The sequence below is a fragment of the Candidatus Kuenenia sp. genome (assembly GCF_027493735.1).
GTDB lineage: Bacteria > Planctomycetota > Brocadiia > Brocadiales > Brocadiaceae > Kuenenia > Kuenenia stuttgartiensis_A.
Map to the genome: position 1 here is coordinate 57,672 of NZ_JAOSKF010000018.1, position 57,671 is coordinate 115,342.

The 57,671-nt window shown below is 40.9% G+C and carries 56 protein-coding genes, 1 tRNA gene, 1 pseudogene and 1 riboswitch (1 of these 59 only partly in view); of the genes and pseudogenes, 14 read left to right on the forward strand and 44 right to left on the reverse strand.

Annotated elements, in window-relative coordinates; all coding sequences use genetic code 11:
• Positions 1-761 carry the 3' portion of a GTPase HflX gene (gene hflX / locus M5U24_RS08685; RefSeq protein ID WP_298202198.1) on the forward strand. 202 nt of this gene lie to the left of the window's left edge, so 761 of the gene's 963 nt are visible here — the last part of the coding sequence; its start codon lies beyond the left edge, outside the window; it ends in the stop codon at positions 759-761.
• Positions 758-1,093 carry a hypothetical protein gene (locus M5U24_RS08690; protein ID WP_298202200.1) on the forward strand — a complete coding sequence of 112 codons (336 nt, stop codon included), beginning with the start codon at positions 758-760 and terminating at the stop codon, positions 1,091-1,093. The genes hflX and M5U24_RS08690 overlap by 4 nt, the downstream gene beginning before the upstream one ends.
• A gap of 10 nt (positions 1,094-1,103) precedes the next feature.
• On the opposite strand, the gene lgt is transcribed toward M5U24_RS08690, so the two are convergent.
• The 24 genes from lgt to ilvD all read right to left on the reverse strand — a co-directional run bounded on the left by lgt (position 1,104) and on the right by ilvD (position 20,388).
• Positions 1,104-1,973: a prolipoprotein diacylglyceryl transferase gene (gene lgt / locus M5U24_RS08695; protein ID WP_099326094.1), complete on the reverse strand. Its 870-nt coding sequence runs from the start codon at positions 1,971-1,973 to the stop codon at positions 1,104-1,106.
• Positions 1,970-2,332, reverse strand: coding sequence for an aspartate 1-decarboxylase (gene panD / locus M5U24_RS08700; RefSeq protein WP_099326093.1), 363 nt, complete (start codon positions 2,330-2,332; stop codon positions 1,970-1,972). The genes lgt and panD overlap by 4 nt, the downstream gene beginning before the upstream one ends.
• Before the next feature lie 131 nt (positions 2,333-2,463).
• Entirely contained in the window at positions 2,464-2,826 is a 363-nt protein-coding gene (locus tag M5U24_RS08705) for a cytochrome c (RefSeq protein WP_099326092.1), read from the reverse strand.
• Between the two features lie 173 nt (positions 2,827-2,999).
• Positions 3,000-4,775, reverse strand: coding sequence for a multiheme c-type cytochrome (locus tag M5U24_RS08710; protein ID WP_230405693.1), 1,776 nt, complete (start codon positions 4,773-4,775; stop codon positions 3,000-3,002).
• A 48-nt stretch (positions 4,776-4,823) separates the two neighbouring features.
• The gene (locus M5U24_RS08715) at positions 4,824-5,060 is read right to left on the reverse strand and encodes a DUF2249 domain-containing protein (protein ID WP_169703460.1); all 237 of its coding nucleotides are present in this window, start codon (positions 5,058-5,060) and stop codon (positions 4,824-4,826) included.
• Positions 5,061-5,085: 25 nt separating this feature from the next.
• Positions 5,086-5,394: a hypothetical protein gene (locus M5U24_RS08720; RefSeq protein WP_099326091.1), complete on the reverse strand. Its 309-nt coding sequence runs from the start codon at positions 5,392-5,394 to the stop codon at positions 5,086-5,088.
• Between the two features lie 10 nt (positions 5,395-5,404).
• Positions 5,405-5,710: a cupin domain-containing protein gene (locus M5U24_RS08725; protein ID WP_099326090.1), complete on the reverse strand. Its 306-nt coding sequence runs from the start codon at positions 5,708-5,710 to the stop codon at positions 5,405-5,407.
• 93 nt (positions 5,711-5,803) lie between these two features.
• Positions 5,804-6,031, reverse strand: coding sequence for a DUF1858 domain-containing protein (locus M5U24_RS08730; RefSeq protein WP_099326089.1), 228 nt, complete (start codon positions 6,029-6,031; stop codon positions 5,804-5,806).
• Between the two features lie 3 nt (positions 6,032-6,034).
• Complete coding sequence (locus tag M5U24_RS08735; RefSeq protein WP_099326088.1) at positions 6,035-7,063, reverse strand: Gfo/Idh/MocA family oxidoreductase; 1,029 nt, start codon at positions 7,061-7,063, stop codon at positions 6,035-6,037.
• A gap of 209 nt (positions 7,064-7,272) precedes the next feature.
• Positions 7,273-8,091, reverse strand: coding sequence for an acyl-ACP--UDP-N-acetylglucosamine O-acyltransferase (lpxA, locus tag M5U24_RS08740; protein ID WP_099326087.1), 819 nt, complete (start codon positions 8,089-8,091; stop codon positions 7,273-7,275).
• A 255-nt stretch (positions 8,092-8,346) separates the two neighbouring features.
• A complete protein-coding gene (gene lpxC, locus M5U24_RS08745; RefSeq protein WP_099326086.1) occupies positions 8,347-9,216 on the reverse strand; it encodes a UDP-3-O-acyl-N-acetylglucosamine deacetylase in 870 nt (289 codons plus the stop codon).
• Positions 9,209-9,856 (reverse strand): OmpH family outer membrane protein, encoded by a 648-nt coding sequence (locus tag M5U24_RS08750; RefSeq protein WP_298202205.1) that lies wholly within the window; start codon positions 9,854-9,856, stop codon positions 9,209-9,211. The genes lpxC and M5U24_RS08750 overlap by 8 nt, the downstream gene beginning before the upstream one ends.
• Positions 9,857-9,858: 2 nt before the next feature.
• Positions 9,859-12,237, reverse strand: coding sequence for an outer membrane protein assembly factor BamA (gene bamA / locus M5U24_RS08755; protein ID WP_099326084.1), 2,379 nt, complete (start codon positions 12,235-12,237; stop codon positions 9,859-9,861).
• Positions 12,234-13,577 carry a replicative DNA helicase gene (gene dnaB / locus M5U24_RS08760; protein WP_099326083.1) on the reverse strand — a complete coding sequence of 448 codons (1,344 nt, stop codon included), beginning with the start codon at positions 13,575-13,577 and terminating at the stop codon, positions 12,234-12,236. Before dnaB ends, bamA begins: the two co-directional genes overlap by 4 nt.
• 19 nt (positions 13,578-13,596) lie before the next feature.
• Positions 13,597-14,055, reverse strand: a complete 459-nt coding sequence (gene rplI / locus M5U24_RS08765; RefSeq protein ID WP_099326082.1) for a 50S ribosomal protein L9 — start codon at positions 14,053-14,055, stop codon at positions 13,597-13,599.
• A 14-nt stretch (positions 14,056-14,069) separates the two neighbouring features.
• Entirely contained in the window at positions 14,070-14,291 is a 222-nt protein-coding gene (gene rpsR, locus M5U24_RS08770) for a 30S ribosomal protein S18 (protein ID WP_099326081.1), read from the reverse strand.
• A gap of 38 nt (positions 14,292-14,329) precedes the next feature.
• A complete protein-coding gene (locus tag M5U24_RS08775; RefSeq protein WP_099326080.1) occupies positions 14,330-14,770 on the reverse strand; it encodes a single-stranded DNA-binding protein in 441 nt (146 codons plus the stop codon).
• A gap of 104 nt (positions 14,771-14,874) precedes the next feature.
• The gene (rpsF, locus tag M5U24_RS08780) at positions 14,875-15,288 is read right to left on the reverse strand and encodes a 30S ribosomal protein S6 (RefSeq protein ID WP_099326079.1); all 414 of its coding nucleotides are present in this window, start codon (positions 15,286-15,288) and stop codon (positions 14,875-14,877) included.
• Between the two features lie 51 nt (positions 15,289-15,339).
• Positions 15,340-15,894, reverse strand: coding sequence for an aminoacyl-tRNA hydrolase (gene pth, locus M5U24_RS08785; protein WP_099326078.1), 555 nt, complete (start codon positions 15,892-15,894; stop codon positions 15,340-15,342).
• Between the two features lie 14 nt (positions 15,895-15,908).
• Positions 15,909-16,547 carry a 50S ribosomal protein L25 gene (locus M5U24_RS08790; RefSeq protein WP_099326077.1) on the reverse strand — a complete coding sequence of 213 codons (639 nt, stop codon included), beginning with the start codon at positions 16,545-16,547 and terminating at the stop codon, positions 15,909-15,911.
• A 27-nt stretch (positions 16,548-16,574) separates the two neighbouring features.
• Positions 16,575-17,543 carry a ribose-phosphate pyrophosphokinase gene (locus tag M5U24_RS08795; protein ID WP_099326076.1) on the reverse strand — a complete coding sequence of 323 codons (969 nt, stop codon included), beginning with the start codon at positions 17,541-17,543 and terminating at the stop codon, positions 16,575-16,577.
• 9 nt (positions 17,544-17,552) lie between these two features.
• Positions 17,553-18,524, reverse strand: coding sequence for a sugar phosphate nucleotidyltransferase (locus M5U24_RS08800; RefSeq protein WP_099326075.1), 972 nt, complete (start codon positions 18,522-18,524; stop codon positions 17,553-17,555).
• A gap of 63 nt (positions 18,525-18,587) precedes the next feature.
• Positions 18,588-18,661: transfer RNA gene (locus M5U24_RS08805), tRNA-Gln, on the reverse strand.
• Between the two features lie 62 nt (positions 18,662-18,723).
• Entirely contained in the window at positions 18,724-20,388 is a 1,665-nt protein-coding gene (ilvD, locus tag M5U24_RS08810) for a dihydroxy-acid dehydratase (protein ID WP_230408005.1), read from the reverse strand.
• A gap of 493 nt (positions 20,389-20,881) precedes the next feature.
• On the opposite strand from ilvD, the gene M5U24_RS08815 reads away from it, so the two are divergent.
• The 4 genes from M5U24_RS08815 to leuB all read left to right on the forward strand — a co-directional run bounded on the left by M5U24_RS08815 (position 20,882) and on the right by leuB (position 25,022).
• Positions 20,882-21,511, forward strand: coding sequence for a VTT domain-containing protein (locus tag M5U24_RS08815; protein WP_099326074.1), 630 nt, complete (start codon positions 20,882-20,884; stop codon positions 21,509-21,511).
• Positions 21,512-21,521: 10 nt separating this feature from the next.
• The gene (gene amrB, locus M5U24_RS08820; RefSeq protein ID WP_298202211.1) at positions 21,522-23,045 is read left to right on the forward strand and encodes an AmmeMemoRadiSam system protein B; all 1,524 of its coding nucleotides are present in this window, start codon (positions 21,522-21,524) and stop codon (positions 23,043-23,045) included.
• A 152-nt stretch (positions 23,046-23,197) separates the two neighbouring features.
• Positions 23,198-23,749, forward strand: a complete 552-nt coding sequence (gene amrA, locus M5U24_RS08825) for an AmmeMemoRadiSam system protein A (protein ID WP_157820644.1) — start codon at positions 23,198-23,200, stop codon at positions 23,747-23,749.
• Between the two features lie 130 nt (positions 23,750-23,879).
• Complete coding sequence (leuB, locus tag M5U24_RS08830) at positions 23,880-25,022, forward strand: 3-isopropylmalate dehydrogenase (protein WP_099326071.1); 1,143 nt, start codon at positions 23,880-23,882, stop codon at positions 25,020-25,022.
• A gap of 330 nt (positions 25,023-25,352) precedes the next feature.
• Here leuB and M5U24_RS08835 read toward each other — a convergent pair whose 3' ends face one another.
• Entirely contained in the window at positions 25,353-25,478 is a 126-nt protein-coding gene (locus M5U24_RS08835; protein WP_261341068.1) for a hypothetical protein, read from the reverse strand.
• Between the two features lie 96 nt (positions 25,479-25,574).
• On the opposite strand from M5U24_RS08835, the gene M5U24_RS08840 reads away from it, so the two are divergent.
• Positions 25,575-26,513, forward strand: a complete 939-nt coding sequence (locus tag M5U24_RS08840) for a formylglycine-generating enzyme family protein (protein WP_099326069.1) — start codon at positions 25,575-25,577, stop codon at positions 26,511-26,513.
• A 182-nt stretch (positions 26,514-26,695) separates the two neighbouring features.
• Here M5U24_RS08840 and M5U24_RS08845 read toward each other — a convergent pair whose 3' ends face one another.
• The 6 genes from M5U24_RS08845 to M5U24_RS08870 form a co-directional block, all read right to left on the reverse strand.
• A complete protein-coding gene (locus M5U24_RS08845) occupies positions 26,696-27,718 on the reverse strand; it encodes a dipeptide epimerase (protein ID WP_230408004.1) in 1,023 nt (340 codons plus the stop codon).
• On the reverse strand, positions 27,715-28,761 hold the full coding sequence (locus tag M5U24_RS08850) for a DUF1611 domain-containing protein (protein ID WP_099326068.1): 1,047 nt from the start codon (positions 28,759-28,761) through the stop codon (positions 27,715-27,717). The genes M5U24_RS08845 and M5U24_RS08850 overlap by 4 nt, the downstream gene beginning before the upstream one ends.
• 8 nt (positions 28,762-28,769) lie before the next feature.
• Positions 28,770-29,210 carry a hypothetical protein gene (locus M5U24_RS08855; protein ID WP_099326067.1) on the reverse strand — a complete coding sequence of 147 codons (441 nt, stop codon included), beginning with the start codon at positions 29,208-29,210 and terminating at the stop codon, positions 28,770-28,772.
• Between the two features lie 337 nt (positions 29,211-29,547).
• On the reverse strand, positions 29,548-30,693 hold the full coding sequence (locus tag M5U24_RS08860; RefSeq protein WP_099326066.1) for an MltA domain-containing protein: 1,146 nt from the start codon (positions 30,691-30,693) through the stop codon (positions 29,548-29,550).
• A gap of 414 nt (positions 30,694-31,107) precedes the next feature.
• Positions 31,108-32,022, reverse strand: a complete 915-nt coding sequence (locus M5U24_RS08865) for a formate/nitrite transporter family protein (protein WP_099326065.1) — start codon at positions 32,020-32,022, stop codon at positions 31,108-31,110.
• A 550-nt stretch (positions 32,023-32,572) separates the two neighbouring features.
• Positions 32,573-33,664: a formate/nitrite transporter family protein gene (locus tag M5U24_RS08870; RefSeq protein ID WP_298202214.1), complete on the reverse strand. Its 1,092-nt coding sequence runs from the start codon at positions 33,662-33,664 to the stop codon at positions 32,573-32,575.
• A 305-nt stretch (positions 33,665-33,969) separates the two neighbouring features.
• Here M5U24_RS08870 and M5U24_RS08875 point away from each other — a divergent pair, with 305 nt between their 5' ends.
• Positions 33,970-35,199 (forward strand): (Fe-S)-binding protein, encoded by a 1,230-nt coding sequence (locus M5U24_RS08875; protein WP_099326064.1) that lies wholly within the window; start codon positions 33,970-33,972, stop codon positions 35,197-35,199.
• A gap of 366 nt (positions 35,200-35,565) precedes the next feature.
• Here M5U24_RS08875 and M5U24_RS08880 read toward each other — a convergent pair whose 3' ends face one another.
• The 7 genes from M5U24_RS08880 to M5U24_RS08910 form a co-directional block, all read right to left on the reverse strand.
• Positions 35,566-35,898 (reverse strand): hypothetical protein, encoded by a 333-nt coding sequence (locus M5U24_RS08880; protein WP_099326063.1) that lies wholly within the window; start codon positions 35,896-35,898, stop codon positions 35,566-35,568.
• The gene (locus tag M5U24_RS08885) at positions 35,895-36,242 is read right to left on the reverse strand and encodes a GxxExxY protein (RefSeq protein ID WP_099326062.1); all 348 of its coding nucleotides are present in this window, start codon (positions 36,240-36,242) and stop codon (positions 35,895-35,897) included. The genes M5U24_RS08880 and M5U24_RS08885 overlap by 4 nt, the downstream gene beginning before the upstream one ends.
• 64 nt (positions 36,243-36,306) lie before the next feature.
• Complete coding sequence (locus tag M5U24_RS08890) at positions 36,307-37,863, reverse strand: hypothetical protein (RefSeq protein WP_099323647.1); 1,557 nt, start codon at positions 37,861-37,863, stop codon at positions 36,307-36,309.
• A 137-nt stretch (positions 37,864-38,000) separates the two neighbouring features.
• Positions 38,001-38,684 carry a peptidoglycan recognition family protein gene (locus M5U24_RS08895; protein ID WP_164995405.1) on the reverse strand — a complete coding sequence of 228 codons (684 nt, stop codon included), beginning with the start codon at positions 38,682-38,684 and terminating at the stop codon, positions 38,001-38,003.
• Positions 38,685-38,764: 80 nt separating this feature from the next.
• A riboswitch (cyclic di-GMP riboswitch) is annotated at positions 38,765-38,921 on the reverse strand.
• 237 nt (positions 38,922-39,158) lie between these two features.
• Complete coding sequence (locus tag M5U24_RS08900; protein WP_172953489.1) at positions 39,159-41,477, reverse strand: 4Fe-4S binding protein; 2,319 nt, start codon at positions 41,475-41,477, stop codon at positions 39,159-39,161.
• Between the two features lie 153 nt (positions 41,478-41,630).
• Positions 41,631-42,623, reverse strand: coding sequence for a DUF362 domain-containing protein (locus M5U24_RS08905; RefSeq protein ID WP_099326059.1), 993 nt, complete (start codon positions 42,621-42,623; stop codon positions 41,631-41,633).
• Positions 42,624-42,689: 66 nt separating this feature from the next.
• The gene (locus M5U24_RS08910) at positions 42,690-43,856 is read right to left on the reverse strand and encodes a PQQ-binding-like beta-propeller repeat protein (RefSeq protein WP_099326058.1); all 1,167 of its coding nucleotides are present in this window, start codon (positions 43,854-43,856) and stop codon (positions 42,690-42,692) included.
• 869 nt (positions 43,857-44,725) lie between these two features.
• On the opposite strand from M5U24_RS08910, the gene M5U24_RS08915 reads away from it, so the two are divergent.
• Together M5U24_RS08915 and M5U24_RS08920 are read left to right on the forward strand one after the other, a co-directional pair.
• Positions 44,726-47,035, forward strand: coding sequence for a PAS domain-containing sensor histidine kinase (locus tag M5U24_RS08915; RefSeq protein WP_099326057.1), 2,310 nt, complete (start codon positions 44,726-44,728; stop codon positions 47,033-47,035).
• Positions 47,036-47,373: 338 nt separating this feature from the next.
• The gene (locus M5U24_RS08920) at positions 47,374-48,741 is read left to right on the forward strand and encodes a sigma-54 dependent transcriptional regulator (RefSeq protein ID WP_099326056.1); all 1,368 of its coding nucleotides are present in this window, start codon (positions 47,374-47,376) and stop codon (positions 48,739-48,741) included.
• A gap of 14 nt (positions 48,742-48,755) precedes the next feature.
• Here the strand turns inward: M5U24_RS08920 and M5U24_RS18495 are convergent.
• The 4 genes and pseudogenes from M5U24_RS18495 to M5U24_RS08935 all read right to left on the reverse strand — a co-directional run bounded on the left by M5U24_RS18495 (position 48,756) and on the right by M5U24_RS08935 (position 50,980).
• A pseudogene (locus M5U24_RS18495) lies at positions 48,756-48,980 on the reverse strand (hypothetical protein).
• Positions 48,981-49,100: 120 nt separating this feature from the next.
• Positions 49,101-49,742 carry a cation transporter gene (locus M5U24_RS08925; RefSeq protein ID WP_099326055.1) on the reverse strand — a complete coding sequence of 214 codons (642 nt, stop codon included), beginning with the start codon at positions 49,740-49,742 and terminating at the stop codon, positions 49,101-49,103.
• A gap of 111 nt (positions 49,743-49,853) precedes the next feature.
• The gene (locus tag M5U24_RS08930; RefSeq protein WP_099326054.1) at positions 49,854-50,405 is read right to left on the reverse strand and encodes a polymer-forming cytoskeletal protein; all 552 of its coding nucleotides are present in this window, start codon (positions 50,403-50,405) and stop codon (positions 49,854-49,856) included.
• A 113-nt stretch (positions 50,406-50,518) separates the two neighbouring features.
• A complete protein-coding gene (locus M5U24_RS08935) occupies positions 50,519-50,980 on the reverse strand; it encodes a polymer-forming cytoskeletal protein (protein ID WP_099326053.1) in 462 nt (153 codons plus the stop codon).
• 515 nt (positions 50,981-51,495) lie between these two features.
• Between M5U24_RS08935 and M5U24_RS08940 the strand changes: the two genes are divergently transcribed.
• The 4 genes from M5U24_RS08940 (at position 51,496) to M5U24_RS08955 (ending at position 55,720) form a co-directional block, all read left to right on the forward strand.
• The gene (locus tag M5U24_RS08940; protein ID WP_157820642.1) at positions 51,496-51,930 is read left to right on the forward strand and encodes a hypothetical protein; all 435 of its coding nucleotides are present in this window, start codon (positions 51,496-51,498) and stop codon (positions 51,928-51,930) included.
• 209 nt (positions 51,931-52,139) lie between these two features.
• Positions 52,140-52,988, forward strand: coding sequence for a hypothetical protein (locus tag M5U24_RS08945; protein ID WP_099326050.1), 849 nt, complete (start codon positions 52,140-52,142; stop codon positions 52,986-52,988).
• Positions 52,989-53,102: 114 nt separating this feature from the next.
• A complete protein-coding gene (locus tag M5U24_RS08950) occupies positions 53,103-54,161 on the forward strand; it encodes a transporter (protein ID WP_157820641.1) in 1,059 nt (352 codons plus the stop codon).
• 155 nt (positions 54,162-54,316) lie between these two features.
• Positions 54,317-55,720, forward strand: coding sequence for a cobyrinate a,c-diamide synthase (locus M5U24_RS08955; protein ID WP_099326048.1), 1,404 nt, complete (start codon positions 54,317-54,319; stop codon positions 55,718-55,720).
• On the opposite strand, the gene M5U24_RS08960 is transcribed toward M5U24_RS08955, so the two are convergent.
• Both M5U24_RS08960 and M5U24_RS08965 read right to left on the reverse strand, forming a co-directional pair.
• On the reverse strand, positions 55,706-56,746 hold the full coding sequence (locus M5U24_RS08960; RefSeq protein WP_099326047.1) for a chemotaxis response regulator protein-glutamate methylesterase: 1,041 nt from the start codon (positions 56,744-56,746) through the stop codon (positions 55,706-55,708). The two genes, M5U24_RS08955 and M5U24_RS08960, sit on opposite strands and share 15 nt — an antisense overlap.
• A 44-nt stretch (positions 56,747-56,790) precedes the next feature.
• Positions 56,791-57,624 carry a CheR family methyltransferase gene (locus M5U24_RS08965; protein ID WP_099326046.1) on the reverse strand — a complete coding sequence of 278 codons (834 nt, stop codon included), beginning with the start codon at positions 57,622-57,624 and terminating at the stop codon, positions 56,791-56,793.
• Positions 57,625-57,671 lie beyond the last annotated feature (47 nt).

Consider the following 57,671-nt stretch of genomic DNA (forward strand, 5'->3'; position numbering starts at 1 on the left):
GAAAGGCGCAAGAGCTGCAAAAAATAGCGGTTGAAATGGACGCAGATGTACTCATTTGTGACGATAACCTTACCCCCGCACAGGTAAAAAATTTGGAAAAAATCATTGAAAAAAAGGTAATTGATCGTAGTGAGTTGATTTTAGACATATTCGCCACAAGGGCAAAGACCCACCAGGCAAAACTTCAGGTAGAATTAGCTCAGTTGGAATACACAAAACCAAGACTTAAACGGATGTGGACACATCTTTCACGAATTGAAGGAGGAATAGGCACAAGGGGGCCAGGAGAAAAACAACTTGAAGTAGATAATCGTATTGTTTCAAGAAAAATACATGATCTTAAAAAACGATTGGGTGAAATAGAAAAACGGCAACAGAGAGTAGTTGCTTCAAGAAAAGAATTTTCTACCGTATCCATCGTCGGTTACACTAATGCCGGAAAATCTACCCTAATGAACGCCCTAACCGATGTTGATGCCATGGTAGAAGATAAACTCTTTGCAACATTAGATACAAAAACAGGTATATGCAAACTTGAAAATTCCAAAAATATTCTTATCAGTGATACTGTTGGGTTTATACAAAAATTGCCGCACTATCTTGTTTCTTCATTCAAGGCAACGCTCGAAGAAACCCGAAACGCGGATATTTTATTGCATGTCGCGGATATCAGCTCCCCGCATATTCATAAACAAATAGAATCCGTAAATATAGTATTAAAAGAACTTGGATGTGAAAAAAACCAACAATTATTGTATTGAATAAAATCGATGCACTGAAAGATGAATCTGTTATCCCTTTACTGAAAAATCGCTATAAGAATTGTATTGTCATTTCTGCAAAAACATGCCAGGGGATACCGGCGCTGAAACAAAAGATTGCCGAAATACTGGAAAAGAGACTTCTCAATATAGAAATCTCATGTAGTCAGGAAAATGGCAAATTAATAGCCACCCTTCATGAAAATGCCCACATTCTAAACCGCACATCAGACGACCGCCGATTAACATTCCATCTTCAGATAGAAGATAAGTTCCTTAGTAAATTACTGAAGTTGCATGATGATATTCAAATAAAGGAATTAGTCCCTTAGCAAAATATCTTTACAAGGAAGAAATATGCGAAATGTTTTTACTTGTTTTTATTCTGAACAAAACAAAAATAGTAGTTGAAACGGCAAATAGTATAATGCTTATTATCTGCGCAATGGTAAAGCAGTTAAAATATAATTGATTATCTCCCCGAAGTGCTTCCATACAAAATCTTATAATGGGATACACCATGCCAAAAAGGAGCACAATCTCTCCATTTCTTTTTCGAAATCTGAAAAAACTGTTGAGAATAAAAAATAATGCTATATTTGAAAAAAAAGCATACAATTGTACGGGATGAACCGGTAATGAATGCAGAGCGGAAAGGAGAACCAACCCATGTTGATAGTGATAAATAAATACCGGGCTGCCATCAACCATGCCTTGACTATCAACTGTCCTGGGAAAATAAACTGCCCACGGCAGATTAAGTGAAATCTTGCCAAAACAGCATCCATTCAAAAAACATCCAATACGTCCAAAGGCTAATCCCAGTGCAGTAGATGGCGCAATAATGTCTATCACCTTTAATACGGGCAACTTTCGTTTTCTAACAAAAACGAATAGCATAATAATTGCGGCAAACAATCCACCATAATACACCAGACCACCTTCATAAATTTTGAATATATTTAATAAATTATTTTTATAATCTTCATAAAATTGTATTACAAAAAACAACCTTGCCCCTGCTATTCCGGCAAAAATCAGATATATCCCCAAATCTGTGATGGCATTAGGGTCGATACCTTCTTTCTTCGCCCTCCAGCGCGCAACGGCTATGGAAACAAGAAATGCCACCATTAACATGAACCCATAGGAGTATATAGGTACGCTTTGGGAGAAAAAAGGGATAGGGATTTCGAATAAAATCCGTCTCATGTTGGCAGGTTTTTGATGAGTTTATTTTTTGCGTCAACCAAAATAATCTTTGGTTTCCATCCTATAGCGTCTTTGTTATTGATAAGGCAATATGCAATAATAATAACACGATCTCCAGGTTGCGCCCATCTTGCAGCTGCCCCGTTTAAGCAAATTATCCCGGAGTCTTGTTCTCCTTCAATGACATATGTTTCTACTCTTGTTCCATTATTTATATTCAAAACCTGCACCCGCTCATAATGCAGAATATCTACCGCAGTGAGAAGAGACTTATCGATGGTAATGCTTCCGTTATATTCCAGATTGGTTTCAGTTACCGTAGCGCCATGTATTTTGGATTTACACATCTCTCGCAGCATAATTTGCCTCAAAAAATGAAAAAGCCGTCATCGACAGCAAAATAAAGAAATGAAATACTCTCAAATAAGCAAGAATGATATCATAAAATCGGTGAAAAATCACTATTGTTTCAACTAAAATTCATGCAGTATTATCTTTGCCCGACGGGCGGATAGAAACTCCGAACACATATTTTTACCAAGTCCACAATCTCTTCATCTTTTAGCTTGCCTTTAAAGCCTGGCATTTTTCTTAATCCATTTCCTACATGAATAATCAATCTCGAATCCGAAGCATTATCCTGCCATTTCACATTGTTAAAATCAGGAATATTAAAGAATAATCTGCCAACAAGACTCCCTTTTCCATTCATCTTATGACATTTTTGGCATTCTCTTTCGAATACTTCCCAAATAGCTTCTCTTTCCAGTAAAATTGTCTGTTTTTTATAGCATCCCAAAAAACAGGAGGAAAAAAAAGCGATGAATAAAAAACAATATTGATAATTTTTCATTTATTACTCCTGTAATTATTATCGTATACATGCATAACCAAAAATCTGCTTAAAGTGGAGTCCCGATTCTATCTCTGTATTGTCAAAACAACAATAAAAAAACAGAAGGCATAACCTTTTATTAAGCATTATACCTTCTGTTTATTACAATACTTTATCAAAAGTCTAAAATACTATTCAACCAAACAATCAGCGCCCTCGTGTTTACATGCTGCCTTGTCCACGTCTCCCGGCTTTCTCTTCCAACCCAGGAGCAAGTCGGTATATTCACCGTGCTTCCAGAAATCGTATGCCTTATGCTTTATCCCCACTCTTTCTTCCAACGCCCTTATTCTTCTAAGTTTGCTTGCTTCCGCCTTTACCTGAATCAACCAGCGGTCCTGCAGAAAAGCGCCTTTACCATAAGTAGCGCCATACATTGCTCCGTGTGCCATTGCCTTGTAAACGGCATTGGTAATATACACCAGCATCTCAAATGCCGTCCGCTCTATATCGGATACATTATACATCCTGCCTTCACCACCAATGAGACTAAAGGTATAATGTCCTGCGTAGTCAGGCGCCAAATCTTTCGGCATCGGATCCAGCATCCCGTCATTATAAAGGTCAACCACTATTTTCATGGCTTCACGCCATTTTGTAAAACTGACTTTTATCGCTTCATCCATCGCCTCAAGTTGATCAGCCGCAAATCTTGGAGAATGGCACCCTTTGCATGTGTTTATCCAACTCTGTCTGGCCTCCTTATATTTTGGGGCGCCCCTGTCGACCAATGATGTGCCCATGTGACTATTAACTGTGGAGAATTTCTGTGCATTATGTTCGCCATCTCTCATATGACAATATGCACAAGTGGGCGTTTTGTAATTTTCAGGTTTCATGGGTTTTGTCCAGTCCCACGTATGCTGCTCCGACTCATAAATCATCCCATGATAGGATTCCCTGTACATTTCGTATTCATAATGGTCCAAACCTGTGTGGCAAATACCACAATTGTTTGGTTTTCTTGCTTCAGCTAAGGAAAAATCATGCCTGGTATGACATCCGTCACACCTGTTCTCCGCTATCCCATGACATGTAGCACAGGCAGTAACCTCGGCTGCAGGCTTTGCAATCTGCCACGGGGCTTCGATTGTACTCACATGAAAGGCATAGGTGTGCGAAGCCATTGCCCCACCACGATGCCCTTCTTTTTGCTCCGGATGACACTCCCCGCAGTGTTGCCATGAAGGCATGTATAATTGCTGGTGATTGTTGCCATGGCATTTATCACAGCCAACCACCTGTTCTACCGCAGCATGTTTACTCTTCTTCCATTGAGCTACAATACCGGGGGTCTGGATCGTATGGCACATAAGACATTCGCCGTGCGTGAATTCACCTCCAATTGCCTGGTTTGGTGTATAATAATGATCAGGATCGTACCATCTCATAAGAGGTAAAAAACTAAATAATTTCCCAAATTTGCCTTCGCCAGGCAATAATTCCTTTGGCGGCGTATATGTCGCTGTTAAACCTAAATGATACACATCTCCGGAGTTGTCTGGCCCGATTTTCTCTCCGGTAAGTTCGGAAATAATTTGTTGTATGGTTCTGGCATCTTTAGGATGAGTGTCAGCCATATCTTCTTTGACGACAGGGGCATGTTTTTCTTCCTGTTTTTCAGAAGCAGGTGGTTCTGCTTTTTCTTCTGGTTTTTCCTGCTTTACAATTTCTTTTTTCTCTTCTTTTGGAGTCACAGTCTTTTGTTCGGTTTTTGTATCTTTTATCTCTGCGGTAGCATCCCTTTTTTCTGATTTTTCAGATTTGGAAGAAATTTTTTCTTTCTTTTCTTTTTTTTCCTTTACGTTAATTTCCGCATCTGCGTGTACAGACCTGAAACCAAACCATGCGCCAACAAAAAGGACGAACAGGCACACCACCACTGCGACTTTTGAAAATTTATACATACTCTATGCCTCCTTTGTACATTAATTAATTTTCCTTGCTGAAAACCATTATTTTTTTACTATCTCAACCTTCCAGATATCCGGTCCTTGCTCGATATATTTCCATTCCATTTGACCGGGACGCTCCGCTTCTAATTGGTACTTTAAAGGTTTTGGGTCATGATCATTTATCAATACCATCATCTCTCCCGCTCTTAATCCATCAAACGTATTAAAAATTTTTGGATGTCGCTCTCTTGGTATAATATTTCTCACGTCCAGTATAATTCGGTCTTCAATATTCATCTATTCTCCTTCTCAAAAATATTTCTTACGGTTGCGGTATAACATACTGCAATATAGTCATTTGTTTACTTGCTTTTATTTCAAACTGTTCAACGCCTTCAAAAATTACTAACGAATCCGCCTTAAGGGTACTGGTATCAGACCCCTGCGTTAAAGAACCATTGCCCGAAACAACTAAGAGAATTACCTGCGAATTCGTTATTTTCGAAATAACTTCCTGGCCTTCTTCCATGCACAACAATTCCAGCAGGAGGTTGTTACTCTTAAATAATGTGTCCGATAAATAACTCTGCTGTGAAAATTTTACTTTTTCTTCTAAAACTATTTTACCCATGTTAATACCTCTACCCTCCTGCGCTTACTGCTAAAACGACCATTCTTTCAAGACACTTCATCCCCCGAGAAGAACCCTCAGGCGCAACAATAACCATTCCTTTTTCCATTGTGATTTTCTCATCATCCAAGGTAAAAATCCCTTTGCCCTCCTTCACATAAAATATACCTGCAGAATTCCCGCCGTGTGGAGGAATTACTTGCCCCGGCTCCATGCAAATGAGAGGCATTTTAACTTTCGGGGAGGCATACAGAATATTGGGAATAAAATGATCTTTGTGGAATGTTATTTTTTCTTGCAGGTCAATATGTTTCAATGTTTATCTATCGTCCTCTTAAATCTTTTTAAAAATTAAATTATATACTTATCAACTATTTTTCCGTTTATAGACGCACAGGCTATTTAACTATTATGTCTTATTTATTTCCTTATATGCGGCTTCATTTAGCTCCTGCACAAATTTATCAACATCCGTATTATGCATCATACATGCCAAATTTATATCCTCCGTACCAAAAGAGGGGCAATCAAAACAACCCTTTCCAAAATACTTTGCAAAAACTTCTTTAGTCGCAGGGTATTTCTTTGTCACTTCCCCTGTACTCATTTTTTTTGTAATAAGAACTTCTTTCTCCATAATTTAATCCTCCATACATTGTGCGCGTGAGTGCGCAAGATTTCTTTCTATCTCCTGCAAAATATCATTTGCAACCTCTATTGCCTTTAAACCTTCTTCTCCGGAAACTTCCGGTTCCTTGTTTTCCAAAACACACGTAACAAAAGACTCTAGTTCTTTTTTTAGTGGTTCGTAATCATCCATTTTAATATGTTCTACCTTTAGCAAATCTCCAAACACATGGCTTTTTAGGTCTGCAATGGTCGAAACATCCATCTCTGAAATATTAAGCGCACTGAGGGTTAGTTTGGGGGATTTTTTATATATTAACCCTTCTTTCTTCTGATAATCAATGGAAATATATGAGTCTTCGGAAAATAATCTCACTTTCCGCATAGGCTGAATAGACACCCTGCTGGCAGTGATGTTTGCCACGCAGCCATTCTGAAATTGAATGCGTGCATTTGCAATATCCTCTTTGTCGGCAATAACATTTACGCCAACAGCATCAATTTTTTTTACCTTTGAGCCTGTCATATTCAGTATTATATCTATGTCATGTATCATTAAATCTAGGACAACGCCTATATCGGCAGATCGAAACGTGAAGGGACTTAAACGGTGGCACTCTATAAATCTTGGATTGGAAGAGATTTTTTTTATTGCAACAATAACCGGATTAAACCTCTCAATATACCCCGCCTGAAGCACAAGTCCTTTCTTCTTGCTTAGACTTATTAATTCTTTCGCTTCAGATACAGTTCCTGTCATTGGTTTTTCAACGAGGACGTGAACACCATGAGTAAGGAAGTCTTTTGCAATTGCGTAATGCGATTTTGTGGGAACAGCAATACTTACGGCAGAAACCTTATCTATTACATCCTGATAATTTACATACCATTGTGTATTATAGCGCCGGGCTATTTCTTCTGCTTGTTTGTTCAGTGCATCAACCACTCCAACCAATTCGACGCCTGGTAATTCGGCAAATACCCTGGCATGCTCTTTCCCTAAATGGCCGACACCTATTACCGCAACCTTTAACTTATGCATACTTACCTTCTAATATTGCCAAAAACAAACCACCCTTCTTCTCCTTAACGTGGTTGAGAATACACCAGACTACGAAACAATTGCGGACGGCGACTTTTGGTTTTGTGGTAACAATTTATTTTTTTGAAAAAGTAGAGGGTAAGGGAGGCCTTTGCGCGGGGTGCACGGAATATAAAAAGACATTGCTTTTATTGGAGTTTTTCAAAAAACTAAATTACTACTTGGGGTGAAACTCTCAGTATTTCTCTATAACGCCCATGCTTACCTTTTTCAATATTTCTCAGAAATGTAATCAGATATTCAACTTCAGGTGAAATGTATTCTTGTTTCTCTAATTGCCCCAAAATTTTATTTCTATTCAACTCATCAGAACGAAATAATACACGGAATGAATCTTTAATCTTATCAATTTGCTCTCCGGAAAACCCCTCTCTTTCCAGCCCGATTACATTAACCTGCCTTATTCTTGCCGGGTGCCCTTCAATTATTACGTATGGAGGCACATCCTGAACGATTCTTGTGTGTCCGCCTACATAAGCATAACGACCTATCGTCACAAATGGTTGTATACCTACTAAACCCATAAGTTTAACCCCTTTTTCCAATACAACATGTCCTCCCAATAACACACCATTCGCCAGAAGGACGTTATTTTCTATTATGCAATCATGGGCAACATGCGAACAAGCCATAAAAAAACAATTGTTGCCTATTACCGTTTTCCCACCACCGCCAGCGGTACCTCTGTTAATGGTGACCCCTTCTCTCACAATGTTATTATCTCCCATAAGCAGCAAAGATTGTTCGCCGCAATACTTAAGATCTTGTGGTTCAGCGCCCAATACCGCATTTGGATGAATAACACTATTTTTCCCTATAGTAGTATGTCCAATTACCGTTGCATTATTCTTTATTACGGTCCTATCACCGATGGTAACATGTTCACCGACAACAGAAAAAGGACCAATTTCGACATCGCTGCCTAATTTAGCACCGGGGTGAACAAGTGCCCATCGATGAATTTTCATTGCGTCTCCCCGTTTCTTTGTTTTCTTGAAATGATCAGGCCATTTTATTCATACCTGAATCTTGCCTCATTGCTTACCACTGAATAGTGTACCTTGTAAACGCTACCTCGAACAGTTGCTGCCATCGTTTTATACAAAAGGTGAATTTAATCCATTTGTTTAAAAACCTGAAACAGCGTATTCTCTCTAAACCTTCATTTATTAACGATTATAAAGGAAGATACCAAAAGTATTATGTAAGATTCAGACAATAATTCATGCCTTACATGCGATATTTGCTATTTTTCTTGCCAATTCTGCGTTCAGGAAATGTCCGGATCTTTTTGCCACGATGTGTCCCTTAACAACAACATTGGCCAAATAAAGATCTCCGATAAGATCCAAAATTTTATGCCTAACATGTTCATTCGGGAACCGTAATTCTGCAGGACTCATAGAAAGAGGTTTTGTTATCTTTCCATCTTTCTGTATTACGTAGCTATTATCGTCCGTGACGCCTTTTCCCAGCCCAAGCTTTTTGAATTCTTCTACGTAGGTACTCAGACCAAACGTTCTGGCGGAAGCAACTTCTCTGGAAAAATTTTCTTCATTAAATTCAATTTCATATTCATATGTTTGCGGATCTATAAAAAAACCATCAAAGTCCAGGGTATAGGAAAGCAACAATCCCTCATTAATAGGCGACGCTATAATACTTGCATTTCCATTGCTCACCATAATAGGCTCTCGAATTATGAATATATGTTTTTCCCCTGCTAATGCAACAATGGTGGCCTCCTTCAGGATATCCATAAAATATTTGGCGCTTCCATCGCCTGCAGGCATTTCCCGTCCATGGATTTCAATTTCTATATTGTCAATGCCTAATCCGGCAAGAGCGGCCATTACATGCTCTATCCCTTCAACTTCGGCATCATCCTTCTTCAAAAAAATGCGTTTTGCAGTGTTTGATAAGAAGTGAACATTCGCGGGTATTATTGGACGAGATGGCAGGTCGACACGCACAAAATGTATTCCGGAATTCACCGAGGCTGGTTTAAACTTTATTCGGACACTTTCCCCCCGAAACATGCCCCAACCAGAACACTCTGCAGGTTGCCCAATTGTTTTTTGCAAGTTATCCAAAAACTATTTCCCTTTGTCTGCTTTGGAATATTTTTTTGTTTAACAGATCTATTACATGATTTGTAATATCTACGCCATCAGAGTGATATAAAACAGTTTTTATCCCTACTTTAAATTGCATTTCAGAAATACCCCCACTTTGTAATTCAGCATCTTCCTTTTTAATAATTAAATCGTAACGATTTTGTTTTCCTATTGCCTCTATCTCCCTTAAAACTTCCGAATACAACCGTTCAAACGATTCTTTATACGTTCTCATCAGACTCTTTTCAGCAACTTTCGCATAAGATTCCAATTCTATATTTTTCCTTTCAAATTCTTCTTCATACTTTTTTCTATCCTTGCTGCCAAGATCCAATAGTTGTATTTTGTCCTTCAGGCCCACCAGTTCCTTTTTTTTATCATTGATTTTGGTTTGATATGATTTTTCTTCTTCTCTTAAATCAGCATCATATTGTTTTCGTTTTTCATATTTTTCAAACACAATGTTTAAATCTACCACTCCGATTTTTAAACCACTTGCAGGGGTATTAACATTTTGAGCCTGTACCTGATTCGTCAAAACCATACATAAACTCGCCATAATTACAACACAAACACAAATACACTTTATACCATTCAAATAATTTTTATATTTCATACTTAAAAGCTGCCGCCCCCTCCAAAATTAAATGAAAATCCCTGGGTTTCATCCCCTTCTTCTTTCATTATTGGAACACCATAATCAATTGAAACAGTTGATTGGCCGAGGAAAGGAATATTCAACCTTAAACCAAGCCCTCCCGACATCCTGAAACGATCAAAATTGAAATCCGCCAAAGATTCATCTGCTTTTCCTGCATCAACAAATACTGCCATACGAACAATATCTTTATACAAAGGCACCAAATATTCAGTATTAAGCAACATTAAAAGTTCCCCACCTACCTGTTCATCTGTTTTCTCATCAATGGGTGCGACGCCTCTGTATTTAAAACCCCGAATAGACCCATAACCTCCTGCATAAAATCTTTCAAATATCGGAACGTTTTCTCCCGATGTGGACTCGACCACCCCAATGGTTCCCCCATAAGCGACAACATGTTTTCCCCACTTAGGTACCTCAAAAACTGTAGTATATTTTTTTGCCTTTACATCGTATTTTACAATATCCACATCTAAGCCTGCAACCTCGAACGATGTATTAATTGCATATCCTTTTGTTGGCATGAATATATTATCTGTTTTATTCGCCTGTGCAGAAAAGGTAACTCCCGTTTTCCAATTACCCCCCTCGACATCTAACACATCCTGCGGTGTGTCATTCTTATCTTTCCTTCTTTCAATACCGATCAATTCAAATGACGGGCTCACTTTCACATAAACATCCCTCACCAGTTCTCTCCCCACAGAGATCTGCGCTCCGGCGCTTTTTTGCTGATAAAGGTTATACCACCTGCTATAGCTGGATAAGCTTGCTCCTGCACTATAAGGGGAATCAAATATCGCGGGATCCGTCAAAGAAATAAGGATTTCAGTTCTCTGAAAGCCGGGACTGAAACGCAACGTTAATATTTGTCCTGCGCCGCGAAATGCATTCCCGCTCAGAAAATCATTCCAGCCCTTTGGAAAATCAAGAACATCAAAATTTCTATCTGTATATGAAATATCGCCAAAAGCGCCGACATTTGCCCCATACCCTCCGCCAAACCTTAGCATGCCGGTCCTTCCTTCTCTTACTTCAACTATTAAATTTTTCTTGTTTGGCACAGAGCCTTGTTCAAAACTAATTCCCGCAGGCATTCCAGAATCCATATCAAAATACCCCGTGTTTGCCAATCGTCTCTGGCTATCACGTATTTTTTCGACATTTAACCGTTCACCCGGATTAAAGGTTAGCTGCCTGCGAATAACATTGTCCCTTGTCTTATCGTTTCCGATAATCTTTACTTTGTCTATATAGTACCTGTCACGCTCCTCAATATCAAAAAACACCTTTACTTTAGTTTCATCAGCAGCAAATATGTGTTTTTCATTAACACTAGTTGCAAGATATCCCTGCGCACCATAAGCAAGCCGGATTTGATATGTATCCTTTTCCACCGCGTCTAAAGAGAAAGGGGCGCCTTCCTTCAATTTTAATGCAGCTTTCAATTCATCTGCGGTAAATATTGTTGTACCACTTATTTCTAATGTATCTACATAATATCTTTCCCCTTCTTTTACGTGTATGGTAATGTACATCTCACTGTCATCGTTTTCATATGTTATCTCCCATCCAACATCAACATCCAGCCATCCATTATTCATGTAAAACTCTTTGATTTTAACCATATCAGATGCAAATACATCTTGTTCAAATCTTCCGGGAAACATTATTTTCGGGAATCTCTTCTTGCGGGTTTCCATTTGCTTAAGGAGTTTTCTGGGTTTATAACTGGTATTACCCTTAAAATCAATATCGGCAATACGTATACGGGGACCTTCTTCTATATTAAAGATAACCGTTGTTTCTCCATTTACCACCTTGGACTCCGCATGTACCTGCATTCTGGAAAAACATTTTTTCTTATATAAATCCCGTATTTTATCTTCATCCAACTTCAGCAGATGATGCTTTAATACGTCTCCCTCTCTTATCCCAATTTCTTTTGCCAATTTTTTGGATTTAATCTTTTTATTACCCGAAAACAGGATCTTGTCAATTACTGCACGTTCAGAGACAAGGAAAATCAGGTTTAACCCATCGGCTGTCTCTTCTATTTCAACCTCTATGTTTTCAAAGAACCCCAGTGACCAAATAGCATCCACATCCTGACTTACTAGGTTAGGGTCATACACGTCACCTTCCTTCGACCGAATGATGCTTCTTATTGCAGCATCACTAATCCTTTTGTTTCCTCTGACTTCAATTTTTTTTAGAATATGCGTGTTTTTATCCAGATTTTCATCGCAAGAAACCTTAACATTTACAAAACACAAGACCAAAACAAGTGCCACAATTGTCTTAGCGGTAGTTAATAAAACCTTGTCCGGTTTCATTCGATTCCTGAAGACGAGAAATTTTCAAAACGCATACAATGTGAGAGAAAAGTCAATTTTATCGTTCCTGTAGGCCCATTCCGCTGTTTTGCTATAATCAGTTCTGCGGTACCATCCTTTTTTTCGGGATTAAAATAATCTTCTCTGTGTAACAAAGCAATAACATCCGCATCCTGTTCAATCGATCCTGATTCACGAAGATCTGACATCCTTGGTCTGTGCCCCTCCCTAGACTCCACAGACCTGTTCAACTGGGATACCGCAATTACCGGTATTGCCAGTTCTCTGGCAAGAGATTTTAAACCCCTGGAAATTATAGAAATCTCCTGCTGGCGATTTTCTCCACGAGGCGATTCCATCAATTGCAAATAATCTACCGCAATTAGTTGAATATCGTATTGAGCTTTTAATCTCCTTGCCTTTGCACGCACTTCCAATACTGTCAGCCCCGGTGTATCTTCAATAAAAATAGGCGCTTCGGAAAGAGACCCTAACCCATTTGAAAGTGCACTCCATAATCTATCATCATCTTCCAGAAATCCTTTTCTTAGTTTATGCGCATCGATCTTTGAGTGAGAACAAAGCATATTTTGCGCCAACTGCTGGGCAGACATTTCCATAGAAAATATTGCCGCCGGTTTTTTTTCTACCACCCCAATATGTTCGATAATATTCATAACAAAACTTGTTTTCCCCATGCTGGGCCTTGCGGCAACAATAACAAGTTCGGAAGGCTGCAATCCGCAGGTAAGGTCATCGAAATCGTAAAATCCGGTAGATAACCCCGTTAACCTGCTTTCCCTGTCATGCAGATTCTCAATACGGCTAAAGGTTTCTTTCAGTATTTCATTTAATTTAATGGACGATGCGTTAAATTTTTTCTGCGTAATCTCAAAGATCGCCCTCTCAGAGGAATCAAGTAAAAAGCCGGTATCAACGGCACCTTCAAATGCCTGTTTTTGAATATTTGCGGCAACTTCAATGAGATTTCTTTTTATGGCATTTTCCCGTACTATATTCGCATAATATTCTACATTCCCAATAGTTGGAACCGCTTCCTCAAGTTCCACCAAATACTCTGCTCCGCCAACATTCTCAAGTAAGGAACGCTTCTTTAATTCTTCCCGCAACAAAACCAAATCAATGGCCTGCCCCTTATCATACAAATCTATTATGGCCTGGTATATGCTCTGGTGCGCCGTTTTATAAAAACTTTGCTTATTCAATATTGGCACAACTACATTTATAACCTCATTGTCAAGCAACATGGCGCCAATAACACTCATTTCGGCGTCCAGACTTTGAGGCAGCGTACGTTCAAGCACCGATTCTACTGCCATATATTTGTCCCTTTAAAAATCAGACAACATCCTCTTCTTCATTCACCACTTGCACTTTACATGTTGTCTTCATTTCAGCGCTTAATACAACCGCAACATCATATTCGCCGCATTCCTTTACAGGATTTTCCAGTTTAATCATATCCACATCAATTGGTATCCCCTGTTTCTTCAGCACATCGGCTATATGAACAGACGTAACGGAACCAAACAACCTTCCTTCTTCATTCACCTTTGCAGGAATCCTGCAAACGGCGTTGGAAATAGTCTCCAAAATTTCCCGCAATCTTTCGCATTCTTCTTTCAGTTGTATTTCAATTTTCTTTTTTGCCTTCTCCAGTTGCTTCAAATTCCCTTCGGTAACGTAAGTGGCCATTCCCCTGGGCAACAGATAATTCCTCGCATACCCTTTTTTTACTTTAACAACATCACCGATCCTGCCAAGCGTGTCAATATTTTTTGTCAATAATAATTCCATGGAAAAATAACCTCCTAAGTTACGTATGGAAGCAAAGCCATAAACCTTGCTCTTTTAATGGACATTTTAACAGAACGTTGATGCCGGGCACAATTCCCCGACCGTTTTCTTGAAAAAAGTTTCCCCCGGGTAGTTGCAAGTTTCTGTAAATTTTGGATGTCCTTATAATCAACCTCCTCGACCCCCATTCTGCAAAATCTGCATTTGCTTGTTTTATTAAATATTTTTCTTGTCATAGTATTTAACCTTCTTATAAAAAATGTCTACGTTTACATCAAAACGGTATCTCTTCACCATTGATGTCCGAAACCATATTTTCAGACGTCGTATCTGAATTTGCGCTATCCAGTGATTGCCCCAAATCGTCTTTTGGCCGTTTGCCTGCACCGCCGCCAATGAACTGAAAATTATCCGCAACTACACGCAATGTACTACGCTTTTGTCCTTCTTTTGTTTCCCACTGATTAAATTGCAAGCGGCCTTCGATAAAGATAGGGCTTCCCTTGCTGAAGTATTCGCCAATAACTTCAGCTCTCCTGCCAAACATACTGACATCTACAAAACAAACTTCGTCCTTTTGTTCCCCGGTTTTGGACGTCCATTTGCTACTCACAGCTATCGCAAAACTTGCCACTGCCAACCCTCCTGCGGTATATCTCAGTTCAGGATCTCTCGTAAGGTTTCCCATAAGAAATACTTTATTAAGGCTTGCCATTCCTTACTCCTTTTATCTCTAACTAAAATTTTTCTTATTTAAACGACCGTCAGTATCTTATAGTACGAGATGATTTCTTTTCTATAATAAGACTAGATTTAAAGTTAAACGTCTCCAACAGCTAAAACAGGTTCACATTTTTCTGCTGATAATACTTCCTCCGTTTTAGGCTCTTTTTCAGCTTCTTTATCTGAAAAACCTTCCTCAATGCCGGCAGCAGATAATTCTTCAATTACAGTATCTCTTAGTATTAAAGACCGAATAAGAAACTCGGATAACTGAAAATCCCTTTTCATCTGCGTAATGGATGTGTTTTCAGCATTAAAATGTATCAATAAGTATGTGCCGCGTTTGTGACTTTTAATCTTATAAGCTAATTTTTTCTCTCCCCATTTTTCAGTCTTTAAAATTTCCGCACCATTCTTTGCCAAAATATCGTGAATACTTTTTACTACGCCGTCCCAGTCGGAATTGGCGGGGACATTGTCAATCAGAAACAAACCCTCATACAATCTCAAATTCTCTTCCTCCTAACATTATTCATAAAAACCTTACATAAAACAAAAAAATTAGTTATTTTCATTCATACAACTTTCTATCCCCTTGTAAACCCATGTTTTCAAGGCTTTGCATGCTTCCTGAAGGGATTTCGCTATTTCAACATCTTCTTCTGCAGAAAACATTGAAAGGACAAAACGGCTCGTATCATTAAATTTGGGACGTCCTATTCCTATTCTCAAACGGGGGAAATCGGCAGTCCCTAAAGATGACGCAACTGATTCCAAACCACGATGCCCACCGCAGCCACCGGAGCGCCGAATACGTAATTTGCCGAATGGGAGATCTAAATCATCACATACGACCATAACATCCCTAGGTTGACATTTGTACATATTTACCGCTTCCTGAACTGCAATGCCGCTTAAATTCATAAATGTTTGTGGCTTTAGCAATATAATTTCTTCATGTTCCACTTCTTTTTTACAAAACAGAGATTGAAATTTATGCTGAAACCCTCCCATTCCCAGTTGTTGGGAAAATTCATCAATTACCATAAAACCCAGGTTATGCCTCGTCCTTAAATACTTCTCGCCGGGATTTCCCAGTCCAACTATCATCTTCATCAACAAATTCCATACTACGATTTTTCTGAAGCACCAGCTTCTTCTTTCGGCTTTTTAGTGATTACTTCAGGTCCGGCAATCAATTCTTCTTCTGATGCCGCTTTTTCCTCCGCAGCATGGTGCACAGAAACAACAACCGATTCTGCATCGGATAAATATTTAATACCTGCTATAGAAGGTAATTCTTTGACATGTATAGACTTACCCATTTCAAGTTCAGATACATTTACCTTAATATCCTCAGGAACAGCCGCAGGGAAACATTCTATCTCTATATTTTTCATAGTCTGGGTTAACACACCGCCCGCTTTCACTCCAACAGCACTCCCTGACAGTATTATTGGCACTTTTAAAGTTACCCTTTCATCCATAGAGACACGCGCAAAATCTACGTGCAATACCTTGTCTGAAAGATTATCGTATTGGACATCTTTTATAAGAACAGACTCCTTTGTCCTGTCGTAAGCCAGACTGATCATACGAGCACCGGCATTTAAAACACGCCCGAATTCACCGCCATCAACACTCAAAAGCACATTATCTTCTTTGTGGCCGTAAACCACTGCAGGTATATGTCCGGTCGCCCTCAGTTTTCTCACCGCCTTGGTTCTTTTTAATGTTCTTTTTTCCGCCTTCAATTCTAAAACTTCCATCGTTTTACAACTCCTAAAAATAACCTATTAAACAAATAAAGAGCTTACCGATTCATGATGATGTATTCTCATGATCGCATCTCCTAACAGACCTGAAATAGAAAGCACTTTAAACTTATCGCCAGTCGCTCTTGCTTTTTCAGAAAGCGGTATCGAATCAGTTATCACTATTTCTTTTATCGGGGCAGCTGACAATTTTTCTATCGCTGAACCGCAAAAAACCGGATGAGTCGCTCCGACATATATTTCTCTGGCGCCTTTTTCTTTCAGGACATACGCCGCTTGTGCAATAGACCCACCCGTTGCAATTAAATCGTCGATCATAATCACATTTTTATTTGCTACCTCTCCGATTATAAATCCTACCTCTGTCTCTTCAGGCCCTACCCGCCTCTTGTCAACGATTGCCATCTTCACACCCAAGCCCTTTGAATAATTCCTGGCGAGTTTTATACCTCCGACATCGGGAGTAACCACCACCAAATCTTCTGTCTTTAATTGTTCAAAGTATTTCATCATTACAGGAAATGCCAGCAGATGGTCTACAGGAATGTCAAAAAATCCCTGAATCTGAGCGGCATGTAAATCAAGGGTTAGAACCCTGTCAGCCCCTGCCGTAGTTATGAGATTTGCTACCAATTTTGCCGTTATTGGTACACGCCCTTCGTCTTTTCTATCCTTTCGCGCATAACCATAATACGGCAGCACCGCAGTAATACGCGCGGCAGATGCCCGCTTTAGACAGTCTATGAATATAAGAAGTTCCGTTAAGCTTTCATTGACAGGTGCGCATGTTGGTTGAACCAAAAATACGTCAGCACCCCGAACATCCTCATTGACCTTCAGGTCAATTTCGCCATCGGGAAAACGGCCAACGTAGGCATTCCCCAGATTGATCGAAAGGTGTTCGCAAATTTTTCTTGCCAAATCAGGATTTGCATTTCCGGAAAAAATTTTCAAATGATCTAACTCTTCTATCCTTCTCTTTTTGTCCATTTCTCTACCTTAAAAAACTTGTTTTCCATTCTTCCCACTGCTTTTTACAACTGTACCATCGCTCACTTTCGTGCCAGATTCCAAATATGCAAATGGTCCTATACGACAATACCGGCCAATAACTACATTTTTGTTTATATAAGAAAAGGGATAAATTTTCGTTCCCGCCCCAATTTCCACATTATTTTCAACAAATGTGCTTCCTGTGTCTACTATAGTTACCCCGCTCTCCATAAAACCCTGCAGAATCTCATCATGCCTTATTTTGTTAACGATTGCCAATTCTTGCTGGGTATTTATCCCTAATACCTCAACAGCGTCATCCGCCTCAATTCCCTCTATTTTTTTCCCCTTATTGTGTAATATTGAAATGATGTCGGTTAGATAAAACTCCCCTTTTTTATTGTGTGGCTGAACCTCGCTCAATCCTTCAAGAAGGGCTTTCGTTTTAAATGCATATATTCCCGCGTTGATTTCATTAATTGCTAATACATCACCGTCGGCTTCACTTTCTTCTATAATTTTCGCTATACTACCATTTTTATCCCTATATATCCGCCCATACCCTTTTGGTTTTTCCAGGCGTGCGGTTAATAATACAACATCAGCCGCCGTTTCATTATTTATGCTTATCAGCCTTTTCAGTGTCCGGGGTTTAATAAGAGGCGCGTCGCCATTTAAAATTAAAACGATGTCCGCCGAACTATTAATTCTCTCTTTTACCGCAATAACGGCATGTGCTGTTCCTAATTGTTCCCGTTGTTCTACTATTTCAACAGGTAATCCCTCTAAACTTTCTCCTACTTCTTCTTTTTTGTCACCAACTACTATGATTATCCGGGGAATTTCAGCCTTTTGCACAGAGCAAATAACACATTCAAGAAGGGTGCTGCCGCATACTTCATGCAAAACCTTTGGCAATTGTGAACGCATTCGCGTACCCTTGCCAGCAGCCAAAATAACTGCCGTAATCTTTTTCATCTTTGTATTGCAATACACAAAATCATAAAACTACTGCAACTTACTCATTCCCTAAAAATAGAATGGCTACCCGGGGAGGACTCGAACCTCCAATGAGAGAACCAAAATCTCTAGTGTTACCATTACACCACCGGGTAGCATTCTGCTCTACTATTTTTTATACAATGATACTATGGATTGCACATCGCGTTATTCTGTACTATTCCGCCGTTAACACAGCGCCTTTATCCGCCGATGTAACACATTTTGCATACCGGGACAACACCCCATGTGTTATTTTTGGTTTTGGCGGTTTCCATGCTTCCTTTCTACGAGTAAGAATTTCCTTCGAAACATTCAAATTTAATGTGCGACCTGGAATATCTATCGTTATTTCATCACCATCCTCCACCAAGGCAATGGGACCCCCAACCATTGCTTCAGGCGATACATGCCCAACGCAGGGACCTTGCGTTCCCCCGGAAAAACGCCCATCCGTAATTAAAGCAACGGACTCTCCTAACCCAAGTCCCACAAGCGCCGCCGTAGGAGACAACATCTCTCTCATCCCAGGCCCCCCGCGCGGACCCTCATATCGTATCACGACCACCATGCCTTTGCTAATCATGGAATCCATAATTGCATTCATTGCAGCCTCTTCACTATTGAAAACCTTTGCCTTCCCAGTAAACTGCATCATGTTTTCGGATACAGCGCTCTGCTTTATCACGGCACCATCGGGAGATAAATTACCATATAAAACAGCTATCCCACCTTCTTTATGATATGCGGCATCCTTTGACCTTATCACCTCGTCATCGTTAATTATGGCGGATTTCGCTATCTCTTTTGTATTAAACCCGCTTACGGTAATACAATCGTACAGGTCATCCTGTAATCGATTCATTACGGCGGGAATGCCGCCCGCATAATATAAATCTTCAAGCAAATATTCGCCACCAGGCTGCAAGCTTGTTATATGAGGTGTTCTTGCACTAATTTCGTCAAACAACTTCAAATTTACTTCCACGCCAGCCTCGTTTGCAATCGCAGGAATATGCAAACAGGAATTTGTTGACCCGCCAAGCGCCATATCTACCATGATCGCATTTTCAAATGCTTTACGCGTCATAATCTTTCTCGAAGTAATATCTTTTCTTACAAGATCTACAACCCGTTGGCCACTTTTATAGGCAATACGTTCCTTCTCCGCCGAAATTGCAAGAGAAGCGGCGCATCTTGGCAGAGACATACCTAACGCCTCCGATACACATGCCATCGTGTTGGCCGTATATAACCCCTGACACGATCCAGCTCCGGGACAAGCATCCATCTCTAAACACGACAATTCTTTATCGTCAATTTCGCCTTTACGTCTTCTCCCTACCGCTTCAAAGGTATCTTTCACCAGGGATAACTTTTGCTTTCCATAACGTCCGGAAATCATAGGGCCAGCAGTAACAACAATCCCGGGGATATCCAATCTTGCGCAGGCCATCAACATTCCCGGCGTTATTTTGTCGCAATTTGTAAGCATCACCAACCCATCCAGACAGTGAGCACTTACCACACACTCTATCATGTCTGCAATCAGATCCCTTGACACAAGAGAATAATGCATTCCGCTATGCCCCATTGCAATGCCGTCACAGATACCCGGTATACCAAAAACAAAGCTTACCCCTCCTCCCGCATGGATGCCTTTTTCAATGGCCCTCTCCAGCGGACGCATATGGACATGTCCGGGAATAAGGTCGGTAAAACTGCTCGCTATTCCAATGAACGGTTTATCTAAATCCTCTTTGCTTAAACCAGTTGCGTATAAAAGTGCCCGTGCAGGAACACGCTCAAGACCTTTCGTAATTTTATCGCTTCTCAATTCCATGCCATTCCAATCTATGTAAACCTTTATCTGCCTATAATATTGTGAATTTTCATTATAGCGAAAAGCTTACTATTGTCAAATCAAAACTACCTTATGCTTTGGCAGTATAATTAGCTACAAACCAAAAATAATATGGAGATTCCCCCTCTTTTAGATCAACTATTTTAATAATAATTACCCTAATATATTTCCACAACTGGATTTTCGCTTGACTTCCCTATAACACCACGTTTAAACTTTTGAGCGGCAATGATGCTTATTCCGTATATATTTTAACATTAAGAGTTTAGCGCCGTATAGGTACTGTAAGGGTTCACAAATAGAGATTTCTAAATTAGATTTACTTTTGTTGACATAAATAGGTATAGCATTTCTGAAATCACATTTTGTGAACTTCTTGAGTATAACTGGAGAGAAAGTCTCACACAACTAGCCGGATAAACATTCATTTCATTACTAAATTATTAATACCTGGAAATTCGAGGAGCATTTTATGAACCATACTGAGCAATTGCAAATATCACAGATAAAAAGGGCGGGGTTGCATAGAAGGCTGTATGATTGGACGCTACATTGGGCACATACTCCCTATGGTTCCATTGCCTTATTTATACTGGCGTTTTGTGAATCTTCTTTCTTTCCCATTCCCCCGGATGTACTCTTAATGGCGCTTGCATTCTCAATCGCAAGAAAATCCTTTAAATATGCCGCCATTTGTTCCGTGGGGTCCATATTGGGCGGTGGTTTTGGATATTTTATAGGCTTCGGGTTGTTTGATTTTGTTGGAATACCAATCCTCACCACCCTTGGGCTTATAGAAAAATTTGATTATGTAAAAGAACAATACAACACCAATGCCTTTTCCGCCGTTGCCATTGCGGGGTTTACCCCAATCCCATACAAAGTCTTTACCATTGCGGCCGGGGCTTGCAAAATTAATTTGTGGACATTTTTAATTGCGTCAGCAATCAGCCGGTCGGGAAGATTCTTCATAGTTGCCGCTCTCATTTGTATTTTTGGGCCAAAGATAAAACATTTTATAGAAAAATACTTTAATATTATCTCCATTGCCTTTGTCGTATTGATAGTAGCCGGTTTTTTTGTCATCAAATTACTTAAATAAGGAAAGTACCATGAAACACACAATGGTTATATTCACATTTTTCATATTTACCTTAATATCTTCCTTTTCCTTACTGCTTGCGGAAACGGAACCACCTCAGACGTGGGAGTCACAAGTTGCAGGGAGGTTTTATCCTGGCAATGAAGCGGCATTAAAAGGCCAAATAAATGAATTTCTAAATGAGGTTTCCAGTCAAAAATCAAATGGAAGACCCCTTGCGATCATATCCCCCCATGCTGGATATGTTTATTCCGGACAAGTTGCAGCCTATGGTTATAGCGCTATAAAGGGACATGGATTTAAGAGGGTGATTGTGCTTTCCCCTTCCCACAGTGGGAGGAGATACCGGGGCGCCTCAATATTAAAAGCAACCAGCTATAAAACGCCTCTAGGGAAAATTTCTATTGACCAGGAAGCATGTGATTATTTGCTTAACACCTCTTTCACCGCAGAATCAAAAAATAAACGCAACAGCAGCCCCCTGAAGCTATTCGGAGATTATGACGGCGCATACAAGGGAGAACATTCTTTAGAAATGCAACTACCCTTCCTGCAAATGACCTTGGGGGATTTTAATCTGGTACCCATCATGATTGGCATATTGATCGATAATGATTTTGACAAAGTTGCAGAAGCCATTCGGCCATTGCTGGACGACAAAACACTGCTCGTCGTCAGTTCTGATTTTACCCATTACGGCGATGCGTACCGATATGTACCATTCAGAGAAAATGTGGAAGAAAACATAAAGATTCTTGACTATGGCGCTTTTGAAAAGATTCTTAATAAAGATTTTGACGGACTCAGGGAATATAGAAAACAAACGGGAATAAATGCCTGTGGAATATTGCCTATTTCAATTCTTTTAAAACTACTGCCAGATAGTGCAAAAGGACAAATTCTTCATTACGATACGTCAGGGCATCAGACAAATAATTTCGTCTATTCCGTTAGCTATGCATCCATTCTTTTCACAAAAGAGGCGGAAATCAAATCAGGCGAATATCACCCGCAAGAAAAACCACAAACGGAAGGGCAATCCATTTGTCTTTCAGAAAAAGAAAAGAAAACACTCTTATCGCTTGCCAGAAACACTTTGGAAACGTATGCAAATACAGGTGCTTCTCCTGAAATTGATTTGCAGCTTTTCACACAAACGCCAAGGCTTTTCGAAAAATATGGCGTGTTTGTAACATTAAAAGAACAGGGGCAATTGCGCGGGTGCATTGGGTATATCCTTCCCAAAACCTCCCTTTGCCAGGCGGTAGTTGAAAATACCATCAACTCCTCTGCAAAAGACAATAGATTTCTGCCGGTAACCCATGAAGAAATGAATGACATTGATATAGAAATTTCCGTTTTGAGTCAGCCAAGAAAAATAAGCGGACCTGAAGGGTTTACCGTTGGACAGGAAGGCATAGTAATTCGTAAAGGATATGCAAACGCAGTATTTCTTCCACACATTGCCGCTGAACAGGGGTGGGACAAAACGGAAACCCTTCAACATCTCTGCAAAAAGCCGGATTACCCATAAATGCATGGAGAGACAACGATATGGAGTTCTTTGTTTTCACGGCAGACATATTTCACGAGGCAATAGGAATTTAAAATAGTTTGCCTGCAGTTTTTGCCCAAAACGTATTGAAGCTTCTTATTAAACAGATTTTTCTCTATCGGAGTATATTATTGGAAGAAACTGCAAAAAAAATACTCTTGGAAATTGCCAGAAAGAGCGTCGCGTCCGCGGTAAAAAAAGAACCTGCCCCGGACTTTTCCTATGATCATCCTGATATTCAGGCAAAACAGGGTGTTTTTGTCACTATAAAAAACCGGGGAAAGCTTCGTGGCTGCATTGGCCGGTTTGTATCTGATATTCCACTCTACAAGCTTGTTTCTGAGGTGGCAATTTCCTCAGCGACTGAAGATTCACGTTTTTTCGACAATCCGGTTACCTCGTCTGAACTTGACCAAATTAACATTGAACTCTCCATCCTATCTCCGCTAAAACGTATCACAGACCCCTTTGATTTTGAATTAGGAAAACATGGCATGTACGTCAAAAAAGGCTTTCAATCAGGATGTTTTCTTCCCCAGGTGGCAACTGAAACCGGATGGAGCAAAGAAGAATTCCTTTCCCACTGTTGCTCCGGCAAAGCGGGTTTGCCCAAAGAAGCCTGGAAACACAGAGACATCGAAATGTATACCTTTACCGTTGAAATAATCAAAGACGACCGATAATCATATTCACTGTTTTTTTTGAACAATACCACTGTTTACGATTTATCTAAAAAATCTTATTTAATCAAATAAGATAAAACTCTATTTTTAATTATTAATTGCTGATGACATGAAAGATGGAGATTTATAAATGAAAAAACGCATTGCGGTGCTTGCAGGAGACGGAATAGGCCCTGAAATAATGAAAGAGGGTTTGAAAGTATTGGATGCAATAGCAAAACAATTCAACCATATCTTTGATTACAAAGAAGCGCTGGTAGGCGGTTGTGCTTACGATAAATACGGACACCCCCTGCCCGATGAAACCAAAGAAGTTTGCAACAATTCAGATGCTATCTATTTTGGCGCAGTTGGAGGCCCCAAATGGGAAAATTTACCTCCGGAACTTACCCCGGAACGCGGGGCGCTGCTTCCCTTAAGGGGCACATATAATCTATTTGCAAACTTGCGTCCCGCAATAATTTTCGGTCCGTTGGCTGATGCGGCATCATTAAAATCAGAACGTCTCGAAGGAGGTCTTGACATACTGATTGTTAGGGAACTTACGGGAGGAATATATTTTGGGAGAAACAAGGTAAAAACCCTCACCCTCCACGAAGGTGCCCTGCAGGGGAATTACGCGGTAGATTACATGATTTATTCCGTACCGGAAATCGAAAGGATTGCGGCTGTCGCCTGTGACGCCGCCATGAAACGCAACAAAAAACTCACCTCCGTTGATAAAGCAAACGTCCTTGAAAGTTCAAAATTATGGCGAAAGGTAGTCACTGACTACGTTCAGTCCCACTTTCCCCAGATACAACTTAATCACATGTATGTGGACAATGCTGCCATGCAACTGGCAACGAATCCAAAACAATTCGACGTGATAGTTACCGAGAATATGTTTGGGGACATATTGTCAGATCTCGCTTCCGCCATTACCGGTTCCATTGGCATGCTTCCAAGCGCAAGTCTTGCGAAAACAGGCTTCGGGCTTTTCGAACCCATTCATGGCTCCGCCCCTGACATTGCCGGACTGAATAAGGCCAATCCGTTAGCGCAAATACTCTCGGGGGCAATGCTGTTAAAATATGCATTCGGCCTTAACAGGGAATCAAAGGCTATTGAAGAGGCAATAATGAAGGCGCTGGAAAATGGTTATCGGACAGCAGATCTCGCAAATAAAACTACGCAAGAGGGAAAAATCCTTTTAACCTCCCAGATGGGAGACAAGGTCGTAGAATATTTAATGGTGAAGTCCGAAACAAATTCTAATGAAAAAATGATTTGAAATGCTAAACAAGTACATCTTTCGTATTTGAAAATTAATGTTCAATATTCAACGCTCAATGCCCTTTTGATGTAGAGACCTTCCATAGGCTTATGTGGGGTGTGTTCATAAAAGTTGAAGTTTTTTCAAAATACTAAACTGTTATAACCATGGAAGAAGACGAAGCAATCAAGCACCAAAATAGACGCAGAAAACCGGATTTTTGGATTAGGTCTCTTCGGTGGTTTGTTGTGACGAGTTGGATACTTATGATTACTGCATTACTGATTTTTGGGGCAGCAATACCAGAAGTAGAATCGTTCTTTGATAGGAAATTTAGTATGCAGTTAATCAGCACATGGAACCGGAAATTGTCATCGTATCTTTTTCATAATAATGATCGTTTGGCTTTGTGTAAGCATTACAGGGCTGGTTATAAACTCCAGGAGATGCCAGCGTAAGGATGATGAATTCCATATATCCCTTGTTTTTCTCGGTATAATATCGGTTTTTGGAATTATCGTTTATCTTTTCCTTTTTTAGGGGGAAACAATCTCCGGAAAGAAGGTTTTATTGGCTGAATTTTTTGTTGCAGAAAGGGGTGATTGCGAAAGTATGATAAAGGTTTACGAAACTGGAAATGTTTTATTCGAAGATATGATCCTGATTCCTGAAGGTACGTTTTTGATGGGGAGTACAAAGGAAGACATAGAGAAATTATTGGAACAGGATAAAAGTATCGAAACGTATCGGTTAAATAATGAAATTCCGCAGAGAGAGATTTTTTTGAGTGCTTATTATATTGATAAATACCCTGTCACCAATGCACAATTTTCTCAATTTATTGAGGCGAACGGGTATAAAAAAAAGTTGTATTGGTCAGAAGCGGGATGGCAGTATGTTCTTGATTTCAATCCGTCGGGTAGTAATGACATAGACGCCATATTACAAGGTGATAAAGATTGTCCGGCAGTAAATATTTCGTGGTATGAGGCGGAAGCATTTGCCAATTGGGCTGGGAAAAGGCTGCCTACTGAAGCGGAGTGGGAAAAAGCGGCCCGGGGCGCTGACGGAAGAATATATCCGTGGGGAAATGATTTTGACAAAACACGTCTGAATTGCGCCGAAGCAAAAATTGAAAAATCAACCCCGGTGACGCAATATCCACAAGGACAAAGCGTTTACGGATGTTTTGATATGGCTGGAAACGTTTGGGAATGGATTAAGGATTGGTATGATAGTCAATACTACCATAATGCCCCGGATAAAAACCCTCAAGGGCCTGATGTCCCTGAAGAAAAGCCTTATTCCGGAAGACCGGAAGAGGTAGGCGTTTCTATTTATGAATTGAAACCCTCCCTCAGTAAAACACTCGCCACCTGCAAGGTCATTCGCGGCGGTTCCTGGAATGGGTCTGGTATTGTGCATATTCGTTGCGCAAACAGGGATTATGATGAGCCTTCATTTAAAAGCGATATCATAGGGTTTCGTTGTGCTAAATCAATTGAATAATCCCATTCAATGCTCAATGTAAAAGAAAAAAGGCACGGGGATATTTTGGATTTGTTTTGAATTTTATACTTTGTTATTCGGATTTGTTTCGGATTTCGTGTTTTTTATATATTGCTTGTTTGGTTCTGGCTATGCCAGTTTAGGTGTTTAGCGCCTAAACACAAGACTTTCTTTAAAAATAGTTATCCAGCCTTCAATCGAACACCCAGACCATCCCTTTCCGGCAAAGATAACCGTCCTTTCTCAAAATGTACTCCTTCATACGGATCATTTGAAACAAGCAGGTTTCCATCGAGATCAACATAGTCTGCCAACGACATTAAATGGGCTGCCGCAGTAATAGACACAGAACTCTCTATATTGCAGCCTATCATAACTTTGAGCCTATGAGCCCTTGCGGTATGAATCATACGCAGCGCTTCCCGAATGCCACCGCATTTCATCAGCTTTATATTAATTCCGTCCACCATACCCGCCAATCGCGGTATGTCTTTTGAATCTACCACTTCTTCGTCGGCAAAAATGGGAATTTTTACTTTATTTTTAATATATGCCAATGCCTCAAAATCGCCAACAGGAAAAGGCTGTTCCACCAATTCAACGCCAAGCTCTTCCATACGATGCAACCTTTTGATTGCCCCTTCTTTGTTCCATCCGGTATTAGCGTCCACACGAAAAATCGCCCGGGTTATTTTTCGCAGCTCTTCAAGGATTTCTATATCATTATCACAGCCAACTTTTATTTTCAAGACGGGAAGGTCCTTCACCTCTTCAATCTTTTCACACATCTTTTCCATCGTGTCCATGCCTATTGTAAAGGATGTAGCCATTGTGTGATGAGGGTTTAACCCTAATAATGCGGAGAGAGGTATTTTAAGTATTTTACATACAAGATCATGGAGGGCTATGTCAATTGCAGCGCGTGCCGCTGCATTCGCTGTAAAATGTTTTTTTAACTGATTGGTAATATCTTCAATATGAAAAATGTCGCTGTTTTTCAATAAGCCGGCGAATTGGCGAAACGCTTCCACAACACTTGTTGAATTCTCTTTAAAAAAAAGAGACGGAGCCGCTTCCCCAATGCCCGAGACACCGCTTTCTTCTGTTAAAGAAACTATGACGTTGCTCTGGGTGTCTTTTGCTCCCCTTGAAATCCTGAATGTATGTTTTAGTTCCAGGTCTAACGGCTGAAAAGAAATGTTCATGGTAATAGGGGCTGAATGACCTCTAAAAATTTGTCAACGCCAAATCTAATGGGGTCGGTAGCCGGCAGTTTTATTTCCCGTTCTGTTTTTTCTATTTCCCGCAATGCTTCTTCATCAGACATGCCATAGCAATTAAGCGATATACCGAGTACCTTGCAGGATTGAAACGGTTGCACCAGTTTTTCGTTAAGTTCAATGATATGCTGAATAGGCAAAATAGGAAAGTTTTCAAAATGACGCAGTGTTTTGCGGGTTGGTTGATGACACATAATAATACCCTGCGGAAGCGCACCATGCAGCAAACCTACATTTACACCGGAATATGCAGGATGTATTACCGCGCCTTGTCCTTCAATGCACAAGAGATTGTATTGAGCGCGGTCAAGAATGAGTTTTTCTGTTGCGCCGGAGATAAAATCAGACAGGACATGGTCTATGGCGATTCCGCTACCTTCAATAAGAATACCTGTTTGTCCGGTTGCGACAAAACAGGCGTCAATACCTCGTTTTTTTGCGGCATTTGCAATCTCTATAGAGGTAACCATCTTGCCAACATTGCAATCCGTACCGACAGTAAGCACACGAAATGTCTTTACCTCTTTTGCCTTTCCTGTGCCAATGGATAATTTTTCAGGTGGTTTTCGAACGTCATAAATGTTCAACTGATTCTTTTGTGCAAGTTTGCCAAACTCAAGGTCATCACTGATATAGGTATGAAGCCCGCTGATAACATTGAGTTTATTCTGCAGGGCATCTCTGATGTGTATCTGCCATTCAATGGGCAATACTCCACCCAAAGGAGCAATTCCAATAAGGAGTGAATCAGGTTTGAGGTGCAATGTTTCCTTAACCGTACTAAAAATCGGGATGTCTTTTCCTATCCCAATGATTGCCTCAAGATCTTTTCCGGCATTATAGAGATCTATTATGGCAACGACTTCGTCTTTGCAATAACGAACAATGCTGACGGCAGTCTTTGCACTATGGATATCAAGTTTTCCCTCTGTTAGAATAACAAGACGGCGTTTCGATGTTGAAATCATTGGGAAGGTTATTTTTTACTCTTCTTTTCCTTAATTTTTCTTTGGAGTCTTTGTTTGGAAAATCCCTTATACTTACGAATACATTCGGCATATTCCCGTGCATTTAACAACTCATCAAAAATATTAACATCTTCTATCCTAAACTTTATCAACCAGCCACGGACGTAAGGATCATTGCTCAATATTTCCAAATCTTCGTATAAACGCTCGTTAACAGCAACTACTTCAGCATTTATAGGGAGTATAATATCTATCAGATTATCCAGGGATTCTATTTCCCCAAAAGATATCCCGGAGAGAATTTCATCTCCTGATCGCGGAAGGTCTAAAAACAAAAGCTTGCCCAAATCTTTAATAAAAAAATCTGTGAGACCAAAGGTAATCGATTTTTTGTTATCAAAAAACCATCCATGATCCACAGAATATTTATACCGTTCAGGAATTTCCATAAAACCATACCTCACAATAAATTATAACTCGCCAAGGCACAGGCAAAATGTTAACACACTGGTTAAAGGTTGTCAAGGACATTCATTTGTAGCACTAAGAAGGGACATAGAAGAATTTAATATACCTGTAACTGTCATTTCTACCAGATTCCTCAATTGGCAATCGGCAATTTGCCGACTGTAGATTGCCGACTATCGACTGCCGATTGCCGATTGCTACGGTACAATAGAGTATTTCAAGTCCCTAAAAGCTTATTGCAGAGCAAACATTTTGCCATGATAAATGAGAGTATTCCCGATTTTTTGCAAAAAATAACTAGCAAGGATTAAAAAGAACTCAACGTTTTAATAAATAATAAAGCCTTCCATAGGTATTCAAACTACCCGCATCCGACATTGCCCGCTCCCCGATTCCAAAATAAATATCCGCCCGGGCAGCAGTCTGTATGGCGCTTCCCGTGTCTTGGTCCGACACAAAAAAAAGCTTTTCCACCACATTTTTTTTAGTAAACCAGCCTGTTTTTTTTGCCGTCCTCGATTCTAAGACTACAAATGCCAAACCGCCGGCAGGAAACAGTTTCTTATCCGTAGCAATACTCCTCATCGGGGTAACAGGCACGCCAATACACCCATGAGGCACTGCATGATTTACCACTTCAAAGAAAATAAAACGGTCATTTTTATTAATATAAAAATCCAGCTCGTCGGGATGCCGGTCGAAGTAGCTTATGAGTTCAGATAGCGTTAGTTCTTCTTCAGGTATTTTTCCATCCAAAATCAACTGCTGGCCGATACTGGTGTATTCATGTCCGGAATCCGCAGCATATCCTATATAAAGCTTATTGCCCGATATAAGATCAATTTGCGCTGATCCCTGAACATGGATAAGGTAGGCGTCCAATTTCGATTTAAGATAGACAATCTCATTTCCTTTCAAGAGATTATTTTCCTGAATCTCTTTTCTTTTAAAGTAGGGTTTTCTGAAATCAGCAGGTTTTTTGTAAAGAGGGTATTTAAATTCACTATCCGCGGTAAGGCTCCCTTGATAAATCGGCGTCCCATAGCCAGTATAGTGCACTTCCCCGTAAAATTTCTTGCCAACCGCCTGAAAGACTCTGAAATGTTCCGCTATAAACGCATTAAGTTCTGCGTCATTGTTACAATGTACAACACCATCGCGAAAATATTCCAGGGTTTCCTTCAGTTTTTCATGAGAAAAATCCTTCATACGAAATCCATATTTATTGGATTTTGACATGGCAAAATACCTGAGGCTATGGTCTATCGACAGTAAAAGAGAGTTTTTATCATAATCGTCCCTGAAATAAGGAAATTGCCTTGGGTCTTTGATTTCCACCAGGCCGCTGCCGGATTCTTCCGGAATAAGCAACGATCTTTTCTGCGTCGCACAACCAAAATTAATTCCTGTTAATAAAAGGACAATTACAATGCCGGTGTAAAAATGATTCAGGCACAATTTCATAATGAATTTCCCTTTTCTTCAAAATTATGATAGGTAAAACTAAATTTCTAGTAACAGTTCATTCCGATTACAAGTTAATTCTCTCAATTATTCCATATTCCTTGTTCGATATTTGACGGCCGACTGTTCAGTCTGCAATCCACAGTCCACGGTCTGCAATTTGCCGACGGTAGATTGCAGACTGCCGATTGCTGACTGTAGACTGCCGACTTCGATTTGGACTACCTGTAAAAAAATATCAAAAACAACTTAGCGCTTATAGGAATTGAGGGGTTGTTCTACACATCATGGGAACCATTACAATTTTTGATCGATAAAAGCTCCTCCACCATTTTCCAACAGACAAGTATTCTATATGACTATAAAAGATAATCAAAGGAAATCTTAGACAAAATGGTATCTTTTGAAGCGCTTCTATTTGTCGAAAAAATCCTGTTTGACATTAAAATTTATTTTGATAACAGGACGCAGATAAACAAACCAAAACACGATACCCACTAGAATAACCCCGCCCACAATATTCCCAAGGGTAACCGGAACAAGGTTATTCACAAAAAATCCTTTCCATGTTAAAAGTGAAAGGTCTATGGGCTTTCCCGCCATCTTTTCAGCAGCAACAACAACTTCCGGTTGCTTTGACAAGAAAATACCTATCGGGATAAAATACATATTTGCAACACAGTGTTCAAAACCGCTGGCAACAAAACCCCCTATGGGAAAGAGAATCGATAATATCTTATCGGCAGAACTCCGCCCGCTAAAGCAGAGCCAGACAGCAAGGCATACCATAGCATTGCAAAGTACACCCCGCGCCAATGCAAATTTAAAAGACAAATTCACCTTTGTATTTGCTATAAGCAAGGCCTTTGCACCAACCATATGGTTAAACAATTCCCATTGATGGGTATTGTACATCAGGAATACCATCAATAAACTCCCCACAAAATTGCCGGAAAAGGATACTGTCCAGTTATTGGCCACTTCCATCGTAGTTACCCTCTTGCTGACATACCCCATAATAATAAGGCAGTTGCCGGTAAAGAGCTCTGCACCTCCAACAACAACAAGCATGAGACCCAAAGAAAACACTACCCCTGCAATTAATGAATTAATGCCAAAATGTAAAGTCGAATCGCTTATTACTAAAGTAGCGAATTGCGCACCAATTCCGATATAAAGCCCGGCCAGAACCCCCAGGGCAAAAGTCTGGGTGATACCCAATTTTGCTTTTACCAAAGCAATCTTGTCAATTTTGTCCGCAATTTGCGGCGGCGAATAGGCGTCAATATCTATTAATTTAACATGTTTTGCAATTTTACTTTCCGTCACCTTTTGCCTCCTTTCTTAACTATCGGGTAATTAACATAATCTTTTGCTTAAATATCTGAAATAAACATGTAGGGTAGGCATCGCCTACCGGAAATCGGATCGTTACAAAGCATGAAGTACGAGGTACGATTTAAAATCCCAAATCGTAAATCTAATATATTTAAGTTTTTAAAATATAATCCATAATACGTTTTTCCTCTCATTCCCAAGCTCCGCAGACTGGGCCAAATGGACAATTCTGCTTTATTTTGTGGGTATAACTCCCCACTTTGTAGGCAAAAAAGTTCATTTGACCCAGTCTGTCCGGCTTGGGAACGGGATAGGTTTAGAAACTCCGGCTTCGAATATAAAAAAAGAATGGGACCCAGTTGAAAAATATTTGAAAGCGTCTTTTGACCCCAATATTTCTTATTAAATGGAAGCAGGAGCTTCCAGGGTACGTGCGTTCCCAAGTCGGAACTTTGGAACGAGAATAGAGTTAGGCCTTCAGCGACTTTTTCGATGGAGAGCGAAGTGCCGCTTTGCCCTGCAACTTTGAAATTCCTAATATTTAGGTTTTTAAAATATACTCCATAATACGTTTTAAACTAATTCTGTTTTCTTTTTTTGACGTCAGACGCAAATAAATATACCAGTACATCCCTGCAACCAGGACCATACCTCCCATCAAATTTCCTAAAACCACCGGAATCAGATTGTCAATCATAAATCCTTTAAAAAAAGTAAGGTTTGAAAAGTCCACTCTGCCCTGAACCTTCATTATGGCGGCCAGGACTGAGCTATTTCCCTTAAGGATAATACCCATAGGTATAAGCCACATATTCACCACACAATGTTCAAATCCGCAGGCGATAAGGCAGGATATGGGCCACAACAGTGACAGTATCTTATCCATATTGCTTCTCCCGCTGTAACATAACCAGATAGCCAGGCAAACCAGCATATTACAGAGAAGGCCTCTGAAAAAAGCGACGCTAAATGGCAGGTTTACCTTTTCGTTTGCTGCAAGCACAATCTTTGCTCCCAGGAGATAATTGCTAAATGTCCATTGCCCGGAATTATATATCCACAATACGAGCGTTAACGCCCCAATAAAATTGCCAATAAACGCAATAATCAAATTCCTGGTAAGATCTCTGCCAGTAATCTTGCCAGCCATATATGACATCGCAATAAGGCAATTGCCGGTAAAAAGCTCCGCTCCTGCAATGACAATAAGCACAAGTGCAAGGGTAAAGGCTACGCCTCCCAATAACTGATTCATGCCAAGGTTTGAGGTTGCAGTATGGGTCACCAGCATCGATAACTGCGCTCCCAATGCAATAAAAACGCCTGCCAAAATACTCAGGGCAAGCGTAGTGAGCATGCTCATCTGTGTTTTTGCGATTCCAACCTGTCCCACCCTGTCAGCCATCTTGATTGGCGCATAAGCGTCAATATCAATTACAGGAATTCCGTATACATTATTTACCTCTTTCTTCTGTTCCTTTTTTTCAAATACTGGTTTGTTTTTATCAGGATTAATTTCGTGATGCTCATCTGCATTGTTGTTTTGACGTTCCGTATCGTTCTGGACGTATTCAGATTCGTTTATATTTTCACAATACTCCTCATTCATATCATTTTTTGGATGGTCAGACACAAATAGCCTCCTCTCTGTTTAAGAAATGTTTAGATAATAAAATGTGTTTTCCTACGACAAGTGCCAGTTTAACATGATTTTTACAGAATTCTACAAAAATTTATAGATATTAAATAATTTACCTATACTGTGTTTGCGGTGTAAGAATAAAATGTCGCAGTAGTACTAATGCCTGTTTTTTATAATTGATTGCTTATAAACAATTATGATTTATACTATTTGCAACAGCATCGTATTGTTTTTAATACAACAGGGTCTGCAAAAGGGGAGGCGGTACAAGCGTTTTTCCCTTTTTTTGAATAACCATGGATAATAACGCCTTCAAAACTGAAATTGACAAATGTGCGAAATGCGGGAAATGCCGCTCCATATGCCCGGTTTTTTTAGAAACCGGAGAGGAATCAATGGTTGCGCGGGGGCGCATCAGTCTTGCTGAGGCAATCAGGAATGGTGAGATTTTTTATACGGAACGGTTAAGAGATTATTTGCTATCCTGCAAAAAATGCTTTCGGTGTTCCAGTATCTGCCCTTCAAATGTTGATTACGATTTAATCATACAAACGATGCTGAATGACCTGGCAAATCACATTGGGATATGGTTTATTCCCCGTATTATTTTCAGGGTCGTTTTAACCCGCAGGTGGCTTTTTAATTTTTTCTTAAAAACCGCAAGTATTTTTCAGCGTATCATACCGTTAAAACAACGTGGCGCCATGAGACACCTCCCCTTTGCACTTATGGGAGGAAGATGGATTCCTCCATTGGCAAAGAAACCCGCGTTGGACAAATGGCATTCTTCCCGGACAAAAACAAACACTGCAAAAATGCGGGTTGGGTTTTTTGTAGGATGCCTCACCAATTATGTTTATCCGGACATCGCCGATGCGGTTGTTGAGACACTTACCCACCTTGGCGTGGAAGTAATTGTACCAGAAGAACAGTTGTGCTGCGGTATTCCAGCGAATTCGTTGGGAGACTTCAGGACAGCACGTAAACTTGCAGAGATAAATAGCCGTGTATTTGAAAGTGAAAATCTGGATTATATTGTCACCGCATGCGCCACCTGCGGCAGGGCATTACGGAAAGATTATTCACGCACATTGAACGACCCTTGCCAGATTTTTGCAAAGAAACTGTACGACGTATCTGAGTTTATTGAAAAATATTTACCGTACACTATCAAGCCGCTAAAAACGAAAATTACCTACCACGACCCCTGCCATCTTTACTGGGGACAAAATATTTCAAAACAACCCAGAAACATCCTGAAGCTGTCCGCCGATTTCCATGAAATGGATACTCCGGAACGGTGCTGCGGGGGTGGTGGCGTCTTTAATCTGTTGCACTACGATCTGTCAATGAAGATTGCCGAATACAAGGCAAAGGCTATTGAAAATAGCAAGGCAGAGGCCGTTGCAACAGGCTGCCCGGGCTGCCGTCTGCAAATTGAGGATATACTTGCCACAAAAGGGTCAAAAGTCTCCTGCACTCACACAATACAGGTGTTGCGTGATGCATTGCTGAAAAATCCTTAACTATTCCGCCACAGACAAGAAATAAAAAATACGAATTTCGAAGTGCGAAGTGCGAAATCCGAAACAAATCCGAACAACAAAGCATAAAATTCAAAATAAACCCAAAATATCCCTTTCTGCGTGCAATCACACTTTGAAAGTGTCATTTAATGTAATACTTTAGTCTTTTGAAAAAGCAAAATGCTTTTCCGAAAGTTCCGAAGACCGGGCCAAATATTCAATATTCGATTCTCAATGTTCAATTCTCAAGTTGTTGCTCATTTGCCGCTATTCTTTTACATTAAGCATTAGTTTTCAAAAATGTATTAACGTATCTTTTCACGGTGTTTTTTTCAAAAACTAATGTTCCTGCTTATTTTTAGGGGGCTATTTAAGTATTTCCACCGCCACCCCCATTTCTATCATATCGGAGATAAAAGAAACGGTGCCGGTATGGTCAGGGCAATAACAGTATCCACCCGGAATTGGCCATTCTATACAAGTACATCTTGGGTCTATTCGCGGGTCAAAATTAATAAAACACCAGGCAGGTTTCGTTGTTGCTCCAATACCAACACCATGTAAAAGTCTTTGAAATTCCAGATGGTTATTACGAATAGGTGTCTTGTGTATACGTAAGGAGTCTATGGTTAGGTAGAAAACTATGGTTATTATAAGGAAGGCGATGGCGCTTAATACAAAAAAGGCGTTTTTATTCATTGATTAATAAAAAAAATTAACCACAAAAATAACCCCAGTTTGTAATTCCCTAACTTCAGATAGGTGAGGGTTTGTGCAAGGTGAATATTATTTAATGCGTCAACACTTTTTATTTCAAGCACCAATTTATTCTCTACCAACAAATCTATCCTGTAGCCACATTCTAATTGTACTTCTTCAAAAAACAGCGGCATCGGTTTTTCTTTTTCTACAAAAAGTCCTGATTTGCTAATTTTGTAATACATACACTCTTTGTATGCGCTTTCCAGCAAGCCGAGACCAAATGCATTATGTATTTCTATTGCTATCCCTATAATTTTATGTGAAAGCTCGTTTTCAGTCATTGTGTCCTATGTGGTTAGTCTTTGTACTACTATCCATCAATTTCTTGTTTTTTATGCGTGTTTTTCATGCCGCCATTTCCGTAAGTGCTTTAATATCAAGGGCTGAAGCGGTCATCAGTGAACAAGAGAACTTCTGGCCTTTCTCCGTCAAAACATAGCGGTTGGCCCTCGGAACTTTGCGGATTAGACCGTGTGCCCGCAGCATCTTTATCCGTCGGGTCGTTCGTCCGGAATATTTCTTTTGCTGATCCTTGCCGGATTGTTCGGATTCCCGGTAAAGCCACTTACGCAAATCATGGTTGCGGAATCCATTTATCGCGTTTTCGCCTTTGGACAGGAACATCAGCATCTGGTAATCATCCTGCTGCCAGGGATTCAAACCTCGATACCTCTTGCCCTCTTTGACAACCTTGTTACAAGCGCTGCTCACCACTTCTTTCAGTTTCTCCTCTACCTGAGCCGCCGCCAAAGCATCCCCATAACGATCATTGCATTGTTGGCTCACCTCACACCGTCGATGAAGATCGCTTACGCCCTTACGCATCTTCTGCCATGACGCCGGTTTGCCTTCATCATCATTGGGACTCCGAAAGACCTTAAAGTCCCGCGTATTATTGATCGTTGTCTCAATACGCAAGAGACTACCGCTCTTGTTATACATCTTCACTGAATTATAATTCACACTGTGCTTGACCCGTATACCTTCATAGCGTCTTCGATAGTCGCTGATAACCTCATCAGGGGCAGCGCCTGCAAGGTTACGCCTACCCAAATACTTCATCACCGAAGAACTGTCGCAAACCCGCATCGCATGATGAACAAACGATGGAAACAACTCCTCCAATGCCTCAACCGATTTAAACATGATGTCCGTCGCCCACTCCGTCTCATCCGCAGACCAGTAATACTCCGGTTCCAACGGACGAAGAATCTGCGACAATGCCGGGCAACTGCCCAACGCAAGCCCGTTCAGCAGCTTCGCCCAGTCAGTCTTAAGCTGCTCATGGAGCAGAACCTGCGCAGCCGCAATATCCTCTATACGCACAAAACAGTTGCCGTCCTTAACATAATCAATACCTTGCTTCTGAAGTTGCCGCTCCAGCCAATGACGACCATTGAGACAAATGAAAATATTAAACGGCGCCCAACTCTGGATACGAACATGACCAAAACCAAACACTGGATCATTAAAATAATGATACACAAAGACACACTTGCGGGGCGCCATTACCAACTCGAGCTTCTTGCTGGCCTTGTTGCCCTTGACCATCGGCGCAATACAAGGCTCTACCACACTCAACAGGCAGATGGAACCTTCCGTAATCCTCTTATCCGCCGCGATCTGGCGAGCCAACTTCTCCTTATCAACACCGCTGCTCATCAAATACCGCACCTCGATACCCAAATCTTTCGCCCGCGATTCACAACTGTCTCGCACCTGTGCCGTAAGCCCATTGACCCAACCGGAAAAATCCTTAAGCAGAATTCTCGCTTGGTTCATGAATGTTCCCATCCCACGCTCACTGGCCAACCACCGCAATGTCCCGCGAAAACGAATCCTGTCCAGACCGCTTATTGCACCCACGATCCTGTCTCGATATAATTCCATCAACTTATTCATAAGTAGTGTCCTCCAAATTGTCTGATTACTATTTACGAGGATACTACTATACTTTATAATAAACTAAAAATCACCTTTTTGGTTGCGGCCAAAGGCCGCGCTAGGCCCTTTGTGGTTAAACTTTATGTGCTTTGTGGTTATGATTTTCGCGAAGGGGATATTTCGTTAGAGGCAAACTGAATTAAACTCGTCTTAAATTCAGCCATGGGGAAATTTTTACCGGGGCATGCAGTTCCTTTTTGATGAACCTGGCTATGTAATATGATGTTCGATAAAGGGATGTCATATTTCGAGGAAAGATAACGGGTCAACCTAACCAGCGAATCAAATTGATCCTCAGAAGGTTTCCCGCCGTTTTCAAAATCACCCACGAGGCAAATGCCTATCGCCACCTGGTTGCAATCCATATTTGCCGTGTGAGCGCCATGAATTTGGTTCTTCCAGCGATTTCCTACCTCTATTTCTCCATCGCCAGAAAGAGTTCCATTGCCAATCACAAAGTGATATGCCAATCCATACTTCCACCCTTTCTTTTCTCTATGATAGGTATCAAACCGGGTTGCATTTCCTTTCTCTGAAGCGCTATGGTGTATAACAATATATTGCCACGGTCTTTCCTTTGTATCTATTGTATCTATCTCGCAAATCTGAGATATTTTTTGTGCAAATGCCGCTCTCAGCATATCGCTTTCCGATATCACCGTTCTTACCTCTGCGGAACTGCTGCTAATAAGAGGCAAGGCGCCAATAATACCTCCTGCCGCAACAATCATTGTTAACGACACATATTGAATAATCTTTTCGTATGTACGATTTCTCATTGTATTCATTTTAAATCACACTATAGTAATAAATAAAAAAGCCCTGCTACGGAATAAAATAAACGTTATACAGTTTTTTATTCGGTAGCAGGGCTTTCTTCACTGTTTAGCGGTATCGCGAAATTTTTCTCTTCATCCTTCTGCGGATTTTTTGTTTTACGCTTTGTGCGCCGCTGAATAAGTTAAAGACTCTTTGCTTTGCGTCCCAGCCTCACGACTGGTTTGCCTTTATCAATAGTTACTATAAAAAAGAGCTATTGTTTTAGTAAGTACATTATAAAATCATTCATTTTTTTGTCAATAATTAATTCGGCGTCAAATAAATAGCTCCGGGGGAAAAGCGCAAGGCGCAACCCTCAATCTGCAATTTTGCCGATTGCCAATTTCAGAAGTCAGAGTTTTTCGCGGACATCTGACCTCCGACCTCTGGCCTCTATTGAAAGCCGATTGTAGATTGCCGACCGCTCGAGTCCTTTATTTGATTTTATCATTTTGCAGTACACGGCGAAGCAATTCTTCACCCTCTTCCTTTTTTTGGGAAAGAAATGTTGCTGACAGAAGATGTTTTTCCTGCAACCATGAGGTAAAGTATCCGTTTTCGTTTTGAAAGGTATGGATGGCATTTGAGTGCGTCTCTTTTTCTCCCCATGACCTCCACAACTGAACCACCGCTTCAAATGCGATTGATGTCGCATCACGGTCTGGATATTTTATCAACAGTAGCAGTAAAGGGGCGGTCTCTTCCCTCGTTTTGTATTCTGCGATAAGGGCGTCCGTCTGTTTGCTTAAATGAAATACATTTTCTTCAATAAAATTATCGGATATATAGATATTATCCAGAATGATCTTTTCGTGAAAAAATTTCAGGCTTTCTTTCACAAGAGAATCCTCCGGCAAATAACGTACTATATCGGGGAGGATTTCTTTTTTGTAGGGCATTAAATCGATAATGGATTTACCAAAAGAAGTAATTTCTCCGCCAGAAATACTGCCCTCCCATGGCGCTACCTTTATGCAATACACATCATTCCATACACACAAGTAATTTTCAAACAAAGACGCCCTGTTGCCTAATGGTATCCCAATACCCGCACGGTCTTTTGTGAAGACGCCGAATGCGTCTTCCGCAGTTTCAAACTCCCAAACATCTATGGAAATCCTCTTCCCTGTATCATCTCCATACTCCGCATTCGTCACCCGGATAAACGAATACGCTAAATACAGCTCCGCGCCTCCATTTATATATTCATATAATTTTTCGCCTCCTTCGTAAATCCTCGGCTCTGCAATCCTTTTCCACTTTCCAAGTGTTTTGGGGAGAAAGTTGCCGGACGATACTATTTTTACAGACCTTTCTTTTTTTACCGTAGTTTGCGGCTGGATGCCTTCCACGACAATAGCGGAAGTCCCTAAAACGGGGCAGACCTTTTCACAGAAACCGCACCCTACGCAAACATCTTCTCTTACAAAAGGCCTGCGAATTTCCCGGCCTTGTTCGTCCACATAGGTATTAAAATGGATCGCCTTTGTCGGAACGGGGCACACCTCTTCACATACACCGCAATTAAAATCCTGCCATTCCTTCTTCAGTTCGGGAAGGCGTGAATAGCCCACCCATGGAATACATCTGTTATGGTCTATTCTGGCCTTTCCTAACGCGACCCACCGTTTTTCTTCAAGCGGCAAAGGTTTTATAGCCCCTGACGGACATACCCGTGTGCACAGCACACATCCATAATCACAATATCCTATCCGGGGTATTAATTGCGGCGTCCATATGCCTTCAATGCCATATTCCAATAACACAGGATGCAGTCCGTTCGTTTTGCAAACCTTCATACACTCCCCGCACCGTATGCAGCGGGCAATAAATTCTTTTTCATTCACCGCACCTGGCGGACGAATTATGGAAACGGTTTCCTTGTTTATTTTTTTCCGGTAGTTTAATTTCAAAAAAGGGGCGATTGCCGCGCCGGTAATCCCGCTTACAACAAATGCCCTCCTGGAAAGGCTGATAGCATGTTTTTGCAAAGAAGGCTGAAACCTCCTGAAGGTGACACTCTGTTCCGGACACACCTTCCGGCAGGTCATACACAAAATACACTCTCCCTCTTTCGTGCTTTTCCCATCGCTTTCCATTGCACCCATACCGCATTTTTCAACACACAAACCGCAGCTTGTGCATGTTGACGAAACATTCCGTTTAAAGAATGACCAGTCGGAGAAAAGAGCAAACAGCGCACCCATCGGACAAATATTCCTGCACCAGTAGCGCCGCAATACCATTCCAAAGGCAATGATGATCACAAAGGCAAACAAAATGATTCCGTGTGAACGGAAGAAAGGGGCATGCCAGGCAAAAAGGATTTTCTGGAAAAAGGCATGAAAAAAGGAAAATAAATAACCCAAAAGAGGAATATGTTCCAAATAAACAAAAAGGGAATCGTCCAGATGGATAATATAAGGATGGATACTCATTGCAAATACGCTTGTCGCGATGGAGAGGGGATCAAACCATCCGGCGCATTGCAGCCCCAGGAGCAGGCTTAATAAAAGAAATGCAAGGAGATAGTATTTCAGACATCTTCCGTCATAGAGCCTTCTTTGCGCATGTTTTCGAAAACTGGCAAAAAAACGGTCTGTGATATCTATTGTTGTTCCCAGAGGGCAAATCCACGCGCAGAAATAGCGCCCAAAGGGTATCGTTAGCAATAAGACAATGAATGCAGGCCAGTAGTTGAAAATAAACGCCCTTACCGCCATCATTGCCCCTATAGCAGAAAGGGGCCTCATGCGAAGAAATATGTTCGCCGGTGCATCTCTTTCGGTTAGAGGATCTAAAAAGAGCAGCAGATAAATGAATGCCGAGAAGCTAATGTATTGTATGACCCTGCGGAAATGAAAAGGCCAATTGTTTTGTGTGTGTTTGTCCTGCATCGCCGTTGATTACACGTGAAATTCTTCAAAACCCATTGATGTATAATCGATTTCCCCTAATCCCTCTTCATGGGATTTCCTGATATAGCCCACGTCCTTTGGCTGAATGCCAAACAATGTTGCGCCATATGCGTCAACTGCAACGGGGTCAGTGCTGACAATGATGCGCCTTGCGTGTTCCTGCGAATTATCTACATCATCCAGCCGTCCGCCAGTGGGTCCGTTCTTTTTTAAAATCCTGAAGGCGTCAAGCACGGTAAGATCTACTTTCACAAATTTGTTGAGATCTGCAATTTTTGGGTGTATATCGGTATGCAGACTTCCCCTGTCTCCTCCGATCATGCCAAAGACATTTTTCAAAGCCATGGAAAGCCTTGATGTGCCATGTTGTTTCGCTATGGGCACATTAATGAGGACGTCGACTTCGTCCTTATACACCATTTCCTCGTAAAATGACCACTGTTTTAAAACCGTGCCGTCCGGGATAACAAAATCCCTGAACCGATTTTTGTTTATGTATGAAACCTTCGCACCAGCCCGGATGGCGGCGGAAACAATGCCGCTCCTATTGTAAGATGTTTCTGGGTTTGCGGAACATGTATGGTCCATAACCACTACCGAACGGGCACCTGCATCTTTACATAATGCAACAAGCGCGGCAACGACGCAGGGGTTTGTATTGGCTGCAAATTCCGGAGACTGGTTCCATGCAATGTTTGGCTTGATAAGTACCCGGTCGCCATTGGAAACAAGTTTACGCATCCCACCCAGTGCGCTTATTGCACGCCTTACCATTTCTTTAACAACCACATCTTCTCCATTTGCGTTTGCACTATCTCCGTGAACCACAACTATCCCTGGCTTCAGATCATGTTCCTTCAATTGTTTCAGCGTAGGTTTCTTCTTTATTGCACGAAGATACGGAAGTCCATACACTCCCGCGCCTACGGCAATGCCTGTCTTTAAAAAACCTCGTCTACTGATTTTCCCTTTGCTATTCATCTTTTTAGATTTACGAATTACGGTTTGGGATGTACGATTTTAAATAGTACCTCATATGTTAAGGTACTATTTATCGAACAGAGGCACTGGAGTATCTCTTTCTTCCCCGCCAATTGCATAAAAATGATTATCATTGGAACCGATGTAAATTGCGCCATTTGGCCCAATGGCAGGTGATGCTTCAACCGCGGCCATTGTTTGGAATGACCATTTCAAATTGCCTTTTGAGTCGATGGCATAAAGTTTTCCGTCACTGGAACCAATGTAAACAGTTCCATCGGCATCGATTGCAGGGGATGATTCTACCCAACCCCCTGTTCTAAAGCTCCACTTTAATTTACAGTCAGGATAAATAGCATATACAAAGCCATTATATGCGCCGAACACAATTGCCCCATCCTTTCCTATTGCAGGACTGCTATGCACCGCTTTGCCGGTATTGACATACCAGCGAATGTTTCCGTCAGGATTTATGGCAACCATTCTCCCATTATCCGCGCCGACATACACCACCCCATCTTTTCCGATAGCGGGGGATGAAAACGAGGAATAGACGCCAGACCCCACTCTTTTTACCCACTTCTGGGCGCCATCAGCGGAAATTGCATGAAGGGTGCCTTTTTCTGCAAAGATACAGACCGAGCCATCATCCCATAGGGAAGGGGAGGCTTTTAAATTGCTTGGGGCAGTATATCTCCATTTTAATGTTCCATCAAGCGAGAGGACGTAGAGGTTGTTATCATCAGCGCCGAAATATACGGCATCTTTCGTTACCGCTGCCGAGGAGAGAATGATACCCTCCGTTTTATAAGTCCACACTACCTTTCCTTCAGGAGAAACAGCATACATTTTTTTATCCCGCGAACCAATATAAATTGTCCCATCCCTTCCGATAGCAGGAGAAGCTGTTATTTCGTCACCTACCTGAAGTACCCATTTTTCTGCACCATCCTGGTTAAGAGCATATAATCTGCCGTCTACCGAGCCGAAATAAATGACGCCGTCACACCCTACTGCAGGAGATGAGGTAATACGCGTATCAATTTTAAAAGCCCACTTTACCTCACTGTTTTTTGGCCCAACAAAAGGGCTTTGGCCGGTATGCTGCAAATCCCTTCGAAACATCTGCCATGGAATATCCGCATCTTCGGCATGGATAGATTTGAACTGAATAAGAATTGTTACTATAATGCAAAAACAGGAAATAAAAGAAAGGTTCATTTTTTTCAACATAACATTTGCTCCTGTAAATTAGCCAAATAAAGTCCTTTTTTATTATTTGTATCACATTCAGATTAAATATTATATAAAAATTGAACGGATAGTAAAATAAACGTTTTTGTAACACTTTAGTCTTTTGAAAAAGTAAAAACTGCCTTTTAGTACCTTAGCTGTAATTTCTTTGCATGTTTTGGCAAAATATTTAATGGTAAATCCGAAATGCTAAATACGAATCCACCCCCTGTACCCCCGCCACCGGGGGACATTCTCCCGCTTTGGAGGGGTAAGGGGAGGATTCCTGCTTTTTCCCAAACAGTCATCATGTTGCATTAGCAATACCCAGAAACGATGAAAATGGTTTTATAGTCATATCATATTGCGGTACATGTGCTTAAGCTATTTTTTGTAGTCTTGTTTTCAAGCCAGCGTTTGGAAACAAGCAGGGGAAATATTCAAAACCCCGTTTTTTTGTAATACTTTAGTTCTTTGAAAAATTTCAATAATAGCGCTGCTTGCCGTAAGCGTAGGGGGCGGATGATATAAACAGTTGCTGCTCGTTCCTTACTTAAAATATCTAAGCCCACTAAATTCATGTAGTGCGACGAACCTCGTCGCACTACAAATAACAATTTCCAGTTTCAAAAGACTAACGTGTTACCGTTTTTTTATTAGGATTTTGTATTTTGAAATTTGTTTCGTATTTCGTATTTCGTATTTTTTATTTCGCGCTTGTTTGATTCTTGCTTGTCCGGATTAGGGTCTAAACCCGAAAAAATTGTCGTTATACCGCGATTGCCATGCCCATTGCGGGGTTTAATTTATATGAACTTTCTTATACTTAACCAGGATTGGAACTGCCGTTGAAAACTGCAGAAAAAAATATGCCCAAACAGAAAAAAACATATTTCCGTTTTTTCAAGACCATAAAAATAAAACTTATTTTCTATCTTATACTAATTACTACCATCCCGATTCTTGTAGTAATCAGTACTTCATACAAAAAAGGGAAAAAGGCATTAAGCGAAAAAGTGGTGGAAAAACTCACTTCTATTGCTGATTTAAAAAAAACACAACTGAACAGTTGGCTACAGGAAAGGGTCGTAGATATTAGCGTTCTTTCTACAAACAAATCTTTAGAGGTATCTTTTTCCAATCTGCTGTATCTGAGAAAAGCATTTCGCACCATCGGCAGTATGAAAGAAACCGAGATCGGAAGGGTGTATTATAACCGGTTGTCAGAATATTTAAACAGCCTTAAGGAAAAACTCATTTATTGTGATGAGATATCTATCCTCGATATTGAAAACGGTGAAATTGTTATATCCACGAACCCTTCCAATATCGGTATGTTCGACAAGGATTTCCCTTATTACCTTGATGTCCTGAATAATAAGGGAATGCCTTTTAAAGATATCCACTATTCAGAATATACAAAGCAAATAGGCATGACTTTCTTTAGTACAACAAAACTCACTGATCCGATAACTATGGAGGAAACGGACGAAGTCAATGGCATTGTTCTTATCAGGGTAAACACGGAAGACTCCATCAATGCGTTAATGCAGGACTGGCCGGGAAGGGAAGATACCGGCGAAACGTTATTAGTACGCCGCAATGGCAACAAGTTGATATTTCTCAACAACTCGCGCCATTTGGCAAATACTGCACTAAGCCTGAGTATTCCCATAAGACTAATAGCGCCTGAATCTTTTATGCTCGACTCTATGGAAGAAGGCATTATGGAAGCGTATGATTACAGAGGGGTAGAAGTCCTTTGCGCTTTCCGCCATATTTCCCCTGTAAAGTGGGGGCTGCTGGTAAAGCAGGACAAACAGGAGGCCTTTAAGCCCATTACAAAATTAAAAATACATGTCATTACCTTAGTCAGCGCAAGCGTCCTCGTTATCATAGCTATCGTTTTCATCATTACCCATGGAATAACTCAGCCGATTCTTCAACTGGTGAAGGGAGCGGAAGCAATTGGCAAGGGAAGCCTTAACCACAGAATATCAATTAAATCAGGAGATGAGGTTGGCAGGCTTGCGTCCGAGTTTAACAAAATGGCAGAAAAGCTGGAAGAATCATACGCAGGACTTGAACAAAGAATAAGAGAGAGAACCTCTCAGTTGAGGGCTTCTGAAGAAAAATACAGGGAATCAATAAATCTTGCCAATGACGCCATTTTCACCCTTGACCCGGATATGGCGCATATTGTTGATTCAAACAAAAAGGCGGAAGAACTATCGGGATACACAAAAAAGGAATTAAGCCGGAGAAAAATATGGGAGATTGTGCCGGAATATGACCGGCAAAAAACCAAACATTTATGGCGTGAAATAAATAAGAAAGGCTCCGGTATGCTGGACAACCTTGATTGCCAGCATGCTGACGGAAGAATCATCCCCACGAGCATTAGCGCAAGTATTATTGCATATGGCAAAAAAAGGACGATTCAATGGATTTGCAGGGACGTCACCGAAAGAAAAAGGATGGAAATGCAGCTTATTCAAACCGAACGCCTTGCCGCTGTCGGCGAATTGGCGGCGGGCGTTGCCCATGAAATAAACAACCCGCTGGGAGGATTGCTAAATTTCGTAAAAATGATGTCCAGGGAACCGGAAAATATTTCACAAAACAAAGAATTTCTGGAATTAATGGCAGAAGGATTGAAAAGGATAGAAGTTATTGTAAAACAGCTCATGGCATTTTCCCGTCCTTATTCAACACATATGGACAATCATTGCGTAAATACGGTAGTAAGAAATTCCATACGGTTTTTGGATCACCGCATCAAAGAACAACGGATAACACTGGAAGAACGTCTGTTTTCCGGCTTGCCGGAAATTTACGCAGATGCTGATCAGATTTCACAGGTGATAATTAACATTCTGGTAAACGCGCTTGACTGCATGGATGACGGCGGAAAACTCACCATTGCCACCGGCCATTGCAACCATCTGAAATCAAGCATACACATAAAAATTACCGATACCGGGCCTGGCATTAACGATGATATTGCCAGCAGGATCTTCAACCCTTTTTTCACCACAAAAGAAATGGGAAGCGGCCTGGGACTTGCCATTAGCAAAAGGATTGTGGAAGACCATGACGGAAACATTTTTGTGGATAGCAAGCCCGGCAAAGGAACAACATTCTCTATATGTTTGCCTGTGAGAAAGGCAACAACGTAGCAAGGACTGCGGATAAAGACGCCTGGGAAAACCGTACAATGACGTAAAACAGCGACTAAAAAACACTTTCTCTTTACAATAGCAATATTTTCCTGTTAACTTAAAAAAAACCACCGCGGCAGAATGGAGAGGATAAAATAATTTTATACTTTAGTTCTATGAAAAAAACCGCTAGTTCCCAAGCTCCAGCTTGAGAACCGGCGGTTTAAATATTAAATGGTAAAATCCGAATGTTTAATTTTTTTAATCTGTACAATCTGTGTAATCTTTGGTTCCGCCTTTCGTATTTCGTATTTCGTGCTTATTTTGTTCTGGCAATGCCAGTTTAGGAGTTTCACATGAGCAACAAGATTTTAATTGTCGATGATGAAAAACTAATGAGGATTTCACTGGAGAGTCAGTTAAAAAAAGAAGGGTATGATGTAAGTTCTGTTGACAACGCAAATGAAGGGATGAGTTTGATAAGGTCGGAAGAATTTGACATAGTGGTGACGGACTTACGATTGCCAAACATGAATGGCATGGAGCTGTTAAAAGAAATTAAAAATTATAATCCGGACATTATAGTCGTAATTATGACTGCGTATGGAACCCTCGAAAGCGCTGTCGCCGCAACAAAGGAAGGGGCGTATGACTATATTGCAAAACCCTTTTCCACTGACGAATTGATCATTAAGTTACAAAGGGCGCTTCAACACAAAAACACAACCGCTGAAGTGACCCGCCTGAGAAGAGAAATACAATCTGAATTTGAGTTTCATAATATCGTTGGAAGCAGTCACGCAATGAAAAAACTTATTGAAACGGTAAAAGAAATATCTGACAGAGATTCCACCATTCTCATACAGGGAGAGAGCGGTACCGGCAAAGAAAAAATTGCGGGGGCAGTGCATTATCATAGCGGCAGGAAAATGGGTCCCTTTATCCGGGTAAGCTGCGCCGCCCTAAACAGAGAAATACTGGAAAGCGAACTTTTCGGACATGAAAAAGGCTCCTTTACCGGTGCGATAAAGACAAGACGCGGCAGATTTGAGCTTGCAAACGGAGGCTCTATTTTCCTCGACGATGTGGATGACATCCCTTTGGATATGCAGGTAAAATTGTTGCGGGTAATCCAGGAAAGGACATTTGAAAGAGTAGGCGGCGAAAAAACCCTTTCCATTAACGTAAGGATCATTTGCGCCACCAAAAAAGATCTTCTGCTACTGGCAAAAAAGGGAGAGTTCCGGGAAGATTTGTTTTACCGGTTAAACGTGGTGCCGATTACCATTCCCCCCCTTCGTGAAAGGAAGGACGATATCCCTCGTTTAATCAATTATTTTCTTAAAAAATTTGTATCAAGGCATGAAGACGCCTTGCCGGGAGTCTCCAGGGAAACCTTAAATGTTCTTATGGAATATAACTGGCCCGGAAATGTAAGAGAACTTGAAAATGTAATAGAACATGCCGTTGCGTTTTCCCATTCTCATGGCATTACTATCGATACACTGCCTGATTATTTAAAAAGAGTAGAAATCCACAAAAAACTCATTTCTATGGATTTATCAAACACTCAAACAATTCAATTACACGATGTTCTTACCGAGGTAGAAAAAAGACTTATCGAATGGGCGCACCAGAAAACAAACGGTAATCAGGTGAAGATGGCAGAAATACTCGGTATTCCAAGAACCACGCTCCGCAACAAATTGGTCCGCTTGAAATAACCTTATCCATATTATTAATCAATTTTGCGACCAATTTCAGGCAGTTCAAGTTGATTTTTTAACCTGAATACAATCCATTCTTCGAGGGTTTCCCGCAATTCCTCACGGCATTCTTCAAGCGTCTTTGCCCTGCCTCATACCCCCTTAAAACATGGCATCTCTCCCCAGTATGTATGGTTATCTTCAATTATCCCGTACTTCGCCATATCCATTGCTTTGTGAATATATTCTGTCCGCATAACAATCGCCTCAACAAAATAATAATGCTCTCAAACTCTAAATTCAGGAGTTCTGAAATTACTCTAAAAATAGGTGCTTTTAGCTATACCACAAATGGTGAACCGTCTGAGTATAAATGTTCAGGGGCAATTTGTCTGGCACTTACATCCGATACCCTTTGCCTTCAAAAATGATTCCCGACCCTCCTTCCAGGAAAAACCTGCGATCACTACCGCACCAATTGAGTCAAACCAGCCTATACCGGTAAGTTCATAACCGATGCTCGCAAAAAGGAGCGCAAAGGAAAGATATACACACGTTTTTGTACAATTTGCATCGGCTAATATCGCCGGAGAGCGAAGCGCCTTGCCAATTTTCACCTTATAATGAATCAATATCCACATGGTGACAATAGAGACTGCTGCGATAATAATACCCCAAAACGTAGTTTCCGGATGATGATGGGTAAAAATATTTACTATGGCAGTACCTGCAAGCCCAAACGTAAGCAAATAAAAGGCAAAACCCGTTATCCGGAGCGCTTGTCGTTCAAATATATCAGGTACCGCAGCAGGGTTCTTCCGCTGCCTCCTCACCATATGCCAGATGCCTACGCCTGAAATCACTTCCACAAATGAATCTAATCCAAAACCAAAAAGTGAAACAGTCTCATCTCCGAGCCCAAAACCAACAGAAACGCCGCCTTCCGCAATATTATAAAATATAGTAATAAGGGCAAGTACAGACGCCCATTTATAGAGTACGGCAACTTCTTTTTCCACAACGCCTCCCTCTTCAAATTCCAGCAGCAGTACAATACGAAACTTGCCCGATAGCAGTCGTTAGTCGGTAGTCGGCAATTTGCAGATTGAGGACTACCGATTGCCGATTGGTTAAGGCCTTGCCTCGCCTTGCAACATTCGTACACTTCCTTCAAAAATACCGCCTTTTTTTACTATTAATTTACGGCAGGTTATTGTGCCATGAACTTCTCCATGTTTTAAAATTTCCACCGCGCCCATTGCGGTGAGGTCGCCGTTTATTTTGCCATCGATAAAGGCATTCCCAACCAAAATATTTGATATCTCTATCGTTCCTTTTTTCTTTAAATACAACGTACCGTGAGTCTGAAGATTTCTTCCTAAAATCGATTTTACCTTGTAATCGCTCAGTTCATTTCGGTTATAACAATAAATACATGATACCGCCTGCGCGTTTTTATCTGCATAAATTCCCTTCCCGCACTTAAAACAAAAAACCTCTCTTTTCCCAACAGTTGTGCTTTTTGCTTTTTGGGAAGGGGAAAGGATTTCTTTCACATTGACATGCCGGCTACAATGGCTGCATAGTATCGACTCGCAATAAACCGATACGGTAAGACAGCCCTTGCAATAGGGGCATGTTATTTCGATAACATCAGGCACTTCATTGTTTTTAAACTTCATCAGATTAAAAATACCACAAATAAGGGGGATATCGCATGCTCTGTAAAAACCTCGTTACTTTTAGATTTACGAAGTACGATTTTAGATTTTAAATCGTACTTCGTACCTCCAGCCTACAGGGCTTTACCTGCCGTCTTGTTTTCGTTCATTTTAGGCCTCTCCGTAAATCCTTCAGGATGTACGCTGCATTTGCCGACAAATATAACGCCTTCGTCAATTACAAGCGTTTTCGCCTGCAAATCCCCCATTAATTTTGCGTTTTTCCTAAGTTCAACCCTTTCAGAAGCGATAATATTTCCGTCCACTTGCCCCTCGACAATGGCATTCTTCACCTTAACATTCGCCTTGACAACGCCGGTGCTTCCGACAATAACCTCTCCTTCGTCTGTTAACATCTCTCCGTCAAATTTTCCGTCAATTTTTAGCGTTCTGGTAAACTTAATAGTACCCCTGAACTCCGCATCCGGCGTCAAATACGTTATATTTCCCTCTCCCATCCCAACCTCCTTTTTTGATTTACTATTTTTTTCTCTTTCATCGGAAACCATCGTTCCCCTTCGGAATAAACCTGCCATATCATACTGCCTTTCCTAAACTGGCATAGCCAGAACCAAACAAACAGGAAATAAAAAATACGAAATACGAAGTACGAAACAAATCCGAATAACAAAGCATAAAATTCAAAACAAATCCAAAACATACCTGTCTGCGTGCAATCACGCACAGGCAGGCAACAATATGAAGCACGAGACGCGAGATACTAAAGGTGCACTTGTTTAGAATTTCAAATCATTTTGTCATTAGAATTTGCTTCGGATTTAGTGTTTCGGATTTCACCATTTATTAACAGGCTCTATTTTATTCGTTACCCGTATTATATCAAAGGAAATATTGCACCATTTTTTATGCGACAATCCCCGTTTGAAAACCTGTAAACGGTTTCGGTTTTTTGAAAAACACCCATGCAGGAAAAATCTTCCGTCAACGGCGACTGATTTACCGCAAGATAATATGCTTGTAAATGTTGTCTTCCGGGAATAAAATGTGCCTTTTCTGTAAAGGATAAAACTCAATTCTATCAATTATGAGAATGAACAGAATCAGAAATAGTATCGCCTGTTTTCAGATACTGATTATGGTGTTTTTGGCGTTATGCAGCGCCGGCATTGTTATTAACCCTCCGAAAAAGCAGGTTGCATTTTCGTGTATGGATCATGAATGTGGCTGCAAATCCGAAGCGGATTGCAGGACAAATTGCTGTTGTTTTCCTGCCGGAGACCGTTTAGTGTCACAAAATGATGCAAAGCAACAGAAAAACGGATTTCATTCTTTCATAAGCAGTATACAATGTAAATCGGGAAGCGATACACTGGCTTTTATAAAGGGCAATCTTAAATACATACTGGAAGACCCTGCAACAGACTACCGATTGGCATTTTTATGTTTTCTCTGCAATGACCCATTCATTCAACCATGCGAACCTGTAGTTTCGCCTCCTGAAAAGCCACCGCGTTACCTCTCATAAATCCACCTTTTGTTACAACACAAAACAATATACCCTTCGATAAAATAAGATGCGGCAGATGAACAGAGATAGTGTTTGCACACCAGAGCACCCCATCATATGTTTTTGGCTGCGACGGCCTGTTTTCTGCCTTATATTTTGTCAGTATCAGGCATGAAAGCCTGATGCATTCGAATTATACTCATTTTAAAAACAGGAGAAAATAACATATGTTACAACCTAAAAGATATATTCCCATTATCTCATTTTTAGGGGCAATGATTATTTCGGGGAATGCTATTGCCCATACAACGGTCATGTCGAAAAATACCCCGGATAGTTACAATTCCCGTGATGAACTTGAAGGAACGACCAGCCTTAATTATTTTAGTATAACTCACGGGTGCGACGGACAATCCATACGGGCGCAAAGTGTTGTTTTCCCCAATGGTGCGGATTCTATTGCCGAGCGATCTGATACAGAAGAGTCGGTTAATCTTCACGATCATATAGAAGGCAATCCTGTCATGGGCGCGAAACCTGCGGTAAACAGTCTTTTTAAAAAAATAAAAACACTGGAGGGATCTGTCCCGGCATTTACCTCGCATGGTACTGAAAAAACAGAAGACGTCAGGGCTTTTGTATTTACAAATGGGAATCTGAAGGATGGTTATCTGGGGGTTATTCCATGGAGCGCAACCTTTCCTACATTCAAACCGGATTCCTGCGCAACAGCGCTTACCGTATACATTGCCATTGCCAATTATTGTACCAAATCCACAGACGATACCGACCGTGCCGATATCTGGATTGGCCGTTTAACGAAAAAGTTTGATGACGAAGACGTCGTTTCCGTTGGCTTTTGGCCGTACCTTAAGGTAGTAAGAGACCTTGAAAACAATCCCCTTCCTGAGGGGTGCGATGGAGGATTTGAGATCAGTGTGTATCCTTCAGATGAGGCAATTGATGAATACCTGCCGGTAGACGGATATTGGCCTGCAGAAGGGAAGAATGGAAAAGGTGGTAAAAAAGATAAAGACGATGGAGAGCATGAAGACCATAGCGGACATAATCATTAATGATGCTTTTTACATAATTTTTTAATGTTATGGTTCTGGTGGAGGGACAGACTTAAAACCTGTCCCTCCACTGTCTTTATCTTGTTTTTCTATTCTCAGGAAAGGGTCTGTTGTATGAGAATTCTAATAACGATGGCTTTGTTTTTATTATTTGTCAACAGGGCGGTATTTGCTTTAGGCGAATGCGGCCTTGCATGCAGCCTTTCAGGCTCAACAATTTCGGAAGTAACTTTTGGAGATAAATTTGGGTTGTCACTTCAGTATGTCTATACGAAAATGGAGACAATAAGGGACGGTGACAGTCGTATCGGCAGCAACACATTATTGGATAAGGTTGCTTCTGAGTGGCCTGATATGCCTGAAGGGTCAAAAAGTTTTACAATACCTACGAGAATGATTATGCAGAAATACACGATTACCGGTTCATATGCAGCCACAGACCGATTACAGTTTCTTGTTTCCGTTCCCTATCTTATCAATGATATGGACATGAAAATGCGGATGCGGCATCAAATGGACGGGGAACATTTTATGGACATGGATATGAAAATGGAGATGGAAACTGTTGAAGGGCTTGGTGATATATCCATTATGGGATTATACTCCCTGCGTGAAAATGAGATTGATCGCCCTGCAGAGAGGCTTATGGTCGGGTTTGGACTAAAAACTCCTACCGGTAAAAATGACGAAAATACCGATTCCGGCAATCGTGTGCATGCTATGATGCAATTGGGAACAGGCTCATGGGATCCTCTTTTCCTTGTTAATTATATGCGTGAATTTTCCCCCTTTGTTTTGCAAGGGAATCTGCTCTACCAGCTTACAACGGCAGGAGACGAAGGTTACGAGTTTGGCGATCAGATTTCATTAGATATTTCTGCAAGATATCCTGTGAATAAATATATCAGCCCCGGGCTTGAATTAAACGGACTTCACACAGGCAGTAACAATGACCATGATAATAATTTCTCAAGACCTGAAACGTCTCTGCTTGACAATCCTGACAACACGGGTATCACAGCATTTTACGTTACACCCCTTGTTAATGTAAAAATCCCTAAGACGGGATGCAGCACCGACTTGAAATTTCAGTATCCGCTATATCAGCATGTAAGAGGCATTCAGCAGGTAGTGGATTGGCGGATAATGGCTTCGGTTGTGTGGAATTTTTAAACATGGAATAGTTGTTTTTATTAGGGATTCCTGACGAAGTCTGTATAATAGAGCCATTTCGTAACTATTCAGTGTGTATCATTCATGCTGAATAGTTACGAATATTTTGCCAAAAAGTGCAAAGAAATTACTGATAAAGTACCAAACGTTGAACTATGGAAAAATCATCATCAGCTTATCCGAGAATATTGGTAGCAGGCACGCATAGCGGTGCTGGCAAAACAACCGTTACCCTTGGTTTAATGTCGGCATTAAAAGAAAAGGGATACTCCGTACAGGGCTTTAAAACGGGGCCTGATTATATTGACCCTTCGCATCATACGGCCATTACCGGCAGATTGTCCCGTAATCTGGACACATGGCTCATGAGCAGGGATGTATGCCTAGAATTGTTTGACCATGCGATGGACAATGCGGATATTGCCCTCATAGAAGGGGTAATGGGGCTGTTTGACGGCTCATTAAATGGAACGGAATCCGGAAGTTCCGCCGGTCTTTCAAAGGTATTAAAAGCACCGGTAATACTGGTGATGGATGCAAAGGGTATGTCAGGGAGTGCGGGGGCGGTGGCTCTGGGTTTCAAAAAGTTTGATGAGGAATTAGCTATCCATGGAATAATTTTGAACAGGGTGGGAAGCGAGCGGCATTACAATGCTGTTAAAAAATCAATTGAAGAGAACAGCGGCATTCCTGTGCTCGGATATCTGCCGAAGAATGATGAAATAGGACTGCCGGAGCGCCACCTGGGACTTGTACCTTCCATAGAACAGGAGTTTTCCAAAGCCGTGTATCAGAAAATAGGAGACATATTATCAAAGACGGTTGATATAGAAAGAATAATTGACATTGGTTTCTCGGCGGACAAGCTTCCTTCTTTTCAAAAGAAGATATTTAGCGGCATTTCGGAACGATATAATTTAAGAATTGCGGTCGCAATGGATGAGGCGTTTAATTTTTATTACCATGATAATCTTGATTTGCTGGAGGCATATGGTGTTGAACTTGCCTATTTCAGCCCTATGTATGATAAATATGTGCCGGCGGATGTTTCTGCCATTTATATAGGAGGCGGTTTTCCGGAATTGCATGCTCCATTGCTTTCGTCAAATACCACTATGAAGGAATCGATAAGAAAGGCATATAAGAACGGGGTAGTATTCTATGGTGAATGCGGGGGAATGATGTATTTGCTTGAGCATTTAACAGCGTTTAATAACAAGTCATATGAAATGTGTGGACTCTTTAAGGGTGGCACGAAAATGGAGCAAAAGAGGCAGGGCCTGGGGTATATTACCGTGAAGGGTATCCACGATACCCTGTTATGTAGAAAAGACGAGGTATTCAGAGCGCACGAATTTCACTGGTCATCACTGCACCAGATACCCGGGCATACGCCTTCTGCCTATGAAATTGTGAAAGAAGGACATGATAAACCAAAACAGGAAGGCTTCTTTACATCGCGTGCGCTTTGTTCCTATGTACACATCCATTTTGCATCAGATATCAGATTGTTAAGGCGTTTTCTCGAATCGGTCAGAATCGCGTCAATTCAGAAATGATAAGATGGCGGAAGGAATTTTTTCGAGAGATACTATTTTTTCCGCCGCTCCCAGTTTAATCGCCTCTTTCGGCATGCCAAATACAACGCAACTCTCTTCATCCTGAGCGATAGTATTCGCCCCTGCCTCCTTCATTTTCAAGAGACCACTTGCACCGTCATCGCCCATGCCCGTCATAATGACGCCGATTGCATTGGCTCCGGCATATTTTGCAACAGATTCGAATAATACTTCCACGGATGGCCTGTGTCTGCGAACGGGGGGATCCTGGTTTATGGTAACGTAATACCTCGCGCCACTCCTGTTTAGCGCCATATGGTAACCACCCGGCGCGATCAGCGCAGTTCCAGGAACAACACTTTCTCCATCCTTCGCCTCGCTTACACGTATAGCACATAGGGTATTCAGTCGGTCGGCAAATGCTTTTGTAAATAAAGCCGGCATATGCTGCACGATTACTATGCCGGGTGCATTAGGAGGCATTTGTGTCAACACTTCTTTCAATGCTTCTGTGCCTCCAGTGGAAGCGCCGATAGCAACAATTTTATGCGTGGTTTTAATTAGTGCCTGGCTTGTTTGTGGGCGTTTTGTATCAGTTGTTTTTAACACCTTTTTTTTAATTTTGACCCTTACGGATGTCCTTATCTTTTCCGCCAATTCATCTATGACGTCGTTAAGAGAGTTTGAAACATCCAGTGTGGGTTTCGCCACAAAATCCACCGCCCCAACCTCTAATGCTTTTAATGTGGTTTCACAGCCTGATTGTGTCAAAGAACTTACCATAATTACCGGCAAAGGATAATACGCCATCAATCTCTGCAAAAAAGATATCCCGTCCATCCGCGGCATTTCTACATCTAAAGTCACAACATCAGGTTTTAGCGTTACTATCTTATCTCTGGCGACAAACGGGTCAGGCGCTGTACCTACAACTTCAATGTCAGGGTATTTACTCAGGCCGGAAGAGAGAATTTTTCTCACGACAGCGGAATCATCTACAATCAAAACCTTTATTTTACCGTTCAAAAGAAAACCTCCTTAAAAAGGTGTTTTTCATAAATACACCAATATTATTTCTGATATACCGTTGGAATAACATAGTTGAATTTGCTGTTTGTGCCTGCCAGGCTTTCGGAATGGCCGATGAAAAGATGGCCTTCAGGTGCAAGGTGTTTGTAATACTTTGAAATAAGTTCGGTTTGTGTTTGCTTGTTAAAATAAATCATAACGTTTCTGCAAAATATAAAATCAAACTGTCCCTTAAAGGGAAAGGTTTGTTCCATTAAGTTAAACCTTCTAAACACAATAATATTTTTCAATACGTCCTTCACCTGATAGTAGTCTTCAAAGTTATCGCTGCCTTTTTTAAAATATGTCTGTAACCACTGGGCGTTTATGCTTTTTAAGCGGTCTTTATGATACAATCCCTTTTTTGCCTTTTCCAATACCCTGGTAGAAAGGTCTGTCGCCAATATTTTTACGTCCCATTTGTCTATTTGTTCGATACGTTCATTAAAAACCATAGAAAGACTGTAAGGTTCCTCCCCGGTTGAACATCCTGCGCTCCACACTCTTAATTTTTTTTCTTTCATTTTCTTCTTTTTTTTTAGCAATGCCGGAAGGAGTTTTTCTGATAAAAAATTAAAATGCGCAATTTCCCTGAAAAATTCAGTAAGATTAGTTGAAATGCAATCAATCATGTGAATCATTTCTTTCCCGGTAACATCCCTTTCCGTAACATAGGTATGGTATTCCCGGAAGGATTTCAGGGAAAGAGTGCGTAAACGCTTTGCCAGGCGGGATTTTAACAATTCTTTTTTCGCCGGGGAAAGGTTGATGCCGCTTTCGTCATAAATTAATTTCTGAAATAGGGCAAATTCCTGGTCAGTAAGGTCTATTTCCATACAATTTTTTTTTAAAAGTTAATGGGGATGTTCAGCTAAATCTGAAA

Excerpts from the sequence above, each read along its gene's own strand:
- M5U24_RS08800 (WP_099326075.1), bottom strand. The coding sequence starts at position 18,524 with ATGAAAAAGATTACGGCAGTTATTTTGGCTGCTGGCAAGGGTACGCGA.
- M5U24_RS08875 (WP_099326064.1), top strand. The coding sequence starts at position 33,970 with ATGGATAATAACGCCTTCAAAACTGAAATTGACAAATGTGCGAAATGC.
- M5U24_RS08850 (WP_099326068.1), bottom strand. The coding sequence starts at position 28,761 with ATGATTTCAACATCGAAACGCCGTCTTGTTATTCTAACAGAGGGAAAA.
- M5U24_RS08955 (WP_099326048.1), top strand. The coding sequence starts at position 54,317 with ATGGAAAAATCATCATCAGCTTATCCGAGAATATTGGTAGCAGGCACG.
- M5U24_RS08845 (WP_230408004.1), bottom strand. The coding sequence starts at position 27,718 with ATGAACATTTCTTTTCAGCCGTTAGACCTGGAACTAAAACATACATTC.
- M5U24_RS08730 (WP_099326089.1), bottom strand. The coding sequence starts at position 6,031 with ATGGAGAAAGAAGTTCTTATTACAAAAAAAATGAGTACAGGGGAAGTG.
- M5U24_RS08930 (WP_099326054.1), bottom strand. The coding sequence starts at position 50,405 with ATGAAGTTTAAAAACAATGAAGTGCCTGATGTTATCGAAATAACATGC.
- M5U24_RS08910 (WP_099326058.1), bottom strand. The coding sequence starts at position 43,856 with ATGTTGAAAAAAATGAACCTTTCTTTTATTTCCTGTTTTTGCATTATA.
- M5U24_RS08895 (WP_164995405.1), bottom strand. The coding sequence starts at position 38,684 with ATGAGAAATCGTACATACGAAAAGATTATTCAATATGTGTCGTTAACA.
- amrB (WP_298202211.1), top strand. The coding sequence starts at position 21,522 with ATGAAACACACAATGGTTATATTCACATTTTTCATATTTACCTTAATA.
- M5U24_RS08720 (WP_099326091.1), bottom strand. The coding sequence starts at position 5,394 with ATGGGTAAAATAGTTTTAGAAGAAAAAGTAAAATTTTCACAGCAGAGT.
- M5U24_RS08750 (WP_298202205.1), bottom strand. The coding sequence starts at position 9,856 with ATGAAATATAAAAATTATTTGAATGGTATAAAGTGTATTTGTGTTTGT.
- M5U24_RS08710 (WP_230405693.1), bottom strand. The coding sequence starts at position 4,775 with ATGTATAAATTTTCAAAAGTCGCAGTGGTGGTGTGCCTGTTCGTCCTT.
- leuB (WP_099326071.1), top strand. The coding sequence starts at position 23,880 with ATGAAAAAACGCATTGCGGTGCTTGCAGGAGACGGAATAGGCCCTGAA.
- M5U24_RS08900 (WP_172953489.1), bottom strand. The coding sequence starts at position 41,477 with ATGAGGCCCCTTTCTGCTATAGGGGCAATGATGGCGGTAAGGGCGTTT.
- M5U24_RS08940 (WP_157820642.1), top strand. The coding sequence starts at position 51,496 with ATGAACAGAATCAGAAATAGTATCGCCTGTTTTCAGATACTGATTATG.
- M5U24_RS08950 (WP_157820641.1), top strand. The coding sequence starts at position 53,103 with ATGAGAATTCTAATAACGATGGCTTTGTTTTTATTATTTGTCAACAGG.
- panD (WP_099326093.1), bottom strand. The coding sequence starts at position 2,332 with ATGCTGCGAGAGATGTGTAAATCCAAAATACATGGCGCTACGGTAACT.
- rplI (WP_099326082.1), bottom strand. The coding sequence starts at position 14,055 with ATGGAATTATTATTGACAAAAAATATTGACACGCTTGGCAGGATCGGT.
- M5U24_RS08915 (WP_099326057.1), top strand. The coding sequence starts at position 44,726 with ATGCCCAAACAGAAAAAAACATATTTCCGTTTTTTCAAGACCATAAAA.
- M5U24_RS08715 (WP_169703460.1), bottom strand. The coding sequence starts at position 5,060 with ATGAATATTGAAGACCGAATTATACTGGACGTGAGAAATATTATACCA.
- M5U24_RS08945 (WP_099326050.1), top strand. The coding sequence starts at position 52,140 with ATGTTACAACCTAAAAGATATATTCCCATTATCTCATTTTTAGGGGCA.
- M5U24_RS08735 (WP_099326088.1), bottom strand. The coding sequence starts at position 7,063 with ATGCATAAGTTAAAGGTTGCGGTAATAGGTGTCGGCCATTTAGGGAAA.
- ilvD (WP_230408005.1), bottom strand. The coding sequence starts at position 20,388 with ATGGAATTGAGAAGCGATAAAATTACGAAAGGTCTTGAGCGTGTTCCT.
- M5U24_RS08890 (WP_099323647.1), bottom strand. The coding sequence starts at position 37,863 with ATGAATAAGTTGATGGAATTATATCGAGACAGGATCGTGGGTGCAATA.
- M5U24_RS08795 (WP_099326076.1), bottom strand. The coding sequence starts at position 17,543 with ATGGACAAAAAGAGAAGGATAGAAGAGTTAGATCATTTGAAAATTTTT.
- M5U24_RS08775 (WP_099326080.1), bottom strand. The coding sequence starts at position 14,770 with ATGGCAAGCCTTAATAAAGTATTTCTTATGGGAAACCTTACGAGAGAT.
- rpsR (WP_099326081.1), bottom strand. The coding sequence starts at position 14,291 with ATGACAAGAAAAATATTTAATAAAACAAGCAAATGCAGATTTTGCAGA.
- M5U24_RS08920 (WP_099326056.1), top strand. The coding sequence starts at position 47,374 with ATGAGCAACAAGATTTTAATTGTCGATGATGAAAAACTAATGAGGATT.
- M5U24_RS08905 (WP_099326059.1), bottom strand. The coding sequence starts at position 42,623 with ATGAATAGCAAAGGGAAAATCAGTAGACGAGGTTTTTTAAAGACAGGC.
- pth (WP_099326078.1), bottom strand. The coding sequence starts at position 15,894 with ATGAAGATGATAGTTGGACTGGGAAATCCCGGCGAGAAGTATTTAAGG.
- lgt (WP_099326094.1), bottom strand. The coding sequence starts at position 1,973 with ATGAGACGGATTTTATTCGAAATCCCTATCCCTTTTTTCTCCCAAAGC.
- M5U24_RS08815 (WP_099326074.1), top strand. The coding sequence starts at position 20,882 with ATGAACCATACTGAGCAATTGCAAATATCACAGATAAAAAGGGCGGGG.
- M5U24_RS08855 (WP_099326067.1), bottom strand. The coding sequence starts at position 29,210 with ATGGAAATTCCTGAACGGTATAAATATTCTGTGGATCATGGATGGTTT.
- bamA (WP_099326084.1), bottom strand. The coding sequence starts at position 12,237 with ATGAAACCGGACAAGGTTTTATTAACTACCGCTAAGACAATTGTGGCA.
- M5U24_RS08880 (WP_099326063.1), bottom strand. The coding sequence starts at position 35,898 with ATGAATAAAAACGCCTTTTTTGTATTAAGCGCCATCGCCTTCCTTATA.
- M5U24_RS08705 (WP_099326092.1), bottom strand. The coding sequence starts at position 2,826 with ATGAAAAATTATCAATATTGTTTTTTATTCATCGCTTTTTTTTCCTCC.
- M5U24_RS08965 (WP_099326046.1), bottom strand. The coding sequence starts at position 57,624 with ATGGAAATAGACCTTACTGACCAGGAATTTGCCCTATTTCAGAAATTA.
- M5U24_RS08790 (WP_099326077.1), bottom strand. The coding sequence starts at position 16,547 with ATGGAAGTTTTAGAATTGAAGGCGGAAAAAAGAACATTAAAAAGAACC.
- M5U24_RS08835 (WP_261341068.1), bottom strand. The coding sequence starts at position 25,478 with ATGGAATTCATCATCCTTACGCTGGCATCTCCTGGAGTTTATAACCAG.
- M5U24_RS08860 (WP_099326066.1), bottom strand. The coding sequence starts at position 30,693 with ATGAAATTGTGCCTGAATCATTTTTACACCGGCATTGTAATTGTCCTT.
- M5U24_RS08935 (WP_099326053.1), bottom strand. The coding sequence starts at position 50,980 with ATGGCAGGTTTATTCCGAAGGGGAACGATGGTTTCCGATGAAAGAGAA.
- M5U24_RS08885 (WP_099326062.1), bottom strand. The coding sequence starts at position 36,242 with ATGACTGAAAACGAGCTTTCACATAAAATTATAGGGATAGCAATAGAA.
- dnaB (WP_099326083.1), bottom strand. The coding sequence starts at position 13,577 with ATGGCAGTAGAATCGGTGCTTGAACGTACGCTGCCTCAAAGTCTGGAC.
- lpxA (WP_099326087.1), bottom strand. The coding sequence starts at position 8,091 with ATGAAAATTCATCGATGGGCACTTGTTCACCCCGGTGCTAAATTAGGC.